The sequence below is a fragment of the Nisaea denitrificans DSM 18348 genome, assembly GCF_000426505.1.
GTDB classification, from domain to species: Bacteria; Pseudomonadota; Alphaproteobacteria; order Thalassobaculales; family Thalassobaculaceae; genus Nisaea; species Nisaea denitrificans.
This window is the reverse complement of record NZ_AUFM01000018.1, coordinates 170,756-212,879: the sequence shown is the minus strand read 5'-3', so window position 1 is coordinate 212,879 and position 42,124 is coordinate 170,756. Positions and strand designations below refer to the sequence as shown.

At 60.5% G+C, this 42,124-nt stretch carries 34 protein-coding genes, 1 tRNA gene and 1 riboswitch (1 of these 36 only partly in view); of the genes, 12 read left to right on the top strand and 23 right to left on the bottom strand.

The genetic code is table 11. The features are described 5' to 3' along the window. Positions 1–243 precede the first annotated feature (243 nt). A complete protein-coding gene (locus K328_RS0114045; protein WP_084608313.1) occupies positions 244–2,502 on the top strand; it encodes a CHASE2 domain-containing protein in 2,259 nt (752 codons plus the stop codon). A 197-nt stretch (positions 2,503–2,699) separates the two neighbouring features. Here K328_RS0114045 and K328_RS0114040 read toward each other — a convergent pair whose 3' ends face one another. From K328_RS0114040 to K328_RS0114015, 6 genes are all read right to left on the bottom strand, one after another. Continuing rightward, on the bottom strand, positions 2,700–4,097 hold the full coding sequence (locus tag K328_RS0114040; protein WP_028466516.1) for an NAD(P)(+) transhydrogenase (Re/Si-specific) subunit beta: 1,398 nt from the start codon (positions 4,095–4,097) through the stop codon (positions 2,700–2,702). A 16-nt stretch (positions 4,098–4,113) separates the two neighbouring features. Next, positions 4,114–4,530 (bottom strand): NAD(P) transhydrogenase subunit alpha part 2, encoded by a 417-nt coding sequence (locus tag K328_RS0114035; protein ID WP_028466515.1) that lies wholly within the window; start codon positions 4,528–4,530, stop codon positions 4,114–4,116. A gap of 2 nt (positions 4,531–4,532) precedes the next feature. After that, positions 4,533–5,873 (bottom strand): Re/Si-specific NAD(P)(+) transhydrogenase subunit alpha, encoded by a 1,341-nt coding sequence (locus K328_RS0114030; protein WP_028466514.1) that lies wholly within the window; start codon positions 5,871–5,873, stop codon positions 4,533–4,535. Between the two features lie 93 nt (positions 5,874–5,966). Continuing rightward, a complete protein-coding gene (locus tag K328_RS0114025) occupies positions 5,967–6,641 on the bottom strand; it encodes a hypothetical protein (protein WP_028466513.1) in 675 nt (224 codons plus the stop codon). Then, positions 6,638–7,081: a D-aminoacyl-tRNA deacylase gene (gene dtd / locus K328_RS0114020; RefSeq protein ID WP_028466512.1), complete on the bottom strand. Its 444-nt coding sequence runs from the start codon at positions 7,079–7,081 to the stop codon at positions 6,638–6,640. Before dtd ends, K328_RS0114025 begins: the two co-directional genes overlap by 4 nt. Positions 7,082–7,159: 78 nt before the next feature. Next, positions 7,160–7,669, bottom strand: a complete 510-nt coding sequence (locus K328_RS0114015) for an Lrp/AsnC family transcriptional regulator (protein WP_028466511.1) — start codon at positions 7,667–7,669, stop codon at positions 7,160–7,162. Positions 7,670–7,821: 152 nt separating this feature from the next. Here K328_RS0114015 and K328_RS0114010 point away from each other — a divergent pair, with 152 nt between their 5' ends. After that, the gene (locus K328_RS0114010; RefSeq protein ID WP_028466510.1) at positions 7,822–8,802 is read left to right on the top strand and encodes a mitochondrial fission ELM1 family protein; all 981 of its coding nucleotides are present in this window, start codon (positions 7,822–7,824) and stop codon (positions 8,800–8,802) included. A gap of 19 nt (positions 8,803–8,821) precedes the next feature. On the opposite strand, the gene K328_RS0114005 is transcribed toward K328_RS0114010, so the two are convergent. The 5 genes from K328_RS0114005 to K328_RS27085 all read right to left on the bottom strand — a co-directional run bounded on the left by K328_RS0114005 (position 8,822) and on the right by K328_RS27085 (position 12,165). Next, complete coding sequence (locus tag K328_RS0114005) at positions 8,822–9,298, bottom strand: GNAT family N-acetyltransferase (protein WP_028466509.1); 477 nt, start codon at positions 9,296–9,298, stop codon at positions 8,822–8,824. After that, positions 9,295–9,822, bottom strand: coding sequence for a PAS domain-containing protein (locus K328_RS0114000; protein WP_028466508.1), 528 nt, complete (start codon positions 9,820–9,822; stop codon positions 9,295–9,297). Before K328_RS0114000 ends, K328_RS0114005 begins: the two co-directional genes overlap by 4 nt. Before the next feature lie 86 nt (positions 9,823–9,908). Then, the gene (locus tag K328_RS0113995) at positions 9,909–10,439 is read right to left on the bottom strand and encodes a PAS domain-containing protein (RefSeq protein ID WP_028466507.1); all 531 of its coding nucleotides are present in this window, start codon (positions 10,437–10,439) and stop codon (positions 9,909–9,911) included. 94 nt (positions 10,440–10,533) lie between these two features. Beyond that, positions 10,534–11,742 carry an O-succinylhomoserine sulfhydrylase gene (gene metZ / locus K328_RS0113990; protein ID WP_051284912.1) on the bottom strand — a complete coding sequence of 403 codons (1,209 nt, stop codon included), beginning with the start codon at positions 11,740–11,742 and terminating at the stop codon, positions 10,534–10,536. A 151-nt stretch (positions 11,743–11,893) separates the two neighbouring features. Then, a riboswitch (SAM riboswitch) is annotated at positions 11,894–11,971 on the bottom strand. Positions 11,972–12,030: 59 nt separating this feature from the next. Beyond that, positions 12,031–12,165, bottom strand: a complete 135-nt coding sequence (locus tag K328_RS27085) for a hypothetical protein (RefSeq protein ID WP_281169435.1) — start codon at positions 12,163–12,165, stop codon at positions 12,031–12,033. A 104-nt stretch (positions 12,166–12,269) separates the two neighbouring features. Between K328_RS27085 and K328_RS0113980 the strand changes: the two genes are divergently transcribed. Beyond that, positions 12,270–15,323 carry a cytochrome P460 family protein gene (locus tag K328_RS0113980; RefSeq protein ID WP_051284911.1) on the top strand — a complete coding sequence of 1,018 codons (3,054 nt, stop codon included), beginning with the start codon at positions 12,270–12,272 and terminating at the stop codon, positions 15,321–15,323. Between the two features lie 74 nt (positions 15,324–15,397). Here K328_RS0113980 and greA read toward each other — a convergent pair whose 3' ends face one another. The 3 genes from greA to carA all read right to left on the bottom strand — a co-directional run bounded on the left by greA (position 15,398) and on the right by carA (position 20,453). After that, positions 15,398–15,871, bottom strand: coding sequence for a transcription elongation factor GreA (gene greA, locus K328_RS0113975; RefSeq protein ID WP_028466504.1), 474 nt, complete (start codon positions 15,869–15,871; stop codon positions 15,398–15,400). A 98-nt stretch (positions 15,872–15,969) separates the two neighbouring features. Continuing rightward, positions 15,970–19,227 (bottom strand): carbamoyl-phosphate synthase large subunit, encoded by a 3,258-nt coding sequence (gene carB / locus K328_RS0113970; RefSeq protein WP_028466503.1) that lies wholly within the window; start codon positions 19,225–19,227, stop codon positions 15,970–15,972. 8 nt (positions 19,228–19,235) lie between these two features. After that, positions 19,236–20,453 carry a glutamine-hydrolyzing carbamoyl-phosphate synthase small subunit gene (gene carA, locus K328_RS0113965; protein ID WP_028466502.1) on the bottom strand — a complete coding sequence of 406 codons (1,218 nt, stop codon included), beginning with the start codon at positions 20,451–20,453 and terminating at the stop codon, positions 19,236–19,238. Between the two features lie 302 nt (positions 20,454–20,755). On the opposite strand from carA, the gene K328_RS0113960 reads away from it, so the two are divergent. The 3 genes from K328_RS0113960 (at position 20,756) to rpoD (ending at position 25,328) form a co-directional block, all read left to right on the top strand. After that, positions 20,756–21,211 carry a GatB/YqeY domain-containing protein gene (locus K328_RS0113960; RefSeq protein WP_028466501.1) on the top strand — a complete coding sequence of 152 codons (456 nt, stop codon included), beginning with the start codon at positions 20,756–20,758 and terminating at the stop codon, positions 21,209–21,211. A 110-nt stretch (positions 21,212–21,321) separates the two neighbouring features. Next, positions 21,322–23,172, top strand: coding sequence for a DNA primase (gene dnaG, locus K328_RS0113955; RefSeq protein WP_028466500.1), 1,851 nt, complete (start codon positions 21,322–21,324; stop codon positions 23,170–23,172). Between the two features lie 59 nt (positions 23,173–23,231). Further along, the gene (rpoD, locus tag K328_RS0113950; protein WP_028466499.1) at positions 23,232–25,328 is read left to right on the top strand and encodes an RNA polymerase sigma factor RpoD; all 2,097 of its coding nucleotides are present in this window, start codon (positions 23,232–23,234) and stop codon (positions 25,326–25,328) included. 85 nt (positions 25,329–25,413) lie between these two features. Here rpoD and K328_RS25885 read toward each other — a convergent pair whose 3' ends face one another. Continuing rightward, positions 25,414–27,600: an ATP-binding protein gene (locus tag K328_RS25885; RefSeq protein ID WP_051284910.1), complete on the bottom strand. Its 2,187-nt coding sequence runs from the start codon at positions 27,598–27,600 to the stop codon at positions 25,414–25,416. A gap of 8 nt (positions 27,601–27,608) precedes the next feature. Then, positions 27,609–28,724 (bottom strand): substrate-binding domain-containing protein, encoded by a 1,116-nt coding sequence (locus K328_RS0113940; RefSeq protein WP_028466498.1) that lies wholly within the window; start codon positions 28,722–28,724, stop codon positions 27,609–27,611. 214 nt (positions 28,725–28,938) lie between these two features. Between K328_RS0113940 and K328_RS0113935 the strand changes: the two genes are divergently transcribed. Continuing rightward, positions 28,939–30,258 (top strand): serine hydroxymethyltransferase, encoded by a 1,320-nt coding sequence (locus K328_RS0113935; RefSeq protein ID WP_028466497.1) that lies wholly within the window; start codon positions 28,939–28,941, stop codon positions 30,256–30,258. Between the two features lie 9 nt (positions 30,259–30,267). On the opposite strand, the gene K328_RS0113930 is transcribed toward K328_RS0113935, so the two are convergent. Then, positions 30,268–31,275, bottom strand: a complete 1,008-nt coding sequence (locus K328_RS0113930; RefSeq protein ID WP_028466496.1) for a cyclic nucleotide-binding domain-containing protein — start codon at positions 31,273–31,275, stop codon at positions 30,268–30,270. A 250-nt stretch (positions 31,276–31,525) separates the two neighbouring features. Here K328_RS0113930 and K328_RS0113925 point away from each other — a divergent pair, with 250 nt between their 5' ends. Continuing rightward, complete coding sequence (locus tag K328_RS0113925; RefSeq protein ID WP_028466495.1) at positions 31,526–33,061, top strand: B12-binding domain-containing radical SAM protein; 1,536 nt, start codon at positions 31,526–31,528, stop codon at positions 33,059–33,061. Positions 33,062–33,068: 7 nt separating this feature from the next. Here K328_RS0113925 and K328_RS0113920 read toward each other — a convergent pair whose 3' ends face one another. The 3 genes from K328_RS0113920 to K328_RS0113910 all read right to left on the bottom strand — a co-directional run bounded on the left by K328_RS0113920 (position 33,069) and on the right by K328_RS0113910 (position 36,593). Continuing rightward, positions 33,069–34,097, bottom strand: a complete 1,029-nt coding sequence (locus K328_RS0113920; protein WP_028466494.1) for a glycosyltransferase family 4 protein — start codon at positions 34,095–34,097, stop codon at positions 33,069–33,071. A 49-nt stretch (positions 34,098–34,146) separates the two neighbouring features. Beyond that, positions 34,147–34,971 (bottom strand): UDP-2,3-diacylglucosamine diphosphatase, encoded by an 825-nt coding sequence (locus K328_RS24085; RefSeq protein ID WP_051284909.1) that lies wholly within the window; start codon positions 34,969–34,971, stop codon positions 34,147–34,149. Between the two features lie 185 nt (positions 34,972–35,156). Next, a complete protein-coding gene (locus tag K328_RS0113910; protein ID WP_028466493.1) occupies positions 35,157–36,593 on the bottom strand; it encodes a helix-turn-helix domain-containing protein in 1,437 nt (478 codons plus the stop codon). A gap of 262 nt (positions 36,594–36,855) precedes the next feature. Here K328_RS0113910 and aceA point away from each other — a divergent pair, with 262 nt between their 5' ends. The 4 genes from aceA to K328_RS24080 all read left to right on the top strand — a co-directional run bounded on the left by aceA (position 36,856) and on the right by K328_RS24080 (position 39,607). Continuing rightward, positions 36,856–38,160 carry an isocitrate lyase gene (gene aceA / locus K328_RS0113905; RefSeq protein WP_028466492.1) on the top strand — a complete coding sequence of 435 codons (1,305 nt, stop codon included), beginning with the start codon at positions 36,856–36,858 and terminating at the stop codon, positions 38,158–38,160. A gap of 90 nt (positions 38,161–38,250) precedes the next feature. Further along, positions 38,251–38,448, top strand: coding sequence for a DUF4170 domain-containing protein (locus K328_RS0113900; RefSeq protein WP_028466491.1), 198 nt, complete (start codon positions 38,251–38,253; stop codon positions 38,446–38,448). Between the two features lie 210 nt (positions 38,449–38,658). Beyond that, positions 38,659–38,734, top strand: a tRNA-Ile gene (locus K328_RS0113895). Positions 38,735–38,986: 252 nt separating this feature from the next. Then, entirely contained in the window at positions 38,987–39,607 is a 621-nt protein-coding gene (locus tag K328_RS24080; RefSeq protein WP_205620664.1) for a hypothetical protein, read from the top strand. Positions 39,608–39,669: 62 nt separating this feature from the next. Here the strand turns inward: K328_RS24080 and K328_RS0113885 are convergent, their stop codons facing one another. The 3 genes in view from K328_RS0113885 to K328_RS0113875 are tightly spaced (at most 3 nt apart) and all read right to left on the bottom strand, a layout consistent with a single transcriptional unit that may run on beyond the window. After that, on the bottom strand, positions 39,670–40,965 hold the full coding sequence (locus tag K328_RS0113885; RefSeq protein ID WP_028466490.1) for a magnesium transporter: 1,296 nt from the start codon (positions 40,963–40,965) through the stop codon (positions 39,670–39,672). Next, a complete protein-coding gene (locus K328_RS0113880) occupies positions 40,962–41,813 on the bottom strand; it encodes a magnesium transporter MgtE N-terminal domain-containing protein (protein ID WP_028466489.1) in 852 nt (283 codons plus the stop codon). The genes K328_RS0113885 and K328_RS0113880 overlap by 4 nt, the downstream gene beginning before the upstream one ends. Before the next feature lie 3 nt (positions 41,814–41,816). Further along, positions 41,817–42,124 carry the end of a mechanosensitive ion channel family protein gene (locus tag K328_RS0113875; RefSeq protein WP_028466488.1) on the bottom strand. Its footprint extends 511 nt past the window's final position, so only the last 308 of its 819 coding nucleotides appear in the window; its start codon lies off the right edge, out of view; the stop codon is at positions 41,817–41,819.

Here is a 42,124-nt window from a genome sequence, read left to right as displayed (position 1 = left end):
GGCAATTCCGGTAACAACGGGAATGGCAATTCCGGTAACAACGGGAATGGCAATTCCGGTAACAACGGGAACGGTAATTCCGGTAACAGCGGGAATGGCAATTCCGGTAACAGCGGGAATGGTAATTCCGGTAACAGCGGGAATGGCAACGGCAAGAACAATTAGGTCGGCCGATGGGCTGTTTTACGAACCACTTGGATGGCGCGGGCCGTGCTTGAGCCGGGATAAATAGGGACGGTTTCAATGTGGGCTCTGGGGCGACTACGCGGCAAGACCTTGATGTTGCTGTGTGCGGTGCCTCTGGTGCTGATTCTCCTTGCCCATCTCAACTGGCTCGAACCGCTGAACCGCCGGATACTGGAGCTCAAGTTTCGCTGGCTGACAACGCCGGCCAGTGGTGAGATTACGGTTGTCGAGATTGACGCCAGTACAATCGACGCAATCGGCACCTGGCCGTTTCCGCGGCGCAACTTTGCCGACCTGATTCAGCGGCTGGACAAGGCCGGTGCACGCAGTATCGCAATGGATATCGATTTTAGCGCCTATTCCACGGAAAGCGACGATTGGGCGTTGCGCGCTGCCATTGAAGGCAGCTCGGCGCAGATCATCCTGCCGACCTTTGTTCAGCAGGGAGGACGGTCGCTCGACGGCCAGCAATTGATCGAGCGGTCGGCCACCCAGTTTGAAAGGGTCGGCAGCAGTTTCGGGTCCGTTAATGTCGAGCCGGAAGGCGATTCCAGGATCTGGCGTTACGCTACATTCAGCCAGAACGGCAACGGCAGGCGCCCTTCAATGGCCGCGCTACTGGCCGAGGGCCAGCTGCCCATGGACAGGTTCACGATTGATTTCGGGATCGATTACAGCAGTATTCCATTTGTTTCGATGCGGAAGATCATCGATGGGGAATTCGATCCGAGTCTGATCGCCGGCAAGCGTATTGTAGTCGGTGCGACCGCCATTGAGCTTGGCGACAAATTTCCCGTGCCGCGATACGGATTCCTGCCGGGAGTTTATGTTCAGGTTCTCGCCGCGGAGAGTCTCCTGCAAGGGCGCGCCCTGCAGACAAGCAGCCCGGTAACGCTCTGGATCGGGATGCTGTTCCTGCTTCCAGTCGGGATGCTGATCCTTGGCAGGTCTTGGCGCGGAGCGGTGATCGCGACGGCCGCGGCAGGAGGAGGAATCCTTGTCGCCTGCTTCATATTGCAGGCAGTCTCTCCTGTGATCCTGCAGATTACAGCCTGGCTTTGCGTGCTTGCCGGGTGGTGGTCTCTCAGGCTTCTGAAAACGTTGCATGAGCAAGGGCTCCGGCTTTTCCGCCAACGACTTTCGAGCGTCTATATGCGCGAGCTCATGCGGCGGGTCGTCGATGACAGCTTCGACGGTATTCTCATGACAGACAGCCGGGGCTTTATTGAGAGATGTAACGGCACAGCCGAGATACTCTTGGGGGTTCAAGCAAGACAGGTTCTCGGCAAGAACCTGTCATCGGTCTTCCCGGAGAAAATTTACGAGCAGATCCGCCCGCACCTGGAGGGTCAAGGCGGCGGGGAGCGGTTCGAGCTGACAATTCCGCTTCAGGATGACCGTGCGACTGAGATCGAGATGACGGTTGGTGTCATCCAGCTCGCCATGAGCAAAAGTCCGTTCGAGCGCCGGACCACCGGGCGTCAGGTTCATGTGCTGACGTTTCGCGATATCTCTGACCGCAAGAAGGCCGAGGATGAAAAAACGGAAGCCTTGCTTGAGGCGCAACGGGCCAACGAGATGAAATCCCATTTCCTCGCCAGCGTCAGTCATGAGTTGCGTACACCACTCAATGCGATCCTCGGTTTTTCCGAAGTCATGAGCACTCAGGCCTTGGGGAGCATGGGCAACGAGCGATACCTCGACTATGCGGAGAGCATCAATCACAGCGGGCAGTTTCTGCTGGAACTCATCGATTCGATTCTCGATGTGTCCCGCCTGGAAAGTGGCGAGGGCCGGCCTAACCTGGAAAACTTCGAGATCGAGAATCTTCTGGAAGAGTGCCGGGAGGTTATGCTTGGTCTGAGTGCGCGCTCCCCTCGGGCCTGGGACTTCCAGGTCGATCGCGACGTGGCGGTATTCTGGGCCGACCAACGTCTGCTGCGGCAGGTTTTTATTAACCTGCTTACGAACGCTTTCAAATTCACAGACGAGCAGGGGCGGATTCAGGTCATCATCCGCAGAGCTGACGATAATCACGTGATCATAGAAGTCGCGGACAACGGATGCGGGATTCCAAAGGGAGACCAGGAGCTAATATTTGAGCCATTCCGGCAGGCGTCTTCCGCGTATGTCCGTCAGGCAGAAGGGGCTGGCCTCGGCCTCTATATCGTCCAGCGGATCGTCGCCGCACATGGTGGTGAAATCGGGGTCGAAAGTGAACCGGATACCGGCGCGACTTTCCGCATCCGGTTCGCTCCAGATACCGCCAGCCCGCAGCCACGGGAGCTCAACGTTGAAACCCCGGAGGTTTTGTAAAATCTCATCGCGGTGATCGCTTCCTATAGTCACGATCAAACATACGTTGCTCGGTGGGGGCGTCAGGCGCTGGCGACGGCCTGGGCGTTGGATTACGACGTTTTTTCGGAAGGTTGTCGGGGCATCAAGGCCGAGCGACGGAAAGTAAAAAGGAGCGCCGAAGCGCTCCTTTTTCGATCAGGTTTTTCCGTCCTGCGTCAGTCGAGCGCCTGGACGATTTCCTCGCACATCTTCTTCGCGTCTGAGAACAGCATCATCGTGTTATCGCGGAAGAAGAGCTCGTTCTCGACCCCGGCATAGCCCGATGACATGCCCCGTTTGACGAACAGCACCGTCTTGGCGTTCTCCACGTCGAGGATCGGCATGCCGTAGATCGGGCTGGCCGGATCGGTTTTCGCCGCCGGGTTGGTGACGTCGTTCGCGCCGATCACGAAGGCGACGTCGGTCTGGGCGAAATCGCGGTTGATCTCTTCCAGCTCCAGCACGTCTTCATAGGGCACGTTGGCTTCCGCCAGCAGCACGTTCATGTGCCCTGGCATGCGGCCCGCCACAGGGTGGATGGCGTAACGCACTTTCACGCCTTTACCCTTCAGGATGTCGCCCAGTTCCCGCAAGGCATGCTGGGCCTGTGCGACCGCCATGCCGTAGCCTGGCACGATGACGACGGAGGAGGCGTTCTCCATGATGAAGGCCGCATCGTCGGCGCTGCCGGACTTCACCGACTTGTCGCCGCCGGGGCCGCCCATCGCCGCCGCCGCATCGCTCTCGCCGCCGAAGCCGCCGAGGATGACGCTGAAGAAGGAGCGGTTCATGCCCTTGCACATGATGTAGCTGAGGATCGCGCCGGAGGAGCCGACAAGCGCCCCCGTGATGATCAGCAGCGAGTTGCCGAGGGTGAAGCCGATGCCGCAGGCGGCCCAGCCGGAATAGGAGTTCAGCATCGAGATCACGACGGGCATGTCGGCGCCGCCGATCGGGATGATGATCAGGATGCCCAGCACCAGAGCGAGCACGAAGACGGCCCAGAAGGCGGCCGGGCTCTGGTCGATACACAGCCAGACAACCAGCGCGACCATCAGCAGGCCGAGTGCCGCGTTCAGCGGATGCTGGCCGGAGAAGGTGACCGGTGCGCCGGAAAGGATGCCCTGCAGCTTGCCGAAGGCGATGATCGATCCGGTGAAGGTTACCGCGCCGATGGCGAGACCAACGGCCATTTCCACCAGCGAGCCGACGGCGATGTTACCGGGCGTGCCGATACCGTAAGCCTCGGGCCTGAAGAACGCGGCCGCTGCAACGAAACAGGCAGCGAGGCCGACCAGGCTGTGGAAGGCCGCAACGAGCTGCGGCAGGGCCGTCATCTCGATCTTGCGGGCGATGAAGGCACCAATGGAGCCGCCGATGACGATACCGGCGAGGATGGTGCCGTAGCTCATCACTTCCGGCATGGCGATGGTGGTGAGGATGGCAATCACCATACCTGCGATGCCGAACATGTTGCCCTGTCGGGCACTGTCCGGAGAGCTGAGGCCCTTCAGCGCCATGATGAAGCAGATGCTGGAGATCAGATAAAGGACGGCGGAGAGATTCTCGGTCATGTCTATATCCCCCGCCTCAGCGCTTTTTCTTGAACATGGAAAGCATGCGCTGCGTGACGATGAAGCCGCCGAAGATATTCACCGACGCCAGCACCACGGCACAGAAGCCCATGATCTGGGAAAAGTTCGTTTCCGCCGGACCGGCGGCGATCAGGGCGCCGACGATGATCACGGAGGAGATTGCGTTGGTCACGCCCATCAGCGGCGAATGCAGCGCCGGTGTGACCCGCCAGACGACGTAGTAGCCGACGAAGCAGGCCAGGATGAAGACCGTGAAAAGCGAGATGAAGCTGTAGGGGCCGGAATGGGCGGCCTCTGTTACTTGGCTGGCGACTCCGCCCGCATCCGTCGCGAATTGCGCCATCTCACCCGCCAGGCTCGCGGCCTGCTCGGCGAGGGCTTTCGCCTTCTGTTCAATCTGGGTGGCATCCATGATCAGGCATCCCCCTCTTTATCGGAACCGGCCGCGGGCGCTGCCGCCGAAGTTGCCGTCGCGGCTTTCGGTTTGGCGGGCGCCTTGGCGGTTTTCGCTGCTGGTTTAGAGGCTGTTTTCGACGCTGCCGGCTTGCGGGCCGCGCGAGGTTTCGCAGCAGGTTTTGCCGCAGTTTTTCCCGCCGCAACCGCCTGAACGGCCGGGTGCACGACCTTACCGTCCTGGGTGATCAGAGAGCCTTTCACGATCTCGTCCTCGAGATTGATCTTCAGGCTCTTGGCTTCCGCATCATAGAGCGGTGTCAGGAAGTTCAGCACGTTCTTGGCATAAAGCGCGCTGGCATCGACGGCGATCCGGCTCGGCACATTGGCATGGCCGACAATGGCGACGCCGTGCTTGCGGACCACTTTGCCGTATTCGGAGAGCGGACAGTTGCCGCCCTGCTCGACAGCAAGGTCGACGATCACCGAGCCCGGCTTCATCGTCTTCACCATATCCTCGGTGATGAGGACCGGCGCCGGGCGTCCAGGGATCAGTGCCGTGCAAATGACGACATCCTGCTTCTTCAAGGTCTCCGCGATCAGCTCTGCCTGCTTCTTCTTGTAGGCATCGCTCATTTCCTTTGCGTAACCGCCGGCGGTTTCCGCTTCCTTGAACTCCTCGTCCTCGACCGCGACGAAGGTGCCGCCGAGGCTTTCGACCTGTTCCTTGGAGGCGGGGCGCACGTCAGTCGCCGAGACAACGGCGCCAAGGCGCTTGGCGGTGGCGATGGCCTGCAGGCCGGCAACCCCGGCGCCCATGACGAGCACCCGGGCCGGCGGCACGGTGCCGGCGGCGGTCATCATCATCGGGAAGGCGCGGCCGAACTCGTTGCAGGCATCCAGCACGGATTTGTAGCCGGCGAGATTTGCCTGACTGGAGAGCACGTCCATGCTCTGCGCCCGGGTGATCCGAGGGACCATTTCCAGCGCGAATGTCGTGATCTTCTTGGCCGCGAGCGCATCGATCAGCGCCCGGTCCTTATAAGGCTCCATCAGCGAGATCAGCGTCGCGCCGTTTTTCATCAGGGCGATTTCGTCCGCTTCGTTTGCAACCTCGGCACCGGAGCCAATGGGCTTGCGGACCTTGAGTACGACATCCGCGCTGCCGAGCGCGTCCTTTGCGGTCTTGACGATCTTCGCGCCCGCAGCCTCAAGAGCCGCGTCCGTGAAGGCCGCGCTGAGACCCGCACCGGTTTCGATGGCAACCTCGAAGCCCATGGCGACGTATTTTTTAACTGTATCCGGCGATGCGGCGACGCGCGCCTCGTATGGTCGCCTTTCTTTAGCGATGCCGATTTTCATTCGCGTTTCTCCTGTACGTTCTGCGATCGTTCTCTCGCAGGGCCGACGAAGGCCGAGAGTGCCGCGCTGCAGCAACCATGGCAAGACCCGGTCTTATCGGATGGTGGATTGTCGCCGGTTTACTTCGACCGTGGCGCGATCCGCCGCGCGCCGGTCCGCCAGTGCGCGGAAGGCCTTCTTGCACTGTGTATCCAATAGGATAAGGCCCTGCGCCTGGGTCAGGCGGCTCTGGCATTCCTGTTTCAGGCGGTCCTCGATGGCATCCCAGGCTGCGGCGATCCACCGCGCTTCCGCTGCGTAGTACTGGTCTCGTTCCGCGACAGTGTCGAAGCTGTTTCGCTGCAACCGGATGCGGACCCATGCCGGAAAGTCTCCGGTCGCGGAGCTTTTTTCGCGCTTTGGATAGGGGGCGAACGCGAGATCGATGGCTCCCGGCTGTGTCATTCGCTCGGCCAGACGCATGCTTTTGTTGACGTGCATGGCTTTACGCTGCCGCACAAGGCCGTCCCCGAAGCAGTCTACGACGGGATTGTCTCCATATTTGTAGAGCGGGACGAGGCGCGGCGTGGTGACGGTCAGGGGCGGGCTCTTGCCGCCGGTCACAATGCAGCGCTGACCTGTCGGCACGGTATCGACCAGGGTGAGTGGCAAGGCATCGTCACGCAGAGGGTTCGCCGGGAATGAGCCGCTCGGCGGTGGCGGGTCGGCGCAGGCCGCTGCGAGAAAAAGTGTGACCGCAAGACCGGCCATGGCTCGGGCGTTTATCATGCGGTGCTATCCAGCCAGATCGTGACCGGTCCATCATTGATCAGGGAAACCTTCATGTCTGCCCCAAACCGACCCGTTTCGACCGGCAGGCCCGCTGATTTCAGACATGAGCCGAAATGCTCGACGAGGGAGTTCGCCAGATCCGGCGCGGCGGCGCCGATGAAGCTCGGCCGGTTGCCCTTGCGGGTGTCAGCAGCAAGGGTGAACTGCGAGACGACCAGCACGCTACCGTCGATATCGGCAACGGAGCGGTTCATCTTCCCGGCGTCATCCTCGAAAATTCGGAGCTTCGTGGTCTTGCCGGCAAGCCGTTCTGCTTCGGCCTGCCCATCGCCCTCGACGGCGCACACCAGCGCCAGAAGTCCGGGGCCGATCTCACCGACAATGACACCGTCGATCCTGACGGCGGCTTCACTCACTCTCTGCAACAGCACGCGCATTCCGGATGCTCCCCTGCATGCGGGCGAAAGTGAAACGGGCCGATCCTGAAAGAAGCGGATGAATAAGGCCGGCTGTACTCACTCTTCGACGTCGTCATCCTCGTCGTCCTCGACGTCGACCTCGACCGGCACGCCGGGCAATTGCTTGCGGGTGCGGAAGGAGAGGGCGGTTTTCACGTGCGAGACGTTCGGTGCCGGGGTGAGGCGGGTGGTCAGGAATTTCTGGAAGGTGTCCCAATCCTTGGCGACCACCTTCAGCAGGAAGTCGGTCTCCCCGGACAGCATGTGGCACTCGCGTACCTCTGGCCAATCCTCGACCATCTCCTCGAAGGCGACAAGATCGTCCTCGGCCTGGCTGTTGAGGCCGACAAAGGCGAAGATCGTGACCTTGTAGCCGAGTGCTTCCGGGTTGACGTCCGCATGGTAGCCGCGGATGAAGCCGGCTTCTTCGAGCGCGCGCACGCGCCGCAGGCAGGGCGGCGCCGATATCCCGGCGCGGTTGGCCAGGTCCACGTTGGTCATGCGCCCATTGTCCTGCAGGTCGCGAAGGATGCGTCGGTCGATACGGTCAAGCTTGACGCGCCGCATGGCGGATGACTCCTGTTTCGATTGATTGACCGGCAGCGGAAGGTTTCCCTTGCCGGATATTGCAGTGCAGAATAAAGCAGGTGGGATCGTTCGCGCAAGATTATTACATCTCCTTGTCATATTCGTGCGTAAATATTGTGATGGAGCACCCTATGAGTCTGCCGGCGGATGTGTCGGCCTGGGTCGTCAGCGACGGAACCCGGGGCATGGAGGTGCAGTCGATTGCTCTCGCACGGGCTCTCGGCCTTGAGCCCGTGATCAAACGCATCCGCCCTTCCCCGCTGCTGCGCGCCTTTCCGGCGTTGGGGAGCTGGCGGATGATTCCGTCGAGCGCTGGGGGCGACCCGCTCACGCCGCCCTGGCCGGACCTCGTCATCGGATGCGGCCGCCGCAACGCGGGTGCGGTACTTTCAGTCAAGGCAAGGTCTGGCGGCCATAGCTTTGCTGTGCAGATCCAGGATCCGCGAATCGATCCGGAGTTGTTCGACGCGCTGATCGTTCCGGAACACGATCCGGCGCGGGGCGATAATGTGATCGTGACCACGGCTTCCCTGAACAGCCTCGCGACCCTCGATCTGCGGGCCGAGGCGAAACGCTTCAGCCATATGGTCCAGCCGTTGCCGGGGCCGCGCGTGCTTGTCGCGGTCGGCGGTGCCACCCGTCGGCAAAAGGTCGAGGATGCGCTGGTGGACCGGTTTGTCGGTAACCTTGTGCGGCTGATCGACAGCGGCTGCGGCTTGATGATCACCGCCTCCCGGCGGACGCCGGAGCGGCTGGTCCAGGCGCTTTCCGCTCTCGGGCAGAATGAGGCAGCCGCCTGCTTCTGGAACGGGGAGGGGGAGAACCCCTATCTCGGTTTCATCGGCGCGGCTGACGCCATTGTGGTTACATCCGACTCGGTGAACATGGTCTCCGAAGCCTGTTCATCGGGCAAAGGCGTCTATGTCGCCGATCTGTTGGTGCCGACAGGCCGGATTGCCGCCTTCCATCAAAATCTGCGGGCTCGAAAACTGACACGGCCGTTCGACGGGCATGTTGAGCCGTTTCTGTATGAGCCGCTGAACGATGCCGTGAGCGCAGCGGAGGCGTTGTGTCCGATGCTGGAGCGTCATTTGGAACGGAGCCACCGCTAATGACGTGTGTGATTGCGGCTCAGTCGAGCCTGTAAGACGCAATCACCTTGCCGTTCTTGTTTCCCGTCTCGATAAAACCGAGCGCGCGATAGAAGGCTTGGGCGTCCGCGTTCTCTTCCCGGATGACTGCGCGGATCGTTCGGAAATCCAGGCGCCTGAGGTGCTCCTGCATTTCCCTGAAGAGGTTTCTGCCGACACCCCGGCGGGACGCTTTCAGGTCCACGAACGTGCTGATATCGCACTGCATCGGACGATCGGGGGCAGGCAGGCAATCCTGGACGCCAAGCAGAGCGTCCGTCGCATCCTCTATCGCTGCCAGATAGACGGAACGGTTTGGAAGAGACCGGATGAAGCTCTCCTGATCCGGAACTGTCATGTTTTCGGTCATGGCGGTGAGCCCGCCATCCGCGATAATCGGGTTTATCAGGTCTGCTATGGCACCCGCGTCCGAGATATGGACCCGCCGCACCCGGCCGGTGGTTCTGGTCGTTGTCATGCTTTCATTTCACTGGGGCGGGGCACGGCGATGCCGAGGAGCTGGTCGACATTTTCCCGGTCGCTTGCCAGAGGAAACAGCCCGCGCCAGATATTGATTTGTTCGATCCTGTCGTGAGGAATGGCGCCGGCCCAGAAGGTCGGGGTTTTCTCCTCTACGGTCCTGTCGAAACTGTCGAGCATGAACCGGCGGTCGTTTTTCTCGAATACCTTGGACGCAAGTCGCCGCGTGGGATCGCGCCCGACAAGAGAGACATTGCCGGTTCCGTTCAATCTGTAGCAATAGTCGAGTGTGCCGTCCGGCGCCCTTATGACATCCATCAGGAATAGCCACGGAAGAACATCCCGCGGGACGTTCTCCGGCTTGAAATCGGTGCGGGCGGGAAGGGCCGGCTCTACTGACAGTCCACGCCAGAACCGGTAGGCGGTCCTTGTGAGCGAATCCTCGGGTACTTCGTCCAGCGTGATGCGCTTGAGGAAGAGAAATGCAGATCTTTTAATCGCAGACTGATCGGGATGGCCCATGCGTGCCTTCCTGATTGCTTTCCGGATCTCGGTGGGTCGTTAATCCAATAATAGTGCAAATTATTGATAAATCTACTTTTGAGATGCTATTTCATATCGCCCGATAGGCGGCGCGGCTCGCCGATACCGAGGATCATATTCACCGTTTTCCGGTCACTCGCCAGCGGGAAAATCCCACGCCAGACGGCGACAGTCTCGTAGCGTGCATGCGGGACACCGGCCTTCCAGAAGGTCGGTGTCGCCTGATTCACTGTCAGGTCGAGGCTTTCGTTGAGGTATCTGAGCTCCGGCGTCGAAAAATATTCTGTGTTCAGATGGCCGGTCGGGTCAAAGCCGATCATCGCAACGGTGCTTGTTCCCATCAGCTTGCAGCGGTAGTCGAGGGTGCCATCCTCGTTGCGTACCACCTCATGCAGGAAGACCCAGGGCATGATCTTGCGGGGCACGTCTGTTGCGTCGAAGTCGCTCCGGGCCGGCAGGGACGGCTCCGGTGCCAGAGCCCGCCAGAATGCATAGGCAGTTTTGATCAGTGAGGCCTCGGGCAGATCCTCAAGGCCAATCCGCTCCGCGAACAGAAAATCTGTTTTACTGAAAGGTTGCCGTCCCCATTGGGCCATTGTGTGCCCCTGATTTGCATCGCTTTTCGCGCATTTTATGCAATTAGTAGAGCAATTCCTTCTCAAATCCAGTTTTTCGTTAGTCTCCGAGGCGTTAGAGCTTGCCGAGTGCCCTTGTGAAATCCGCAAGCAGATCGTCCTTGCTTTCGATCCCGGCGGAGATCCGCACCAGGCCCTGACCGATGCCAAGTGCCTGACGGTCGGCCTCTTCCATCGCCCGGTGCGTGGTCGTGTAGGGATGGGTGATCAGGCTCTTGGTGTCCCCGAGATTGTTCGAGATATCGACGATCTTGAGGCCGTTCAGCAGCTTGAAGGCCGCGTCCTTTCCGCCCTTGACGTCGAAGGAGACGAGAGTTCCGAAACCGCTCATCTGCTTCGCCGCCAGCGCATGCTGTGGGTGGGAGGCGAGTCCGGGATAGATCACTCGCGAGATGGCGGCATGGCTTTCCAGGAAATCGGCGATGGCCAGCGCATTCTCGGACTGGCGGCGGACCCGGAGGTCGAGGGTCTCAAGGCCTTTCAGCAGGACCCAGGCATTGAACGGGCTGAGACAGCCGCCGGTATGGCGCATGAAAGGTTCAAGATAGTCCTTGCGGAACTCGTTCGAGCAGAGCACGGCCCCGCCGAGGGTGCGGCCCTGGCCGTCGATATGCTTGGTGCCGGAATAGACCGAGATATCGGCGCCGAGGCGGATCGGCTGCTGCAGGATCGGGGTCGAGAAGACGTTATCGACGACGACGCGTGCACCGGCCTGCTTGGCGATGGCGACGACGGCCGGAATGTCGATGATCTCCAGGGTCGGGTTGGAGGGGGTCTCGAAGAAGAAAACCTTGGTGTTCGATTTGACCGCGCTTTGCCACTGGGCGATGTCGGTGCCGTCGATCAGTGTCGCCTCGATGCCGAACTTCGGGAAGATCTTGGTCACGATGTGATGACAGGAGCCGAACAGGGCGCGGGCGGCGACCACATGATCGCCTGTCTTGAGCTGGCAGATCAGGGCTGCCCAGACGGCCGCCATGCCGCTGGCGGTGGCGAAACATGTCTCGGCGTCTTCCAGCAGGGCCATCCGGTCCTCGAACATCTGGACCGTCGGGTTGCCGTAGCGGGAATAGACGAAGCCGTCTTCCTCGCCGTTGAAGCGAGCCTCGGCCGATTCCGGGCTGTCATAGACATAGCCCGAGCTCAGGAACAACGCTTCGGAAGTCTCGCCGAATTCCGACCGGTTGGTGCCGCCACGTACGAGGCGGGTTTCCAGGTTCCAGTCTGCGGCTTCGGTGAAGGCGGGGTTGATCTTGTCAGTCATGGTCGTCTGCTCCTTGGTCTCCGTTCGGGCCCACGGGAGCATTTCCCCGTGGCGCTTTAGCACTTGGTGACGCGGATGCAAGCTGCCCTCAAATCCCGCGGGTCCGATTGGCTGGACCAAGCCTGAAACAAAAAATCCGTCGCGGCGGCGCCGGACGGATCGAAATCCCTCTTTAGCCGCATTTTTAAAGCGCCCGCAATCTGAGTCTCAAATCGGCGCTGAACTCTGAAATAGACGAGGGCGGCCCGGCCTGTCAAGCGCGGTGCCGCCCCCCGTGGCTTCAGGATATCAGGTCCGGCTGGTGATCAGCTTGTAGCTGGCAAAGCAGAAAAAGCAGTCGAGGGCGCTGTCGATCCAGCGCCGGGCCTTGCCATCGGCAGTGACCATCGGCGCTACAGGTTGATCCGCCGAGCAGGTTTTCACAGTTCTGAAACGGTCCCGTCTCTGGGTAGAGACGGGATTATGTTATTCTACTTTAAAAGGTTGTTTCAGAACGTGCCACAGAGCACGCGGACATGGAGAGAATAATGTCTGGTTTTCGCCGGTTGCGGACTTTTTTTGCCTCCGGGGCGCTGTTCTTCGGGCTTGGTGGCGGCATTGCTGCAGCCGTCTGCCCCGAAGAGCAGAGTGTTCCGGTTTTGCCACATGATCTTGAGCTCTGCCGGAAACTGGATCCCGTCGTGCGGGATCCTTCCGCGCTGCCGCTGCGGGAATACGAATTGAAGCTGCAGGAATATTTCGTGAATTTCTGCCATCGAGACAAGACGTCCGGCTGGGTGCGGGACAAATTTGTCCGCGACACCGGGCCCGAGACAGCGCATCTGACGGGCGGTGAATGGATCGGCACCTATCACGGCACGCATGCGCCGGTGGTGATCTGGTACTCGCCGGAAATGTTCGATTGGATCAAGGACAACCGGACCCCGGCGGACGAGGATTCGGGCACGGACAAGGCGCCCGTTCCGGACGGTGCGATCATGGTGAAGGAGATGTACTCCTCCCCGGCATCGGTCTGTTCTGCGGTGGAGCCGGAGAAGCTGATCCCGAACATCCACGGCGCCGCGATCATGGTGCGTGATTCCAAGAAAAGTCATGACGGCTGGTTCTGGGGCTGGTTTGGCTGGAAGGGCTGGGCTCCGGACTATCCGGCGAACCAGTCCTCAAACCTGATGGTCAACATGGGGTTCGCGCAATACTGCATGAACTGCCATGCCTCCGCCCGGGACAACATGACCTTCTCCTCGCAGAAGAATATCGAGGGGGAGCCGGGGCATCCGCTGGTGTTCCTCAATCAGGACGAGGACCCGACGCCGGACACTGCCTCGAACCATCCGGTCGTCACATTGCCGACCGATCAGGTCCGGCGGCTGGGACAGCCGCTCTATGCCTACAATCCCGCATTCACAGAGGCCTTCCAGTGGAACGGGCCCGGGCCGGCACCGGACTATGCGACTGTCCCGAAGATGCCGTCGGAGACCTATGACGAAACCTTTGTTGCCGCCGGTGGCCCGACGATCCATGACGAATATCTGACCTCCAGCCAGTGTCTTGGCTGCCACGATGCGGGCAGCACGGGCTTGCAGTTCGATATGACGGAGCCCGTGTCGCCGGATTATGGTGACGGCTCGGATGCCGCGGCCGGAAAGATGTGGAACCATTCTCCCTATGGCTCCTGGCGGACATCCCCGATGGGGTTGGCCGGGCGCGATCCGATCTTCTTCGCCCAGCTCGCGAGCGAGACCCAGACCTTCCATAAAGCCGACGCCAAGCTGGTCGAGAACACCTGCCTCGGCTGTCACGGCATTCTGGGGCAGCGTCAGTACGGCATCGATGTCAGTACCGGCAAGATCAAGCCGATCGCCACCATGCCGAAGGGTGAGGACCTGGCTGGCTGCGGAGCCTTCACCCGCGAAGTGGTCGAGGCGACGCCGTGGCCATCCGAAAAAGCCAAGAACGAGCATGTCGAATATGCCGATTACGGGGCTTTGGCCCGGGACGGTATTTCCTGCACCTCCTGTCATCGCATGGTGCTCGGCGAAAACATCTCCAACGAGGTGAAGGAACGACCCGAGAACAAATGCGTGGTCGAGCGGCAGGCCTTTCTCAATCCTGATGTAAGCGGGTTTGCCAAGACCTTCACCGGCTCGTTCCTGGTCGGTGGTCCGGAGACGATCTTCGGGCCGTTCGAGGACCCAAAGACCGCTCCCATGCTGGACTCTCTCGGCAACAAGCCGGCGCATAACACAACGCTTGCCATGTCGGAGACCTGCGGCACCTGTCACACGGTCCACCTGCCGGTGATGCATGAGGGCAAGACCGTCGGTCATGTCTATGAGCAGCTGACCTATCCGGAATGGGCCTTCAGTGCCTATCGCACAGGAACCTCACCGGACGGCCCATTGCCTGAAGGTGCGGGCTCCATCTCAAAGAGCTGCCAGGACTGCCACATGCCGTCGAAGACGGCGGACGGGAAGCCGGTGAAGTCGCGGATCGCGAGCATCCAGGAATTCTCCAATTTCCCGCAGGCCGAGTTCAATCGCGGCCCGGATGAAATCGATCTGCCGGTGCGCGAGGGCTTTGCCGAACATACGCTGGTCGGGCTCAACGTCTTCCTCACCGGTATGGCGCAGCAGTTCCCGGAGGTGCTTGGCATCAGGACCCAGGACCCGATGATGGGCAAGAAGGGCATGGACCCGCTGATCTATACCGAGCAGAAGATGCTGGATCAGGCGGCGAAGGCAACGGCCGATCTTGCCGTCACCAACGTCGCTGTCGATCCTGACAAAGCAGTCCTCAAGGCGGACGTTTCCATCACCAATCATGTCGGGCACAAGTTCCCGTCCGGGGTTGGCTTCCGGCGGGCTTTCGTGACCTTCGATGTCATGGACCGGCTGGGCAATGTGATCTGGTCCTCCGGCAAGACCGATGGTGCAGGCAGGATTCTTGATCCAGCCGGAGATCCTCTGCCGGGCGAGATGTGGTGGGAGGACGATTGCTCTGCCCGGATCGAGCCGGAAAAACGTCTGCATCAGCCGCACCATCAGGTCATCACGCGGCAGGATCAGGTGCAGATCTATCAGGAACTGGTCAGCACGCCGAAGCCGGGTTCCAGCAACCCGCAATGCGGTCACGACGCAAAGCCGGAAGGCCAGCTGACCACCTCGTTTCTGTCGATCTGCGCGGAGGTGAAGGATAACAGGCTGTTGCCGACCGGCTACCTCCCGCTCGACCAGCGCAAGGCGATCGCGGCGGCATTGGGAGCCGGGGCAGATATGGCTGAGGATGCCGGGTCTCTCGGTGTCGCGGATGATCCGGATTACAAGACCGGCGGCGGTGACACGCTGAGTTATGCCGTGCCGCTGGGTGACCTTACCGGCACGCCGGTATCGGTCCGGGCCCGGCTGTCCTATCAGGCCACTCCGCCCTTTTACCTGCAGGACCGGTTCTGCACGGCCAAGGGCAAGGATCGCGACCGGCTTTATTTCCTCGGCGGGAATCTCAATCTGGCGGGTACGCAGGCCGAGAATTGGAAGTTCACCATCGCCGATACGGGGTCGATCACCGTGCCGGCGGGTCACTAATGGAACCCTGAACGAAGAAGAGCCCGGCGAACCGGGCTCTTCTCTTTTATTCTGTGCTCGGCAAGGCGCCGGAATTACATCACGGCGATGCTGAGAATTTCGTAGCTTTTCGAGCCGCGTGGCGTCGCCACCTCGGCACTGTCTCCGACCCGTTTTCCGATCAGCGCGCGTGCGATCGGGGACGAGGTCGAGATAAAGCCCTTCGAAATGTCGGTCTCGTAGGGGCCGACAATGGTGAAGGTCTGCTCTTCGTCCGTATCCTCATCCGCGACCTTGATAATGGTCCCGAAGGTTACAGTTTCGCCGCCGAGTTTGGCGGTGTCGATAACGTCGGCGCGGCTGGTCGCGTCCTCGAGCTCGAGAATGCGGCCTTCGATGAAGCTCTGGCGTTCGCGTGCGGAATGATACTCGGCATTCTCTGAAAGATCGCCGTGTTCGCGTGCTTCCGAAATGGCCTTGATGATCTCGTAGCGCTCCACAGTCTTAAGCTGCTTCAGCTCGGCCTTGAGGCGATCAAAACCTTGCGCCGTCATCGGGACTTTTTCCATTAAACCGACCTCGGTTACTTACTCAAAAAGCTTACAAAAAAGGCGACCCGCTCTTCCGAGGAAGAGTCACCGATGGCGCCCGGTCCTACCGCCGGCCGTCAAAACGATCCGCTTAGATAGGATTGCAACGGTGCCACTTCAAGGCGACCGGCCCGCATCGCTTTCATTGCCTGAACAGCGGCCCGGGCACCTTCGACCGTCGTATAGTATGGAATATTGTGGGTCAGCGCAGTCTGACGCAAGCTGAAACTGTCCGAGATCGCCTGGGCCCCGCCGGTGGTGTTGAAGACCAAATCAACGTGTCCGGAGAGCATGTTGTCGACGATATGCGGCCGGCCCTCGAGCACTTTCTTGGTCCGGTCGACACGCAAGCCGGCCTCTTTCAGGACATTCGCCGTGCCTTCGGTAGCCAGCAGCTGATAGCCCATTTCCGCAAGATCGATAGAGAGTTTGACGATCTCCGTCTTATCTTCGTCACGCACGGACACGAACACCGTGCCGGATGTCGGCAGATGCGTGCTCGCAGCCATCTGGCTCTTGGCGAAGGCGCGGCCGAAATCCTTGTCTATGCCCATGACTTCGCCGGTCGATTTCATTTCCGGGCCGAGAATGACATCGACGCCGGGGAACCGGTTGAACGGGAAGACGGCTTCCTTCACCGCGACATGGTCCGGCATTTTCGTCGGCAGCGGGAAGTCGGCCAGTTTCTCGCCGGCCATGATGCGGCTGGCGATCTTGGCAATCGGCACACCGGTCGCCTTGGCGACGAACGGCACGGTCCGACTGGCGCGCGGGTTCACCTCCAGGATGAAGACCGCACCGTCCTTGACCGCGAACTGGGTGTTCATCAGGCCGACCACCTTCAGGCCTTCGGCCAGCAGGGTCGCCTGACGGCGGATCTCCTGGATCACGGTTTCGGGCAGGCTTTGCGGCGGCAGGGAGCAGGCGCTGTCGCCGGAATGAATCCCAGCTTCCTCGATATGCTCCATGATGCCAGCGATATAGACCTGTTTGCCATCGGAGAGGCAATCCACGTCTACCTCGACGGCGCTGCGAAGGAAGCTGTCAACCAGCACCGGGTTTTTGCCCGATACGACGACGGCCTTTTCCATATAACGGCGGAGCTGCGACGGCTCATGCACAATCTCCATGCCGCGGCCACCCAGTACGTAGGACGGGCGGATGACAACTGGATAGCCGACCTCGCGGGCAATGGCCTCTGCCTGCTCGACGGTAAAGGCGGTGCCGTTTGCTGGCTGACGCAGGCCGAGATCGTTCAGCAGCGCCTGGAAGCGTTTCCGGTCCTCGGCGAGATCGATAGCGTCCGGCGATGTGCCGAGGATCGGAATTCCGGCATCTTCAAGTGCCTGGGAGAGCTTCAGAGGGGTTTGCCCGCCGAGCTGCACGATGACGCCCTTCACGGTGCCGTTGGACTGTTCCTTGCGGACCAGCTCAATCACGTCTTCGGCGGTCAGCGGCTCGAAATAGAGCCGGTCGGAAGTGTCGTAGTCGGTCGAGACGGTTTCCGGGTTGCAGTTGACCATGATGGTCTCGTACCCAGCCTCGGACAACGCGTAGGCGGCATGGACGCAGCAATAGTCGAACTCGATGCCCTGGCCGATCCGGTTTGGTCCGCCGCCGAGGATGACAATTTTCTCGGCATCTGTCGGCTCGGACTCGCATTCCGGCGGCTCAAAGCCGTTGCTCTCGTAGCAGGAGTACATGTAGGGCGTGGGCGACGGGAATTCGCCGGCGCAGGTATCGATCCGCTTGTAGACCGGACGGATATTCAGTGCGTGCCGGGCCGCCGTCACGTCGGCCTCTTCTGTGCCTGTCAGCTCGCCGAGCCGGGCGTCGGAGAAGCCCATTTGCTTCAGCCGGGCGAAATCCTTCGCATGGGTCGGCAGACCGGCTTCGCGAACCTCGGCCTCGACGGCCACGATTTCTTCGATATGACGCAGGAACCATGGATCGAAGTGACTGGCATTCTGGATTTCCTGCAGCGAGAGACCTGCCCGGAAGGCCTGGGCCACGCGCAGCAGCCGGTCCGGCGTCTGTTCGCTGAGCGCCGCAAGGACCCGCTGTTGATCAACGCCGTCGCTGCCGACACCCGGCATATCAACTTCATTGAGGCCGGTCAGGCCGGTTTCCATGGAGCGCAGGGCCTTCTGCAGGCTCTCCGGGAAACTGCGACCGATGGACATGGCCTCGCCGACGGATTTCATCGCCGTGCTCAGCAGCGGCACCGCGTTCGGGAATTTCTCGAAGGTGAAGCGCGGGATCTTGGTAACGACATAATCGATGGTCGGCTCGAAGCTCGCGGGGGTCGCGCCGCCGGTGATGTCGTTGCTGAGTTCGTCCAGCAGATAACCGACGGCCAGTTTTGCCGCGATCTTGGCGATCGGGAAGCCGGTTGCCTTGGAGGCGAGGGCGGAGGAACGGGAGACGCGCGGGTTCATCTCGATGACGATGAGCCGGCCGTTCTCCGGATTGACCGCGAACTGGACGTTGGAGCCACCGGTCTCGACACCGATCTCACGCAATACCGCGAGGGAGGCATCGCGCATCCGCTGATATTCCTTGTCGGTCAGCGTCAGTGCCGGGGCGACGGTGATGCTGTCGCCGGTATGGACGCCCATTGGATCGACGTTCTCGATGGAGCAGATGATGATGCAATTGTCCGCCTTGTCGCGGACAACTTCCATCTCGTACTCCTTCCAGCCGAGCACGCTTTCCTCGACCAGCACGGAGCTGACCGGAGAGGCGCGCAGGCCGTTGCGAATGATCTGCTCGTATTCCTCGACATTGTAGGCGACACCGCCGCCTTCGCCGCCAAGGGTAAAGGACGGGCGCATGATGGCCGGCAGGCCGACATGGGATAGCGCATCCATCGCTTCCTCGACCGTGTGGACGAGGCTTGAGCGCGGGGAATCGAGGCCGATCTTGTCCATTGCGTCACGGAACAGAAGCCGGTCTTCCGCCTTCTCGATGGCTTCCAGCTTGGCGCCGATCAGCTCGACACCGTACTTGTCCAACGTGCCGTCCTTGGACAGCGCGATCGCGGTGTTCAGCGCGGTCTGTCCACCCATGGTCGGGAGCAGCGCGTCCGGGCGCTCTTTCTCGATCACGCGGGCCACCATCTCGGGCGTGATCGGCTCGATATAGGTCGCGTCGGCAAGGCCTGGATCGGTCATGATCGTGGCCGGGTTCGAGTTTACCAGGATGACCCGGTAGCCTTCTTCCTTCAGAGCCTTGCAGGCCTGTGCGCCGGAATAGTCGAACTCGCAAGCCTGACCGATGATGATCGGGCCGGCCCCAATGATCATGATGGACTGGATATCTGTACGTTTGGGCATGGCGCCGCTCAGCTTTCCTTGTCGATCAGATCGACAAACCGTTGGAAGAGGTAATGGCTGTCCCGCGGCCCCGGGGAGGCCTCGGGATGGTACTGCACGGAGAAGACCGGGCGGCCCGTCAGACGGATACCCTCGATCGAACCGTCGAACAGCGAGCGGTGGGTGATTTCCACACCGTCCGGCAGGCTGCCTTCGCTGATGACGAAGCCGTGGTTCTGCGAGGTGATTTCCACTTTACCGGTCGTCAGGTCTTTCACCGGATGGTTCGCGCCGCGATGGCCCTGATGCATCTTTTCGGTCTTGGCACCCAGCGACAGGGCCAGCATCTGGTGGCCGAGGCAGATGCCGAAGACCGGCTTGCCACTATCCACCAGCTTGCTGATTTCCGCGACCGCATACGCACCGGTCGCCGCCGGGTCGCCCGGGCCGTTGGCGAGAAAGATACCGTCCGGCTCATGCGCCAGGATTTCCTCGGCCTTGGCATCCGCCGGAACGACGGTGACCTTGCAGCCGAGGCTGGCGAGATTGCGCAGGATGTTCCGCTTGGCGCCAAAATCCACCGCCACGACATGACGCTTGATCTCTGGCTCGGCCTCGAAACTGTCTTCGCCGTTGATGCCGTTGCGGGCGAACTCCCAAGTGCCTTCGCGCCACTGATAGGTCTGCCGGCAGGAAACCTGGATCGCCAGGTCCATGCCTTCCAGACCCGGCCAGTCCTGCGTCTTCTGCCAGAGCGCATCGAGATCGAACACACCGTCCGGGGCATGCACGAGGCAGCCGGTCGGGGCGCCGCCGTCACGGATGCGCCGGGTCAGGCGTCGCGTGTCGATGCCGCTGATGCCCGGCAGATCGAAACTTTTCAGCCAGTCGTCGAAATGCCGTTCGGCACGATAGTTCGAGGGCTCGGTCAGATCGGCGCGCAGCACCAGGCCGAGGGCGGCCGGAGTGGTTGTCTCGACGTCCATTGAATTGGCGCCGACATTGCCGATATGCGGGAAAGTGAAGGTGATGATCTGACCGGCGTAGGACGGATCGGTCATGATCTCCTGGTAGCCGGTCAGCGAGGTATTGAAACAGACTTCGCCGACGCGGGTTGTGGCGGCGCCCAATCCTCGGCCCCAGAACAGGGTGCCATCCGCCAGCATCAGAACGGCGGTGGCGCCATCCGGCTTGGTGACGGAGGAGAAGTCGGGTCTAGCGTTATCGGCGGTCGCAGGCTGCGCCATTACGAATATCCCTCGTGAATCGCTGCGGTTCCGGCACACGTGAACCGCGGAGGATCTCATGGGATTTCCGCTTGCTCGACATTTAAATGTCAATTCAGGCCAGGCCGGGCGCTTCGGTGGCGCTTTGATAAAGAATGCCGGGCAATAGGTCAAGGGTCTTCTTTTGTGTATAATTCAATAAATTCAATTAGTTAGGAATTGTGCCTTGCGTTTTGCGCCGCGATGTCGATGGTGTAGGCGAATTCGCGAGCCGGTCTTTTCAGAAACCCGCCGCGAATAAGGCTAGGGGTAGTTTGGAAAAAATGTTGCGCGCCGCATTCAGTGACGCCTTGAAAGAGGCTTTGAAATCCAAGGAACAGTGTGCTGTCAGCACCATCCGGTTGATTTTGGCTGCTTTGAAAGACCGCGATATCGCCGGCCGTACAAGCGGTCAGCCAGACGGCATTGGCGACGATGAAATCCTTGCCATGCTGCAGACCATGCTGAAGCAGCGGACCGAGTCCATCCGGATGTATGAAGAAGGTGGTCGGCTGGAGCTTGCCGAGCAGGAAAAGGCCGAGATGGAAGTCATCCGCCGTTTCATGCCGCAGCAGTTGAGCGACGACGAGATTACCGAAGCTGTCGAATCCGTTGTGCAGGAAATCGGCGCGAAAGAGCTCAAGGATATGGGGCGCACCATGGCTGCCCTGAAAGAGCGATACGCGGGCCGGATGGATTTCTCCAAGGCCAGCGGCCTCGTCCGGCAAAAGCTCGCCTAGCCTGATATTTTCCTGAGAAACCTCGATCCGGGATTGTTTTTGACCGGAACGCCTCCGAGGTTCACTATTCCTGACCCGCTCCGCGAGGGCAGAACAATGTGCTGTGTGCGATGAGCTTTCCGCCGCAATTCCTTGATGAATTGAGGACCCGACTGCCGGTCTCCGAGGTCGTCGGCAGACGTGTGACCTTGCAGCGGCGCGGGCGCGAGTTCATTGGACTCTGCCCTTTTCATACCGACAGCAAGCCGTCGATGAATGTCGTCGATGACAAGAACTTCTATCACTGCTTCGCCTGTGGGGCGCATGGCGACATCATCAAGTTTGTCATGGAAAACGAAGGCATGGCCTTTCCCGAAGCGGTCGAGAAGCTGGCGGAAATGGCCGGCCTCGAAGTGCCCAAGGAAACCCCTGCCGAGCGGGAAAGGTCGAAGCAGCGTAACACCCTGCACGAAGTCCTTGAGCATGCCTGTAATTGGTTCGAGCAGAAATTGGCCGGGCCAGGCGGTGCGGAAGCACTCGACTATCTGCGAGGGCGTGGCTTGTCGCCCAAGACCATCGGACATTTCCGCCTTGGCTGGGCCCCGGACAGCCGTACGGCGATGACCCAGTCGATGAAGGCTGAGGGCATTGACGAGGCCTTGCTGGTCGAGGCCGGATTGCTGCGCAAGCCGGAAGGCGGCGGCGATGCCTATGATTATTTCCGTGGCCGGGTGATGTTTCCGATCACCGACCGGCGCGGCCGGGTCATCGCCTTCGGTGGGCGCATCCTGGGGGACGGGCAGCCGAAATATCTGAACTCGCCAGATACGCCGGTCTTCCACAAGGGGCGCGTACTCTATGGTCTCGCGCAGGCGCGCGAGGCGGCCCGCAAATCGGAAGAGATCATTGTTGCCGAAGGCTATATGGACGTGATCGCGCTATCGCAGGGCGGCTTCCCGCAAGCCGTTGCGCCGCTTGGCACGGCCTTGACCGAGGATCAGATCGCCGAGCTCTGGAAGCTGGCGAACGAGCCGGTCGTCTGTTTCGACGGGGATACCGCCGGCATGCGCGCCGCCGCCCGCGCCGCCGACCGGGCGTTGCCTATGCTGAAGCCGGGTCACTCGCTGCGCTTCGTCACATTGCCCCAGGGACAGGACCCTGACGACCTGATCAGCAAGCACGGCTCCAAGACGATGCGGGATGTGCTGGATGCGGCGGTGCCACTGTCTGATTTCATCTGGCGCCAGGAGTTGACCGCCCAGCCGGTGACTACGCCGGAGCGGATTGCCGATTTTCAGACCCGGATGCGGGCCCGTATCAAGGAAATCGGTGAGCGCACGGTTCAGGAAAGCTATGCTGACATGATCGAGAACCGGATCCGCGAGATGCGGCGTGCGGGTCGGGAGAACAGTAATTTTAAGCGCGGCGATAAACGCGGATACAAACCGTCCAATCAGAATACGACTTTTATCCAGGGGAACCGCTCGAATATTCCGGCGGTGATGGCGAACCGGCAGCAGCAAATCGTGCTCGCAGCCCTGATCAATCACCCGGGCCTGATTGACGAACTTGGCGAGACTGTGGGCGCGCTTTCCTTCGCCGATCCCTTCCTTGACAAGCTGCGGCAGCAGATCATAGAGATTGCGCTCGCCGATTCGGGTCTTGACACTGACGGGTTAATCTCCCATTTGACGCGGTTGGGGTTGTCGGATGCCTGCAACGGGCTTCTTGGTGGGGAGACATTGGGCCACGCGGCTTTCGCGCGGCGTAGCGCGACGCTTGTTCAGGCACGCGCGGGACTGACTGAATTATTGGCTCGCATCGGAAAGCCTCAGCTTGAGGCACAGCTGGCCGATGCCGAACGGGCCGTGGCGGAAGAATTTAGCGAGGCGAGTTGGAACCGATTGGCGTCCCTAAGATCGGCGCTGGCTTCCCTGAATTCCAGCTCCGCACTCGAAGAGACCGACATGGGTCGGTCATAAGATAACGGCGGGTCGCCCCCGGTTGGGGCGATGGCGCATTTGGAGAGGTCGACGAACGAATGGCGAAGCAATCGCTGGCGAACGAAGACGAGAACCGGGACCGCGAAGAGAATACCGCGGACGGCCCGCTGATCGACAATGTCAATCAGACTGTCAAAAACCTGATCAAAAAGGGCAAGGAGCGCGGCTACCTCACCTATGACGAGGTGAACGCGGCACTGCCCCAGGAGGAGATGTCCTCTGAACAGATTGAGGATGTGATGTCCGCTCTGAGCGAGATGGGCGTGAATGTCGTCGAGAACGAGGAACAGGAAGACAGCGGCCCGGAGCCCAAGGCCGAAGACGAGAAGGCGGTTGCCGGCAACGTCGCTGATGACGATGTAGGCCGCACGGACGATCCGGTCCGGATGTATCTGCGCGAGATGGGCAGCGTCGAGCTGCTGTCGCGCGAAGGCGAAATTGCCATCGCCAAGCGGATCGAGGCCGGCCGCGAGATGATGATCGGCGGCATCTGTGAGAGCCCGCTGACCATCAAGGCATTGATCCAGTGGCGTGACGCGCTGAAGGAGGAGAAAGTTCTCCTGCGCGACGTCATTGATCTTGATGCGACCTATGGCGCTACCCCGGAAGGCGCGAAGGCGAAGGAGAATGCTGCGAACGCCAACGCTAACGCCAACGCTGTGATCAATGCCAACGCTGCCACCAGCGGCGAAAAAGCTGAAGACGGCGCGAGCGACGAAGACGATACCAAGTCCGCTGATACCAAGTCGGAGGATACAGAGTCCGAGGAAGACGAGGCTGATGACGGCGTGGTCAAGTCCGATGAGGAACGCGCTTCCGGCGACACATCTGATGACGACGACGACGATGATGATGCGGAAGAGAACAATATGTCTCTGTCCGCCATGGAAGCGGCGCTGACGCCTCAGGTGCTCGAGACTTTCGATAAGATTGCCGAGACCTACGGCAAGATGAAGAAGGTTCAGGACAAGCGCCTGCAGCGCCTGCAGAAGGGTGAGGAACTGACCGCCCAGAGCGAGCGCCGTTACGAGAAACTGCGCGAAGAACTGGTCGATCTGATGGAGGGTGTGCGGCTCAATAACGGCCGTATCGAGGCGCTTGTAGAACAGCTCTATAGCCTCAACCGTCATCTCACAGGCATGGATATGCGCATGCTGAAGATGGCGGAAAAGGCTGGGGTCGACCGTGCCGTTTTCCTGAAAGAGCATTTCGGCAACGAGCTGGCTCCTGACTGGTCCGACCGCGTTGGCGATCTGTCCGGCAAGGGCTGGGCCAAGTTTGTCGAGCGTAACGAGCTTGAAATTGCCAAGCTGCGCGATGGCATGTCCGCTGTGTCCGAGGATGCAGGTCTGCCGATCGGCGAATTCCGCCGGATCGTTCAGACGGTACAGAAGGGCGAGCGCGAGGCAAGCCGGGCGAAGAAGGAAATGGTCGAGGCGAACCTGCGTCTCGTGATCTCCATCGCCAAGAAATACACCAACCGTGGCCTGCAGTTCCTGGATCTCATTCAGGAAGGCAATATCGGCCTGATGAAGGCCGTGGATAAGTTCGAATATCGCCGCGGCTACAAGTTCTCGACCTACGCCACCTGGTGGATCCGGCAGGCCATCACCCGGTCGATTGCCGACCAGGCGCGGACCATCCGTATCCCGGTCCACATGATCGAGACGATCAACAAGCTGGTCCGCACTTCGCGTCAGATGCTGCACGAGATCGGCCGCGAGCCGACCCCGGAAGAACTGGCCGAGAAGCTGGTCATGCCACTGGAGAAGGTCCGCAAGGTCCTGAAGATCGCCAAGGAGCCGATCAGCCTCGAGACGCCGATCGGCGACGAGGAGGACAGCCATCTCGGCGACTTCATCGAGGATAAGAACGCGGTGCAGCCGCTTGATGCGGCGATCCAGGCCAACCTGCGCGAGACCACAACCCGTGTGCTCGCCAGCCTGACCCCGCGTGAAGAGCGTGTGCTGCGTATGCGCTTCGGCATCGGTATGAACACCGACCATACGCTTGAGGAAGTGGGCCAGCAGTTCAGCGTGACCCGTGAGCGTATTCGTCAGATTGAGGCGAAGGCGCTCCGCAAGCTGAAGCACCCGAGCCGGTCCCGGAAACTCCGGAGCTTCCTGGACTACTAAGTTCCAGACCTCGCCCGGAATTTGTTTTCGGGCGGGCGATCAATTGGTTATTTGAAAAGGCGGTGCCGTTAAGGCGCCGCCTTTTTCATTGCCCGGCTTCCTGCGCCGAAGCCAAAGGCGGAGCTGCGACAGATCGCTTTGCCGGGAAGAGGATCGAGATCGTCGTGCCTTCATCGGGCGCGGTGATGCAATCCAGTTCCGCTTCGTGCAATTCCGACAGTCTTTTGACCAAAGCCAGCCCGAGGCCCGCTCCTTCAGCATTGCGCACCATGCTTGAGCTGCCTTGCATGAAAGGCTCGAAGGCATGGGCTTTAGTGGCTGCGTCCATGCCGCTGCCTGTATCGGTAACAGTCAGCCGGACACGACCATCAGTTTGCAGGCAACCGGACAGTTCGATACGCCCGCCCCGTGGCGTGAATTTAACCGCGTTGGTCAGCAGATTGATGAGGATTTGCCGTATACGCCGCGCATCGGCCCTGAGAGCGCGGCCTTGCAGGTTGATGTCGGTGATGATGTCGATACCGGCGGAACTTGCGTGGTCAGCAATCATTCGCACACAGTCATCGCCCAATTGTTCGATATCGAGGGCTTCATCGCTCATTGCTTCTCCGCGTGCCTCGATGACCGAGAGATCAAGCACGTCGCCGATCAGGCTCAGGAGGTGAGTGCCGCTCGATTGGATATGCTCCGCATATTCGACATAGTTCCGGTTTTCGATCTTCCCAAGCACCTCTTTCACGATCATCTCGGAAAACCCGATGATCGCGTTCAGGGGGGTGCGGAGTTCGTGGCTCACGCCGGCAAGAAAACTGGTTTTTGCGGAGTTGGCGAATTCCGCCTCTTCCTTGGCATGCCGGAGGCCGATCTCGGCCTTCTTGCGTTCCGTGATATCCGCGAGAATTGTGCAATAGGCATAAATAGCCCCGGTATCTTCCCGGAGCGGGAATATGACACCGAGGAAGGCCCTTTCTCCGTGAGCCGTCGGTGCGGTCAGTTCGACAGCCATGCCGTCTTCACGATCCGCTGCCGAAGTCTCGAACGCCTTGATCTCCTGGACGAATGCATCCGGAAACAGCTCCTCGTTAGACCCTCCGATCACTTGATCCTTGCGGAGATCGAATACGGACAGGAATTCGGCATTCGCGATGATGTAACGACCGTCCAGATCCTTCGCGAAAATCGCTGCCGGTGCCCGATCGATGACCGATTCCGCGCGATATTCACTTTCCCTGAACGCGGTGAACACCCGTTCGATGGTATCGCCGAGGCTGTTGAATTCGCGTATCGGGCCCGATTGGAAATGTGGGATATGGCTGCCGCCCTCGATCGTGGCCGCGACGGCGTCGGCATAATGCGACAGCTTGGAAAGCGAGCGCATGGTCACCAGCCTGATGAACCCGCTGAGCATGGCGGCCAGAACGATGATCAAACCGATGACGATGGGGATCAGGCGGAGATAGGTAGCCTGGAGGTCTGCGATCGGACTTGCCGCGCGGACCGCTTCGATAACGGTCTCCGGGCCATCAGCCGTAACCGTAAAAGGGATGGTGATTTTTGTCCCGGTTGTGGCAATACCGCTTTCAGACCCATCGGTCCTCGCCCCACTGGTCTCGTCATAGGTCGAGATTCCAGAGACCGTCTTGCCGTCAACCAGCAGCGCGACGGCTTTCAGGTCCGTGTCGTTCAGAAGATCGCGCAGGACGCGCGAGTTATCGTTCAGGATAACACCGCCGAATAGTCTTCCTGTGACGGCCCGGCTTGTCGGATCGATGATTTGCAGGCCACTGACAATGGCGGCAATCACCGTACCGTCAGCCGCTTGGCTCGTTATTAAACGCGGGCCTCCGGACAGAGGAAATGCCGTGGCGTCCCGGACAATTGAGGCGCTGTTATAAGGACTTGAGCTGACATCGATGATCCGTTCGTTTCCGCCGGGATCCACGAAAAGAATATCGAGCACGCCGCTGTCCAGCTCGAAGAAGGCGTTGCCGAGAAGTTCCTCGACTGCGCTGTAATTTCCTTCTCTCAGTCGACTCACCAGCACGCCATTGTGGGACAGAACACGGAGAAAATTCTCCAGATGTCCGAGCTGGGTTCGGAAGTGGAGTTCCGTGAACCGGTGGTAATGCTGGTGACGTCGCTCCAGTTCAGCATCAAGTGTCTGGCTCGCGAACCAAAAGCCGAGCCAGACAACGATGGCGGAAATAGCCAGCATCGCCCCGAAAGAAGCGGCGGCGATGATCGTCGAATAGCGGAAGTCGTGACGCGTCAAGATCGGCGCTACCTTGAGTGCCGGAACGCTTGGTCGACCAGTGTCTCCAGCGTTTCGTCGGAGATTGTTTGATCTACCATTGAGAAACCGCCGGAGAAGATCTGAGGGATGTCCTGTATTCGATCTTCCAGAGTCATCCGGATCGCCTCGGCCATCGCGACGCCATTGTCGTCATTCATCCGCATCACCGTAAAATCGATCTCGCGGTTACGGATTGCAGCCAGCTCGCTGCTACCGCCGCCCCAGCCGTTCACCCTAATGGTTCCAAGAAGACCCAGTTCTTCCAGTGCGTCTGTAATTCCGTGCGCGATGTCCGTCGACGCAGCGAAGACGAAGTCGAGATCCTTGTTCACCCTGAAAAGCTCCAGGGCAGCCTTGCGGGCGTGCTCCCGGTTGAACCCGACATAATATTCCGCGGCGAGTTGGTAATTGGTCCTGGAGGAAATGTATCGTTTGAAAGTTCCGCCGCGCATCTCGCTGACATAGCCTACGGGCCCGTAGAAGATAGCGTACTGCGCGTTTTTACCGGCCCGCTTGATGTGCTCGTCCGCAAGCAGTCTTGAGCCGACACCGTGATCGAAGCCGACATAGAGCAGAGGCGGTGGCGGGCCGAGATCGATCAGTGGTGTGGTGATGTTCTGCAGGATCACTTTCGTATGACCGGAAGCCAGAACTCTGGAGATCATGCCCTTATGTCTCAGGGCATCAAGCGTGAAGATAAGGAAATCCGGCTTTTCCCGAAGCACTTCCCCGATGGACTGTTCCTGCAGGCGAAGGTCTTCCCCGCTCTTGGTGAACAGCGCCGTGATTTTGTGCGGGATGCCGATTTCGTCCATGCGGGCGGTGAAGGATTTCACGCTGCGCCGCCAGTAATCCGACTCCTGCAGACCCGGATAGATGATGTGGATCGCGACCGGAGTTTTTATTGGCTTCTCAAGAGGGTCTGCAAGCCTGTGGACCAGCCGCTCGAAAGAGGCCGCTTTGCGTCGCTCGTCCGGATGGGCGGCAAGAAAGGCATCCAGTTCGATGAATCGTGGATCGCCCTGTGCCGAAACCATCGCTGGGCCAAAGGCACCTGGGGAAATGGTCGCAATCAGGACCAGGATTCTTAGAAGCTTCCTCACGCATAGCTCCTTATGGATGCCGGTCCACGAGCCTGCTTTTCACGTTACTCTACACGAGTGCTTAGAGTAACGCACGTTTCACGCGATCTGCATGCAGCTTGGCGTTACTGGGATCAGGCACGAGAGCACTTCCTGGTTGCTGGGCCGCAAATCCGATTGCCGTGCTCGGTGGCGAGATGCCAAGATCGCTGCATTGCAGCAAAGGAGGCGCCGCGTGAGACTTCGGAAGCGGAACTGGGTCCCGAACGGCCCGGAAACACAGGTCGGGAAGCTGGCGGAGCTGACGGCCGCTGAAGGCGCGAGCGCCACTGCTGAGCGGATCGACAGGCTGATCGCTCGCAACAGGGAAATCCACGAGCGCGACTGCTTCAACCTGAACCCTGCAACCAACGTCATGAACCCGCGGGCCGAAGCCGCTCTCGGAGCCGGACTCGGTAGCCGGCCGTCGCTCGGTTATCCCGGCGACAAGTACGAGATGGGGCTTGAGGCAATTGAGGAAATCGAAGTCATTGCCGCAGAGCTGGCGGCGGAAGTCTTCGATGCCGGGTTCGCCGAGATCCGGGTGCCGTCTGGTGCCATCGCCAATCTCTACGGCTTCATGGCGACCTGCAAACCTGGCGACGCCATCATAGCGCCGCCGGCGTCGATAGGTGGTCACGTTACTCATCTGAATGCTGGCTGTGCCGGTCTCTATGGCCTCAAGGTTCACGAGGCGCCGGTCGACCCGGACAATTTCACCATCGATCTGGACGGGCTTAAAGCGCTGGCCGACCGGGTCCGTCCGAAGCTGATCACCGTCGGCGGCAGCCTGAACCTGTTCCCCCATCCCGTCGCCGGTGTACGTGCGATTGCGGACAGCGTCGGCGCCAAGGTGATGTTCGATGCCGCACATCAGTGCGGCGTGATCGCTGGCGGCGCCTGGCCGAACCCGCTGAAAGAAGGCGCTCATTTCATGACCATGAGCACCTACAAAAGCCTCGGCGGTCCGGCCGGCGGGCTGATCGTCACCGATGACGCCGCGCTTGCCGAAAAGTTCGACGCCATCGCCTTTCCGGGCATGACGGCGAATTTCGACGCGGGCAAGTCTGCGGCCCTCGCCATCACCCTGCTCGACTGGCGCGCGTTCGGCGCTGCCTACGCGTCCGAGATGGTCGCGGTCAGCAAGGCCTTCGCCGCCGCGCTCGCCGATGGCGGCCTGCCGGTGCATGCGGCCGAGCGCGGCTTTACCGGATCGCACCAGTTCGCCGTCGAGGCGGCGGCATTCGGCGGCGGCCAGACGGCTTCGAAGAAACTCTACGAAGCGGGCTTTCTTGCCTGCGGAATCGGACTGCCTATCGATCCGGTGGACGGCGATCTGAACGGGCTGCGTATCGGCGTGCCGGAACTGGTCCGCTGGGGTGTCGGGGTTAAGGACGTACCGGAGATCGCCGGCTATGTGGCCCGGGCGCTGAAGGCGAACGATCCGTCGGCGCTGGCGCCGGAGGTGGCTGCTCTACGAAAACGGTTCGACAGGATTCACTTCATCCGGGATTGACCGGAGCGCCTAGAAAGCAACCGCGATGGCGGCCAGAACGCCGAGCCAATAGTGCAGCAGCGTAACGCCGAGCAGGTTCTTCTGCCGCAAATACACGTAGCCGAAGATGATGCTGGCGAAGAACGTGATGGCGACGGCATCGACGCCGAATGTCAGGTGCAGCGATGCGAAAATCGTGCTCGTCAACAACACGGCCCGGTGGCCTTTGGTGTCATCGAGAAATTTCTGGAACAATCCCTGAAGAAGACCGCGCGAGCCGACTTCCTGAACGACCGTGTGCAGAAAATACTGAATGAGGAAAAACGTGTCGACGCTTGCGCCGGGCGCGTTCCCTGCCGACTCCGGCTTGAACCAGACCAGGTAGATGGCCACGGGAATGGTGATCAGCACGCAGAGGATGATCGTTTCCCGGAGGGATTGCCATAATCCTTCCCGCCTGATGCCCAGATCTGCCAGCGGGATACGCATCATTCTTATGATCAGCAGGCATGGAATGGCCAGAAAGACGACGGTCTGCCAGGAAAAGCCCGGGTCGTAGATGTCCTTTACGTAATCTTCGGCGACCAGATAGAACAGCGTCGTCGAGATCATGTAGATGGCGATGGTGAAGATCAGAAAGTATCCGAATTGATTCTGGATCGTCTTGATTTCCAGCTGCTTGCGGAGCGAGGCGAGCATTTCATCGCTGAGACTGCGGGCACGGCTGACCACGACAGAAGCAAGTGCACCCTTGAGATCGCCGATGATCGCGGGTGCATTCGCGATGTTTTGCAGCGCGTCCGCCGGGATCATGATCAGCACGCACGGCACCTCCGCCCTGACGGACGCGGATCGCCGACCACCATCCAGAAACGCCAGTTCGCCGATGCAATCCCCGGCAGTGATCGCATTGAGAACGACAGAGCTTCCGTCCCCCGACTCCCTGACAACATTGGCTGAGCCCGAGACGAAGAGGAAAAGATCCGTTTTTTCATCACCTTCCCGGACAATCAGCTCGCCGGGCGATGCTTCCGTCATTTTTGAAACCGAGGCTATTGCTTGTATGGTTTCCGGGCTGAGTCTCGCGAAAGTAGGATGCGCGCCGAGGGCTTGAGCAATGTTCTGGGATGCGTCTTCCATGAAGACCTTTGATCAAATTCGTGAAGCGAGGAGGGATATCCGCTCATCGTGACGGCCATTGTCAACTGGACAATGCCACAGACCAAGCCGCAAGACTTGAATAAGCTGCCATGATCGAGCTTCTGGAGCTTCGGTCTAGATTTTGGGTATGAGTTTGAAAAGCAAACAGAACGTCCTGATTATCAATGCTTATTTCGATCCGTGGCGTTCATCGACGCCGACGCGCTGGTTCATCCCGCGGGCGATGGCGCCGTATTATCTGGCCGGTTACTTCAACGCCGATCTTGTCAATGTGCGTGTCTGGGACGAGGTATTCCACGGCGCGCTTCTGGATACCCGGTTGTTCGACTGGCCGGACCTGGTCATTTTCACCGGCCTGACGGCGGCCTTCGACAGGGCGCATCAGCTTTCCGCCTATTTCAGAAATGCCAATCCAGCCGTCGTCACCGTCATTGGCGGTCCGATTGCCCGCGCCTTGCCCAGTCTTTGCGCCGAGGCATTCGACTATGCCTGCCAGGGTGACGTTGAGGAGATGCCACAGGTCATCGCCGAAGTGTTCGACAGATCTCATGTCTCTGAAACCGGCGCGCCGCGGTTCGATCTCGCCGTGCCCTCGATGGGGCTCGGCTATCTGGAGACGACGAAGAACTGCAATTTCGCCTGCTCGTTCTGCTCCCTGACCGGGGAGCAACGAAAATACGTGTCCCATTCGGAGCAATCCATCGCCCACCAACTCGACGCCATGAAACGCGTGCTGGGTGTCATGGTCCTGGACAACAACTTCTATGGCAACAACCGGCAGAGCTTCGAGCGGCGCGTCGAGCTGATCGGGGAGCGTTGGCGGCAAGGTCAGTTCCGCGGCTGGGGGGCCCTCGTCACCGGGGACTTCTTCAAACGCCCGGAGAATGTTGCGCTGATGGCCAGGAACGGCTGCAAGGCTGTGTTTTCCGGCGTGGAATCCCTTGATCCCGAGGTTCTGAAATCCTTCAACAAGAAGCAGAGCATGACGTCGGACCCGCGGGCATTGACGAAGTTGTGCGCCGAGAACGGCATGTTTTTCGATTATGGAATGATTGCCGATTTCTCCCAGCAGACGATCGCCGACGTGGACAATCAGCTAAACGCGGTCCTGAATGATCCAACCATTCCCCTGCCGGGTTTGCTGTCTCTGACCATTCCCATTCTGGGAACGCCTTATTTTGACGAGGCGGCCAGCGCCGGTCGCCTGATGCCAGACCTCCTGCTCAGCGATATGGATGGACAGAAAGTCGTTGAATGGCCGAAGGAGCCGCTTGAGAAAGTCGTGCCCTTTGTCGCCGATCTCATGCAGTTCAAGGGCCGCAAACGCGCTTTGGCCCGCCATGCGGCCAAGCACGCCTGGCACTGGCGCAAACATTTCGACTGGGACCAGACCGCTTTGGCGATGATCCGCCCGCTGCATCGTTTCGGCGGCAAGATCAATCTGGGCAATATCCGGCAGATGCGCCAATCGCGCAAAGAACCGCCGCTGACCTATTGCGCGATGAGCGACGGCCTGCGCTCGGCCTACAAGCCGCTGGTCCCGCTGCCGTCGAAGTTTGAAAAATGCTTCGAGCCGCTGCGGATCACCGATGCCGAGGGCGGGCTGACGGAAGAGCTTCTGACGGCACGGGCGAAAACCGCAACGGTCGCGCTGGCGAGCTGAAATCGCTCTATTGTCTGGCTTCGTGTGACGCTTGCGCCGCTGTGGCGTTATCGAGAAATTGCCGTGTGCAGGCTGCCCAGCTGTATTTGAGAGCCCAGGCACGGCAGCGTTCCGCCGGGATCTGCAGGGCGTCCAGGGCGGCCTGACGCAGGTCTTCGGAGAGAATGCCGGCACCGCTGTCGCCGATGACATCGCGGGGGCCCATCACCGGATAGGCGGCAACCGGAACACCGCAGGCCAGGGCTTCAAGGATTACCAGCCCGAATGTGTCAGTCAGCGAGGGAAAGACGAACGCATCGGCACTGGCGAAATGTCTGGCGAGATCCTCACCAGATTTCGCGCCAGTAAAATAGACCTCCGGATATTCTTTCCGGAGGCTGGCCAGTTGCGGGCCGTCACCGACAACGACTTTCGAGCCGGGCAGATCCAGATCCAGGAAGGCCTTGATGTTCTTCTCGACCGAGACACGCCCGACATTGATGAAAATCGGCCGCGGCAGGTCCGGCGGCAGCACGGAGCCTTCCATCGGGCGAAACAGATCCGCATCCACCCCGCGTGACCACATCTTCAGATTTCGGAAGCCACGACTCTCAAGATCCTGCCGGAGCGTTTCCGTGGCGACCATGCAGCCGTTGCCGAAATTGTGGAACCTGCGGAACCAGGCATAGAACCAGGAAACCGGAAGCGGCCAGCGCGCCTCCACATATTCCGGAAAGCGCGTGTGATAGCCGGTTGTGTAGGGCATGCCCATGCGGCGCGCGGCGGATGCTGCCAGCAGGCCGAGCGGCCCTTCGGTAGCGATATGCAGATGCTCGCATCCATAGGCGGCCATGCGCCGCTGAACGGCCCGGCGATGCGTCAGGGACAGCCGGATGTCGGGATAGGTCGGGCACGGGATCGTCACGAATTCCTGCGGTGACAGGAATTCGACCCGGACGCCCATCTTTTCAAGCTCGCGTGCCGTCCATTGCAGGGACCGGACGACACCGTTGACCTGCGGGAGCCACGCATCCGTGACAATGAGTATCGATGTCATATTTTAATCCTGAAACACATCGCGGATACAGAGGCGTTACCTTAAAGCCTTATGACGCTTGCTCGTCATATTTCGGGTCGAGGGTGATCCCGGAATAGCGCTCCTGTTCCTGCGACAGCTCTTCCCAGTAGAGCACCTCCAGGGTGCCGTCATGGTGCTCGACGACCGCTGTGCAGCTTTCGACCCAATCGCCGGTATTGACGTAGTGAATGCCATTAGTCTCCCGGCTCGTCGCATGGTGGATATGGCCGCAGATCACGCCGTCGAGCTCCTGGCCCCGGACCTCTTCCGCAACAATGGCCTCGAAGTTGCCGATGATGTTGACGAAGCTCTTCACATGACGTTTCGCGAAGGCGCCGAGTGACCAGTATTTCAGTCCCATGCGTCCGCGCACCCAGTTCAGCCAGGTGTTTGTCGAGAGGGCGAACTCGTAGAAGCAGTCCCCGAGATAGGCCAGCCATTTGGCGTTCTGGATCACCACGTCGTACTGGTCCCCATGGGTCACCAGATACCGGCGGCCGTCCGCTGTTGTATGGATCGTCTGGTCGAGTATCTCCACCCCTTTGATCCTGCGGCCGGCGTACCGCCTGACGAACTCGTCATGGTTGCCAGGAATGTATGAAATCTTCGCGCCGAGATGCGCTTTTTTCAGGATCACCTGAACGGCATCGTCATGAGACTGTGGCCAGTATCGTGACTTCTTGAGCCGCCAGCCATCCACGATATCGCCGATCAGATAGATCCGGTCCGCTTCATGCTTGTTCATGAATTCGACGAATAAATCAGACTGGCAATGCCGGGTTCCCAAGTGGATATCCGAAATGAAGATCGCGCGGAATTTCCGCTGCCGGGAAGGTGTCGAATCTACTGTCACATGCCTGCCTGTTCAGGGGCGGGCGCAAGCTGCTTTGCGCCGTTTATGATTGTTTGCCCCCTACCATAGCTCGCCTTGATGTCCCGGAGCCACTTTCCGGATACGGATCTGTTCCCGGTTGTGTTTTAGGTCACACTGAAGCGGTCCGGAAGGCGGCTCGGTCATACCCCGTTCGCCGTCTTGTGTCAGCTTTCGAAGGTAAAGGCCGATGCCTTTTTCATGTGCTGGTCCGCCCGGATCGTCCGGTTCAACGGCGGATGGGCGCGTTGGCTGCAATCGAGCCGTTCGCACAGCCGGCAGCTGACGCCGACCGGAGTGGCACCGGTTGCTTTCGGCAGATCCAGCCCGTCCGCATAGACCAGATGTTTCGCGTCCCTGATCTCGCAGCCGAGGCCGACGGCGAATTGCGGCTGTAATTGCTCGTGCCAGCCCCCGGCGCTGTCCAGCGTGCGGGCGATGGTGAAGAAGGTGGTCTCGTCCGGCATCCGGGCGACCTGAGTGTGGACCTGTCCCGGCGTGCGGAAGGCCTCATGCACCACCCAGCGTGGGCAGGTGCCGCCATAGCGGGCGAACTGGAAGCCGCCGCCATTGAGGCGCTTGGAGACATTGCCCGCCGCATCGACGCGGATGAAGAAGAATGGAATGCCCCGCGCGCCTGGACGCTGCAGGGTGGTCAGGCGGTGCGAGACCTGCTCGAAGCTGGCGCCGAAACGGCGGCGCAGCAGTTCGAGATCGTGCCGCAATTCCTGCGCCGAGGTCCGAAACGTTTCGTACGGCATCAGCACGGCGCCGGCGAAATAGTTGCAGAGGGCGACGAAGAGCATGTTGCGGGTTTCCGCATCCGTCGGCTCAAGCCGGTCGATGATGCTTTCGATCAGATCGTGATGAGCGAGCGCGGCGAACTGGGAGGCGAGCTGGAAGCAGCGCCCCGATGCCAGCAGGGCTTCGGACAGCAGAATGCGGCGGCCGTGCGGATCGTAGCGCCTGAGCGTGTCGGTCATGACATGCACCGGCATCACCTTCACCACGATGCCGTTTTTTTGGGAGAGGTGTTCGCTCAGCCCGCTGAACAGATCGTTGCGATCCAGTCCGGCCTCAAGCCAGAGCGCTTCAGCCGCTTCTTCAAGTTCTGGGAAGTGGTTAGCCTCGCGCTGATGCATATCCCGCACCGCCTCGACTGGGGAGAGAGGTTGGCCTGGATCGGGAAGCGGGTCACGCCCGGTGCCGATCGAGCCCGCCCGGGCATTCTCCCAGACCTGGCGATAGGCCTGGTAGAGCCGCAGCATGGCCTGCGCCGCGTTGGGTGAGCGGGCTGCGAATTCCTGCAGCTCGACCGGCCGCACCGACTGATCCCGGAACAGCGGATCGCTGAATACCTCGGCTAGTTCGGCGACGGTCTTGGCGTCGTCATCCTCGGCGAACTGTTTCAGATCCAGCTCGAAAGCCTGCCCGAGCTTGAACAACAGCGGGACGGTGACCGGCCGCTGATTGTGCTCGATCAGGTTGAGATAGCTTGGCGAAATACCGATCTCGCCTGCCATTTCTGTCTGGCTCATGCCGAGATCTGTCCGGAAACGGCGGATCTTCGGCCCCAGCATCGCCTTGCGGTCAAGCGCCTCCATGCCCTGTTCCTTCATTATGATTAGCGGGCGTCCTTCCACCTTATGGCTCTTTCGCGCCTGCACAATGATTTTCATGATTTTCAAAACATGCCCATTTAATTTTACAAGTGTGACAGATTTACTTTTTTACTTTCAATAGCTTATGGACGTTCTTCATTTTGCGTTGCACGGTCTTTTCAGTGTTGCGGTGCACATCGGCTCTGGGAGGTCGGGCGCACCGTCCGGATCAAGGCGGCGAGGCCGCGCAACCAGGAGAGCAAGCATGTCCAAGGATTTCGAAAATATGACGCTGACCGCGTCCGGCCGTTTCGACAATGTGAAGCGCGATTACTCCCGCGCCGATGTTGAGCGCCTGCGCGGCACCGTCCGCATCGAGCACAGCCTTGCCCGCAAGGGTGCGGAGCGGCTCTGGAAGAGCCTGCATGAGGAAGATTTCGTGCCTTCCCTCGGCGCCGTGACCGGCGGCCAGGCGGTGCAGATGGCGAAAGCCGGCCTGAAGGCGGTTTATCTCTCCGGCTGGCAGGTCGCGGCGGACGCCAATGTCGCCGGTGCGATGTATCCGGACCAGAGCCTCTATCCGGCGAACAGCGGCCCGGAGCTGGCCCGCAAGATCAACAATTCCCTGCTGCGCACCGACCAGATCCATCATCTGGAAGGCGATAACAGCACCGACTGGATGCTGCCGATCATCGCCGATTGCGAGGCCGGTTTCGGCGGTGCCCTGAACGCCTATGAGCTGACCCGGGCCTATATCGATGCCGGAGCCGCTGCGGTGCATTTCGAGGACCAGCTGGCGTCCGAGAAGAAGTGCGGCCATATGGGCGGCAAGGTTCTGGTGCCGACCCAGCAGCATATCAACACCCTGAATGCCGCCCGTCTCGCCGCCGATGTCGAGGGCGTGCCGACTTTGGTGATCTGCCGTACCGATGCCGAAAGCGCCAAGCTGGTGACCAGCGACGTGGACGAGCGCGACCGGCCGTTCCTGACCGGAGAGCGCACAGCAGAAGGCTTCTTCCGGTTGAAGGAAGGCACCAGCTTCGAGCGCTGCGTTGCTCGCTCGCTCGCCTATGCGCCATATTCCGATCTGCTCTGGATGGAGACATCTACGCCTGACCTCGAGCAGTGCAAGCGCTTCGCCGAGGCCATCCGCAAGGAGTTTCCGGACCAGATGTTGGCTTATAACTGCTCCCCGTCCTTCAACTGGACGGCCAATCTGGACAAGGACGATATCGCCCGCTTCCAGCGCGAGATCGGCGCCATGGGCTACAAGTACCAGTTCGTCACCCTGGCCGGTTTCCACTCCCTTAACTACGGCATGTTCGAGCTGGCCTCCGGCTACCGCGAGCGCGGCATGGCGGCCTATTCGGAACTGCAGGACGCGGAATTCGCCGCCGAGGCCAAGGGCTACAGCGCGACGAAGCACCAGCGCGAGGTCGGCACCGGCTATTTCGATGCGGTTGCGACCGCGATCAAGGGCGATGCCTCCTCGACCACGGCGCTGACCGGATCCACCGAGGAAGCCCAGTTCCACGAGAACGAACAGGCGGCTCGCACGGCAGCGGAATAAAGGTCCGGGAGGTTTGGGGCCGGCGGGCGGCTAACCACCCATTGCCCCCGCCGGCTCCCGGACAACCGGTACAGGAAAAGGAGAGAGACAATGAGCAATCGTTTCTGGGTCATCGGCGGGGAATACACGGACACCCGCTTCAGCCAGCTGATCGATGGTACCGAGAAAATGTTCGGCCCGTTCGGCGACCAGAGTGAGGCCCGGCAGGTCTGGGATCGCATCGCCAGCGAAACCCGCAGCATCTGCACGGCGCGCTTCACCATCGTCCAGGAAGGCGCCTCCGGCTGAGCCGCGGAGCACAGACCAAACGAATCGATCCCTGGCGGCTCGGATCGTTTCTTGATCGGTTATCCGATCGGCGGATCCGATAAAGCCTGACTGCCCGGCCCTCAGAGGCCGGGCATTTTTTATGGGGAGGAAGGTCCGGGGATGCGCAGGCCGGTTGACGGCGCCGCCATCGGTGCGCATAACACCTGTCCCGTGCTTTCCGCCGGAATAGGGCCTGTAGTTCAGCGGTTAGAACGCACCGCTCATAACGGTGTTGTCGGGGGTTCGAATCCCTCCGGGCCCACCATTCCAGAGACTGGTTGCCGATTTCAGCGGTGCTCCGGAATCAGTTTTGTCCCGACAGGGTCAGGGCCCTGAATCTTTCACGACAATGATGAAGAATGGCCTCTGTGGTTCACAGGTCCTGTTTCATGTCCGTCATTGAGGCCAAGATGTCTGCGTTCTTGTCGTGTAGGATCGAACAGATCGGGCGATGGGATGCCTAGTTCCCAGCACCAAGATGTCGTCAAGCGATAGGATTGCTGGGAAAGGTATCACGATGGAAAACGAGATCGACGATCTGGTCCGGCGCCTGGTGCGTCTGGAAGATGAACTCGAGCGTAAGCTGGAGGCGCAACGTGACCAGTTTCGCTACCGCGTCGAAGAAGGGCGCGCTGTCTTCGAAGAGAGCGTCAACCGTCAACACAAGTTGCTGAAAACCAGCCTCGTCACGTTTTTGAAGCGATCGCCGCTGGCAAGCCTGATCGTAGCCCCGGCTGTCTACGGGCTGATCATACCGATAGCCCTTCTGGATCTCGGGGTCTGGATCTTTCAAGTCGTCTGCTTCACCGCGTGGGGGATGGAGCGGGTGAAGCGCTCGGACCATGTGATCGTTGACCGCCACCGTCTGAGCTATCTCAACGGGATTGAAAAACTGAACTGCTGGTACTGCGGTTACGCGAACGGGGTCATCGCCCTCGCGCGCGAAGTTGCCAGCCGCTCGGAGCAGTACTGGTGTCCGATCAAGCATGCGCTGCGCGTGCGCACACGTCATCCGCGGTACAGGAATTTTGTGGAATATGGCGATGCGGAGGGCTTTCGCGCGCAGCTCGAGAAATTGCGCGATAAGGTCAGGAAAAATCCGGATGCCCGGCCGGAAGGTCCCGGCTCAGAGGGCTGAAGCATGAGACCGACAACCAGGCGAGCCTGGTTGTCGGTCCCGGTCCTGCGCGCAAATCTCGATCACAGCATTCCCGAAAGGATCGTGGCAATGCCGAGGAACGAGAAGAAGCCGGCGACGTCCGTGACTGTGGTCAGGATGATCGACGACGCGACGGCCGGGTCCTGACCGAGGCGTGACAGGACGATCGGAACGAGCGCGCCTGCGATGCCGGCAGCCACCATGGCAATGATCATGGACAGGGCGATGACCAACACGAGGCCGATGCTGCCGCTCCAGAAGAACACGCCGATGCCGCACGTGATGGCGATCGCGATACCGTTCCAGAAGCCGACATTCAGCTCCTTCCGCAGAACCCTGAACCACTGCCCTATGGTGATCTCGCGCAATGCCAGACCGCGCATGGTGACGGCAAGGGCCTGAGCGCCCGCATTGCCCGACTGCCCGGCGACGACCGGGAGCAGGACGGCGAGTGCGGTGAAGGTCGCGATAGTGTTTTCGAACAGCCCGACAACAGACGCCGCCAGGAAAGCGGTCAGCAGGTTGATCTGCATCCAGGGCATGCGCTTGCGCAGGGCGAACCAGCTCGGAGACAGGGCCCGTTCGTCCTTGCTGACACCGACCATGGTCTGGATGTCGAGGGTGGATTCCGTCTTCAGGGCGCCAACCAGTGCGCTGTGGCGGATCAGGCCGAGGATCCGGCCGTCCACGTCAATGACCGGCAGTTCCTCCATGTCGTGTTCTTCGAACTTGCGCACGACGTCCTCGCGGGGGTCCAACGGACTGACGACATCGACGACCGGTCGGGAAATCTCCGAGAGGCGGGTTTCCGGAGCGTTGAACGCAAGTTGGCGCACGTCGACCAGATTTGAGAGCCGGCTCTCGCTGTCGAGCAGCTTGATGAAGTGCACCCGGTCCGCATCGCGCTGACGCAGCAGTTCAAGCGCCCGCCCGACGGTAGCCTCGCCGGTCAGGCTGAAGACCACAGTGTCCATGAGGCGACCGGCGGTGCCGTCCGGATAGTTGAGCATCGTGCGGAGCTCGGCCGAAAGTCCGGCCGGAAGCTCGGCGAACAGGGCCTCCTGCTGCTCACTGCTCATCTGGCCAAGCAGGGGAACAGCCCGGTTCCGGTCAGCCTTTTCGATCACTGCCCGGCGGATCGCCGCTGGCATCGCCATGAGCACGGGCGTCGCCAGCATTGCCGGCAGGGCGTTCAGGATCGAAACGATCTGGACCGGCTCGAGCGATGACAGCAGATCGGCGACCGCGGTCTGCGGCAGCTGCTCAATCGACCGGGCCGCTTCTTTTGGGTAGGCGGTCAGGTAGTGGCTTGCCAGAGCTTGTGCGCACTCGGTCATTTCGCATCTCCCTCGATCGTATTCCGGGCGGCGTGGGGCTTCGGTTTCGGGATCGTCGTGAGCAGGACCTCCGCGAGGCCGACATAAAGATTGTCGGCGACACGCATGTAGTCGCTCCCTGCTTCGACCGCTTCGGGTGCTGCGACTGGCTCATTGGCCTGACGGAGAATCGCGTAGCGCACGCTGCCGACGAGCTTTCCTTCCCGGTCCACTACACCGAGGACGTCGTTGTTCATCCAATCGGGGCTTGCCAGTCCGTCTTCCAATGTCGTCCTGACATTCAGCGATTGCCGCGTGGTGTCGGCGAGAGAGCTGGCGGTTTCCGAGCCTTTGACGGAAAAGAGCCGCCCGATCGGGAAACTGCCGAGAAGCTGCTGTTTGTCGTTAACAAGGAAGATGACGGAAACCGGGCTCTCCACGGAACGCAGGCGCTTGCGGATCGCCTCGACGGTTGTGTTGGGCGTGACGGCAACAAGGCCACTGTCCGTATAGGCACCGACCCTGTGGGTGGGCTGGTGCAGAACCACCTCGAGCTGCAGGCGGGTTGCGGCCGGCATGCTGGCGAGATAGGCCTCACGCCGTTTCCGCGGGGTCCGGCGCAGGATGTTGCTCGCCTCGCGACGGGGCATGTTCCCGAGCATGGCGATCGTGTCCTTCTCGCCGAAATGACGAAGGCTGGCAGCGGCAGTCTGCGATGACAGGGCCATCAGCAGCCGGGTTGCCTCGTCCTCGTCGAGGGTTTTTGCGAATGCCGCAATTTGCTCGGAATCGCTTTTCTCGAGGATGGAGGCGGCTTCCGCCGGATGTTGCCTCAGGAAGTCGGCAGCAAGGGACTGATAATCCGTCATGGCTTAGTCTCCCGTCCGGATGAGCGTGGTCTCCTCCGCGAAACGATGGGCCGGGATGATGAGCCGGCCGTCGCTTGTCTCGAGGATCACCGTGGTTGCCGTGATTTCGGCGATGGCGCCTTCCGTTTCAGCGAAGCGGATTTTCTGCCCAATGCTAAAATCGCGATCGAGGTAGTGGGAGCCGATCACGTTACTGACAAAGGTACGCGCGCCGAGGCTGAAGGCCAGGGAGAGGCCGCCCAGCAGGGCCGCGACCGCAACGGACAGAATGGTGATGATGATGGTGATGTCGATACCGATCTGATCCAGAC

Bases quoted from the DNA above. Each gene is read 5' to 3' on its own strand.
- K328_RS0114045 (WP_084608313.1), top strand. From the start codon at position 244: ATGTGGGCTCTGGGGCGACTACGCGGCAAGACCTTGATGTTGCTGTGT.
- K328_RS0114040 (WP_028466516.1), bottom strand. From the start codon at position 4,097: ATGACCGAGAATCTCTCCGCCGTCCTTTATCTGATCTCCAGCATCTGC.
- K328_RS0114035 (WP_028466515.1), bottom strand. From the start codon at position 4,530: ATGGATGCCACCCAGATTGAACAGAAGGCGAAAGCCCTCGCCGAGCAG.
- K328_RS0114030 (WP_028466514.1), bottom strand. From the start codon at position 5,873: ATGAAAATCGGCATCGCTAAAGAAAGGCGACCATACGAGGCGCGCGTC.
- K328_RS0114025 (WP_028466513.1), bottom strand. From the start codon at position 6,641: ATGATAAACGCCCGAGCCATGGCCGGTCTTGCGGTCACACTTTTTCTC.
- dtd (WP_028466512.1), bottom strand. From the start codon at position 7,081: ATGCGCGTGCTGTTGCAGAGAGTGAGTGAAGCCGCCGTCAGGATCGAC.
- K328_RS0114015 (WP_028466511.1), bottom strand. From the start codon at position 7,669: ATGCGGCGCGTCAAGCTTGACCGTATCGACCGACGCATCCTTCGCGAC.
- K328_RS0114010 (WP_028466510.1), top strand. From the start codon at position 7,822: ATGAGTCTGCCGGCGGATGTGTCGGCCTGGGTCGTCAGCGACGGAACC.
- K328_RS0114005 (WP_028466509.1), bottom strand. From the start codon at position 9,298: ATGACAACGACCAGAACCACCGGCCGGGTGCGGCGGGTCCATATCTCG.
- K328_RS0114000 (WP_028466508.1), bottom strand. From the start codon at position 9,822: ATGGGCCATCCCGATCAGTCTGCGATTAAAAGATCTGCATTTCTCTTC.
- K328_RS0113995 (WP_028466507.1), bottom strand. From the start codon at position 10,439: ATGGCCCAATGGGGACGGCAACCTTTCAGTAAAACAGATTTTCTGTTC.
- metZ (WP_051284912.1), bottom strand. From the start codon at position 11,742: ATGACTGACAAGATCAACCCCGCCTTCACCGAAGCCGCAGACTGGAAC.
- K328_RS0113980 (WP_051284911.1), top strand. From the start codon at position 12,270: ATGTCTGGTTTTCGCCGGTTGCGGACTTTTTTTGCCTCCGGGGCGCTG.
- greA (WP_028466504.1), bottom strand. From the start codon at position 15,871: ATGGAAAAAGTCCCGATGACGGCGCAAGGTTTTGATCGCCTCAAGGCC.
- carB (WP_028466503.1), bottom strand. From the start codon at position 19,227: ATGCCCAAACGTACAGATATCCAGTCCATCATGATCATTGGGGCCGGC.
- carA (WP_028466502.1), bottom strand. From the start codon at position 20,453: ATGGCGCAGCCTGCGACCGCCGATAACGCTAGACCCGACTTCTCCTCC.
- K328_RS0113960 (WP_028466501.1), top strand. From the start codon at position 20,756: ATGTTGCGCGCCGCATTCAGTGACGCCTTGAAAGAGGCTTTGAAATCC.
- dnaG (WP_028466500.1), top strand. From the start codon at position 21,322: ATGAGCTTTCCGCCGCAATTCCTTGATGAATTGAGGACCCGACTGCCG.
- rpoD (WP_028466499.1), top strand. From the start codon at position 23,232: ATGGCGAAGCAATCGCTGGCGAACGAAGACGAGAACCGGGACCGCGAA.
- K328_RS0113930 (WP_028466496.1), bottom strand. From the start codon at position 31,275: ATGACGGAAGCATCGCCCGGCGAGCTGATTGTCCGGGAAGGTGATGAA.
- K328_RS0113925 (WP_028466495.1), top strand. From the start codon at position 31,526: ATGAGTTTGAAAAGCAAACAGAACGTCCTGATTATCAATGCTTATTTC.
- K328_RS0113920 (WP_028466494.1), bottom strand. From the start codon at position 34,097: ATGACATCGATACTCATTGTCACGGATGCGTGGCTCCCGCAGGTCAAC.
- K328_RS0113910 (WP_028466493.1), bottom strand. From the start codon at position 36,593: ATGGAGGCGCTTGACCGCAAGGCGATGCTGGGGCCGAAGATCCGCCGT.
- aceA (WP_028466492.1), top strand. From the start codon at position 36,856: ATGTCCAAGGATTTCGAAAATATGACGCTGACCGCGTCCGGCCGTTTC.
- K328_RS0113900 (WP_028466491.1), top strand. From the start codon at position 38,251: ATGAGCAATCGTTTCTGGGTCATCGGCGGGGAATACACGGACACCCGC.
- K328_RS24080 (WP_205620664.1), top strand. From the start codon at position 38,987: ATGGAAAACGAGATCGACGATCTGGTCCGGCGCCTGGTGCGTCTGGAA.
- K328_RS0113885 (WP_028466490.1), bottom strand. From the start codon at position 40,965: ATGACCGAGTGCGCACAAGCTCTGGCAAGCCACTACCTGACCGCCTAC.
- K328_RS0113880 (WP_028466489.1), bottom strand. From the start codon at position 41,813: ATGACGGATTATCAGTCCCTTGCTGCCGACTTCCTGAGGCAACATCCG.